This window comes from Cellulosimicrobium sp. E-16, assembly GCF_049913115.1.
GTDB lineage: Bacteria > Actinomycetota > Actinomycetes > Actinomycetales > Cellulomonadaceae > Cellulosimicrobium.
Window position 1 is genome coordinate 1,078,399 of sequence record NZ_CP183974.1, and the last position, 57,671, is coordinate 1,136,069.

General features: G+C 72.9%; 34 protein-coding genes (2 of these 34 only partly in view). 27 read left to right on the forward strand and 7 right to left on the reverse strand.

The window, feature by feature from the left end; all coding sequences use genetic code 11:
• Together ACN9MS_RS04760 and ACN9MS_RS04765 are read left to right on the forward strand one after the other, a co-directional pair.
• Window positions 1-115: the end of a hypothetical protein gene (locus tag ACN9MS_RS04760; protein ID WP_426310957.1), read on the forward strand. Its footprint begins 698 nt before the window's first position; 115 of the gene's 813 nt are visible here — the last part of the coding sequence; the start codon falls outside the window, past its left edge; its stop codon occupies window positions 113-115.
• A gap of 644 nt (window positions 116-759) precedes the next feature.
• On the forward strand, window positions 760-5,412 hold the full coding sequence (locus ACN9MS_RS04765; protein ID WP_426310958.1) for a discoidin domain-containing protein: 4,653 nt from the start codon (window positions 760-762) through the stop codon (window positions 5,410-5,412).
• A 617-nt stretch (window positions 5,413-6,029) separates the two neighbouring features.
• On the opposite strand, the gene ACN9MS_RS04770 is transcribed toward ACN9MS_RS04765, so the two are convergent.
• The 3 genes from ACN9MS_RS04770 to ACN9MS_RS04780 all read right to left on the reverse strand — a co-directional run bounded on the left by ACN9MS_RS04770 (window position 6,030) and on the right by ACN9MS_RS04780 (window position 8,488).
• Window positions 6,030-6,752: a class I SAM-dependent methyltransferase gene (locus ACN9MS_RS04770; protein WP_426310959.1), complete on the reverse strand. Its 723-nt coding sequence runs from the start codon at window positions 6,750-6,752 to the stop codon at window positions 6,030-6,032.
• 43 nt (window positions 6,753-6,795) lie between these two features.
• Window positions 6,796-7,881 (reverse strand): DNA integrity scanning diadenylate cyclase DisA, encoded by a 1,086-nt coding sequence (disA, locus tag ACN9MS_RS04775; RefSeq protein WP_141389547.1) that lies wholly within the window; start codon window positions 7,879-7,881, stop codon window positions 6,796-6,798.
• Window positions 7,882-7,999: 118 nt separating this feature from the next.
• Window positions 8,000-8,488, reverse strand: coding sequence for a MarR family winged helix-turn-helix transcriptional regulator (locus tag ACN9MS_RS04780; protein WP_426310960.1), 489 nt, complete (start codon window positions 8,486-8,488; stop codon window positions 8,000-8,002).
• 63 nt (window positions 8,489-8,551) lie between these two features.
• Here ACN9MS_RS04780 and ACN9MS_RS04785 point away from each other — a divergent pair, with 63 nt between their 5' ends.
• Together ACN9MS_RS04785 and ACN9MS_RS04790 are read left to right on the forward strand one after the other, a co-directional pair.
• Window positions 8,552-9,394, forward strand: a complete 843-nt coding sequence (locus ACN9MS_RS04785) for an alpha/beta hydrolase (RefSeq protein ID WP_426310961.1) — start codon at window positions 8,552-8,554, stop codon at window positions 9,392-9,394.
• Entirely contained in the window at window positions 9,391-10,404 is a 1,014-nt protein-coding gene (locus ACN9MS_RS04790; protein ID WP_426310962.1) for a COX15/CtaA family protein, read from the forward strand. The genes ACN9MS_RS04785 and ACN9MS_RS04790 overlap by 4 nt, the downstream gene beginning before the upstream one ends.
• Here the strand turns inward: ACN9MS_RS04790 and ACN9MS_RS04795 are convergent.
• Window positions 10,373-11,125, reverse strand: coding sequence for a DeoR/GlpR family DNA-binding transcription regulator (locus ACN9MS_RS04795; RefSeq protein ID WP_426310963.1), 753 nt, complete (start codon window positions 11,123-11,125; stop codon window positions 10,373-10,375). The two genes, ACN9MS_RS04790 and ACN9MS_RS04795, sit on opposite strands and share 32 nt — an antisense overlap.
• A 51-nt stretch (window positions 11,126-11,176) precedes the next feature.
• Between ACN9MS_RS04795 and ACN9MS_RS04800 the strand changes: the two genes are divergently transcribed.
• Together ACN9MS_RS04800 and ACN9MS_RS04805 are read left to right on the forward strand one after the other, a co-directional pair.
• Entirely contained in the window at window positions 11,177-11,566 is a 390-nt protein-coding gene (locus tag ACN9MS_RS04800) for a DUF4406 domain-containing protein (protein WP_426310964.1), read from the forward strand.
• Entirely contained in the window at window positions 11,563-12,228 is a 666-nt protein-coding gene (locus ACN9MS_RS04805; protein ID WP_426310965.1) for an NUDIX domain-containing protein, read from the forward strand. Before ACN9MS_RS04800 ends, ACN9MS_RS04805 begins: the two co-directional genes overlap by 4 nt.
• Window positions 12,229-12,246: 18 nt before the next feature.
• Here the strand turns inward: ACN9MS_RS04805 and ACN9MS_RS04810 are convergent, their stop codons facing one another.
• Window positions 12,247-13,707: a DNA repair protein RadA gene (locus tag ACN9MS_RS04810; RefSeq protein ID WP_426310966.1), complete on the reverse strand. Its 1,461-nt coding sequence runs from the start codon at window positions 13,705-13,707 to the stop codon at window positions 12,247-12,249.
• A 77-nt stretch (window positions 13,708-13,784) separates the two neighbouring features.
• Between ACN9MS_RS04810 and ACN9MS_RS04815 the strand changes: the two genes are divergently transcribed.
• From ACN9MS_RS04815 to ACN9MS_RS04910, 20 genes are all read left to right on the forward strand, one after another.
• Window positions 13,785-14,318, forward strand: coding sequence for a potassium channel family protein (locus ACN9MS_RS04815; protein WP_426310967.1), 534 nt, complete (start codon window positions 13,785-13,787; stop codon window positions 14,316-14,318).
• 506 nt (window positions 14,319-14,824) lie between these two features.
• Entirely contained in the window at window positions 14,825-17,992 is a 3,168-nt protein-coding gene (locus ACN9MS_RS04820; RefSeq protein ID WP_426310968.1) for a family 43 glycosylhydrolase, read from the forward strand.
• A gap of 168 nt (window positions 17,993-18,160) precedes the next feature.
• Window positions 18,161-18,889: a hypothetical protein gene (locus tag ACN9MS_RS04825; RefSeq protein ID WP_426310969.1), complete on the forward strand. Its 729-nt coding sequence runs from the start codon at window positions 18,161-18,163 to the stop codon at window positions 18,887-18,889.
• A 170-nt stretch (window positions 18,890-19,059) separates the two neighbouring features.
• A complete protein-coding gene (gene proC / locus ACN9MS_RS04830) occupies window positions 19,060-19,947 on the forward strand; it encodes a pyrroline-5-carboxylate reductase (protein ID WP_426310970.1) in 888 nt (295 codons plus the stop codon).
• A gap of 35 nt (window positions 19,948-19,982) precedes the next feature.
• Entirely contained in the window at window positions 19,983-21,035 is a 1,053-nt protein-coding gene (locus tag ACN9MS_RS04835; protein WP_426311825.1) for a LacI family DNA-binding transcriptional regulator, read from the forward strand.
• Window positions 21,036-21,151: 116 nt separating this feature from the next.
• On the forward strand, window positions 21,152-22,825 hold the full coding sequence (locus ACN9MS_RS04840; RefSeq protein ID WP_426310971.1) for a xylulokinase: 1,674 nt from the start codon (window positions 21,152-21,154) through the stop codon (window positions 22,823-22,825).
• Complete coding sequence (locus tag ACN9MS_RS04845) at window positions 22,822-23,589, forward strand: L-ribulose-5-phosphate 4-epimerase (RefSeq protein ID WP_426310972.1); 768 nt, start codon at window positions 22,822-22,824, stop codon at window positions 23,587-23,589. Before ACN9MS_RS04840 ends, ACN9MS_RS04845 begins: the two co-directional genes overlap by 4 nt.
• A gap of 127 nt (window positions 23,590-23,716) precedes the next feature.
• Entirely contained in the window at window positions 23,717-25,225 is a 1,509-nt protein-coding gene (araA, locus tag ACN9MS_RS04850) for an L-arabinose isomerase (RefSeq protein ID WP_426310973.1), read from the forward strand.
• Window positions 25,226-25,607: 382 nt separating this feature from the next.
• Window positions 25,608-26,621: an ABC transporter substrate-binding protein gene (locus ACN9MS_RS04855; RefSeq protein ID WP_426310974.1), complete on the forward strand. Its 1,014-nt coding sequence runs from the start codon at window positions 25,608-25,610 to the stop codon at window positions 26,619-26,621.
• A gap of 238 nt (window positions 26,622-26,859) precedes the next feature.
• Window positions 26,860-28,401 carry a sugar ABC transporter ATP-binding protein gene (locus ACN9MS_RS04860; protein WP_426310975.1) on the forward strand — a complete coding sequence of 514 codons (1,542 nt, stop codon included), beginning with the start codon at window positions 26,860-26,862 and terminating at the stop codon, window positions 28,399-28,401.
• Window positions 28,398-29,456, forward strand: coding sequence for an ABC transporter permease (locus tag ACN9MS_RS04865; RefSeq protein WP_426310976.1), 1,059 nt, complete (start codon window positions 28,398-28,400; stop codon window positions 29,454-29,456). The genes ACN9MS_RS04860 and ACN9MS_RS04865 overlap by 4 nt, the downstream gene beginning before the upstream one ends.
• 80 nt (window positions 29,457-29,536) lie before the next feature.
• Window positions 29,537-30,514, forward strand: coding sequence for a galactofuranose ABC transporter, permease protein YjfF (gene yjfF, locus ACN9MS_RS04870; protein WP_389279239.1), 978 nt, complete (start codon window positions 29,537-29,539; stop codon window positions 30,512-30,514).
• A 336-nt stretch (window positions 30,515-30,850) separates the two neighbouring features.
• Window positions 30,851-34,663: an alpha-L-arabinofuranosidase C-terminal domain-containing protein gene (locus tag ACN9MS_RS04875; RefSeq protein WP_426310977.1), complete on the forward strand. Its 3,813-nt coding sequence runs from the start codon at window positions 30,851-30,853 to the stop codon at window positions 34,661-34,663.
• A gap of 251 nt (window positions 34,664-34,914) precedes the next feature.
• The gene (locus ACN9MS_RS04880; protein WP_426310978.1) at window positions 34,915-39,105 is read left to right on the forward strand and encodes a beta-L-arabinofuranosidase domain-containing protein; all 4,191 of its coding nucleotides are present in this window, start codon (window positions 34,915-34,917) and stop codon (window positions 39,103-39,105) included.
• Between the two features lie 276 nt (window positions 39,106-39,381).
• Complete coding sequence (locus ACN9MS_RS04885) at window positions 39,382-41,799, forward strand: family 43 glycosylhydrolase (RefSeq protein ID WP_426310979.1); 2,418 nt, start codon at window positions 39,382-39,384, stop codon at window positions 41,797-41,799.
• Window positions 41,800-42,068: 269 nt separating this feature from the next.
• Entirely contained in the window at window positions 42,069-47,006 is a 4,938-nt protein-coding gene (locus tag ACN9MS_RS04890) for a family 43 glycosylhydrolase (RefSeq protein ID WP_426310980.1), read from the forward strand.
• Window positions 47,007-47,122: 116 nt separating this feature from the next.
• Window positions 47,123-49,699: an immunoglobulin-like domain-containing protein gene (locus ACN9MS_RS04895; protein ID WP_426310981.1), complete on the forward strand. Its 2,577-nt coding sequence runs from the start codon at window positions 47,123-47,125 to the stop codon at window positions 49,697-49,699.
• A gap of 211 nt (window positions 49,700-49,910) precedes the next feature.
• A complete protein-coding gene (locus ACN9MS_RS04900) occupies window positions 49,911-52,160 on the forward strand; it encodes a glycoside hydrolase family 127 protein (protein ID WP_426310982.1) in 2,250 nt (749 codons plus the stop codon).
• An 89-nt stretch (window positions 52,161-52,249) separates the two neighbouring features.
• Window positions 52,250-54,163, forward strand: a complete 1,914-nt coding sequence (locus ACN9MS_RS04905; protein ID WP_426310983.1) for an Ig-like domain-containing protein — start codon at window positions 52,250-52,252, stop codon at window positions 54,161-54,163.
• 295 nt (window positions 54,164-54,458) lie between these two features.
• Window positions 54,459-55,094, forward strand: a complete 636-nt coding sequence (locus tag ACN9MS_RS04910; RefSeq protein ID WP_426310984.1) for a hypothetical protein — start codon at window positions 54,459-54,461, stop codon at window positions 55,092-55,094.
• Between the two features lie 48 nt (window positions 55,095-55,142).
• Here ACN9MS_RS04910 and ACN9MS_RS04915 read toward each other — a convergent pair whose 3' ends face one another.
• A complete protein-coding gene (locus tag ACN9MS_RS04915; protein ID WP_426310985.1) occupies window positions 55,143-56,456 on the reverse strand; it encodes an MFS transporter in 1,314 nt (437 codons plus the stop codon).
• A gap of 77 nt (window positions 56,457-56,533) precedes the next feature.
• Here ACN9MS_RS04915 and ACN9MS_RS04920 point away from each other — a divergent pair, with 77 nt between their 5' ends.
• Window positions 56,534-57,109 (forward strand): ArsR/SmtB family transcription factor, encoded by a 576-nt coding sequence (locus tag ACN9MS_RS04920; RefSeq protein WP_426310986.1) that lies wholly within the window; start codon window positions 56,534-56,536, stop codon window positions 57,107-57,109.
• A gap of 35 nt (window positions 57,110-57,144) precedes the next feature.
• Here the strand turns inward: ACN9MS_RS04920 and ACN9MS_RS04925 are convergent, their stop codons facing one another.
• Window positions 57,145-57,671, reverse strand: partial view of a potassium channel family protein gene (locus ACN9MS_RS04925; RefSeq protein ID WP_426311826.1) — the 3' portion only. It continues 178 nt past the right edge of the window; 527 of the gene's 705 nt are visible here — the last part of the coding sequence; its start codon lies beyond the right edge, outside the window — the gene reads right to left on this strand; the stop codon is at window positions 57,145-57,147.

The window sequence follows — 57,671 nt, forward strand, 5'->3', positions numbered from 1 at the left end:
CCCGGCCGACGGGACGGCACCGGCGGACGGCACGACGCCGCCTGCCGACGGGACCGCCCCGCCGGCGGAGGAGACGGATCCGGCGGAGACGACGCCGCCCGCCGACGGCGCGTAGCGGCCCGCTCGTCGCGACGGCGGTCCACCGCGACCGGTGCTCGACCCTCGTCGGCGAGCCGGTTCTTCCGGGTCGCCCGGACGCCGTGGTGGCGCGCAGACCCCGTCTCGTCATCCCGTGACGACGCGAGCCCTCCGGTCCGGGGAGCCGGTCGTCGAGGACGGTGACCGCTTCCTTCCCGCGCTCCGAGCCAGTGAAACCGATGGATGGTTGCTTTCGGAAGGTGGGCGCGGACAACGGCTGCCGCTGGAGTGAGATTCCGTCGCACAGCCTAAGAGGCACGTATTTCCAACGATTCATGCCTCCGCGCGAGTTCGTGACTCCGGTGAAGAGTCTCCAAAGTCGAGACCGAAAACCATTGCGGTCCGAGGTGCGCGCTGGTTGACTGGCTCGCGTCTGGCGACCTCACCGCGGAGGGACCCGGGGCCGACGGTCCCGGTCACCACCGGCCCGCGGGGCGGCGCGAGCCGGTACGACGATCAGGGTCACGCGTCCCGCAGCGGGGCGGGCGGACGAGGCAGTCCACCCGCGCGACGTGGGGCCCCGCCGTCGTCCCGAAACCTGTTCCGGTTCCCGATGGAGAGGACTTGGTGATGTCGGGGAGAGCGTGGAGAAGGGTCGTCGCCTCGGCGATGACAGGTGCGATGGCCGCCACCGGCGTCGCACTGGCACCGGCGGCTCAGGCCGACGTGGTGCCGGGCAACGAGAGCGACGTCGGTGTCTACACCGACGGCACGACGGACTCGATGGACATCGGTGACCCGGTCTACACGAACCTGGGTCCGGTCGCCGCGGCGCTCGAGCCGGGCGTCCCGTGGACCGCGGGCTCGATGCACGGGTCGATCTTCGAGAAGGACCTGGCCGCGGGCGGCACCGACTACTACCTCGACCGCGTGCTCGGGGTCAGCGGGACGGCGAGCAACACCGTGCTCCAGACGCGCGGGCGGTCGCTCTACCTGCGCGGCGGCAGCAACTGGGCGGTCATGGGCTTCGCGGGCTCCGCGTTCGCGGGCGGGCCGAACAACCTCGGCAACCTCTACACCGTGACCGTGCCCGGTCAGACGATCACCGAGGTCGGGGCGCAGCGCTTCAACGCGCCGAGCCACGCGAAGGCGCGCTACACGGTCGGGTCGACCGGTGTCACCGCCGACCTCAAGAAGCTCATCACGTACGACAACGTGGCGCTGTCGGCGATCACGTTCACCAACGCCGGCACGAGCGACGTGACGTTCACGGTGCGTGCCGCGTCGCCGCTCGCGACGACGTCCACGGACTCGGCCGACGAGCTCACCGGGACGCGCACCCTGACGAGCGGGGCCAACAACGGCCTGGTCGACACCCCGTGGTCCGACGTCACGGTCGGGCTCAAGGCACCCGGGTTCGAGCGCGTCGGCACCAACCTCGACCGCGAGGTCACGGTCCCCGCGGGCGGCTCCGTCGACCTGTCCGTGCTCGGCGTGCTGTCCAGCGACACGCTCCCGGAGTCGGTCGAGAGCTTCCACGAGTACGCCGAGCTGTCGCCGGCCGACGCGTTCCGCACCGGCGTCACGGCGTTCAACCGCCAGTGGGCCCAGGACATCCCGTACATCGACGTGCCCGACGACGCGATCGAGAAGGCGATCGTCTACCGCTGGTGGGGCGAGCGGTACAACAGCCTGGACGCGAACGAGCCGGGCTACGTCTACCAGTACCCGACGACGATCGAGGGCGTGAACCTCTACCAGAACTCGGTGGCGCTCACGCAGCCCATGCACCTCCAGGACACCAAGTGGATCCGCAACCCGTACCTGGGCTACGGGCAGATCCTCAACATCGGCGAGCTCTCCGGGTCCTCCGCGTTCCTCGACAGCCCCGGCCACACGAGCTGGAACAACCACTACTCGCAGTACCTCGGCACGGCGGGCCTCGAGGCGTACAACGTGCACGGCGGCGGTCCGGCGGTCGCCGAGCGCTTCGCGACATACTTCGAGGGCGACGGCACGGGGCAGCTCGAGCACTACGACGGCAACGACGACAAGCTCATCGCGTACGACACCAACTACATGCCCGGCAACGACTCCGACGCGATCAGCTTCGGGTACCCCAAGGTGAACGCGGGGGCGCCGGGCGCGCGGACGATCGAGCGGCCCGAGTCCGCGTACGTGTGGGGCGCGTTCGACGCCGCCCGCCAGCTCTACGCGATGGCGGGAGCCGACCCGGCGAAGGTCGCCGAGATGGGTGACACGGCGGACGAGATCCGGGACGCGATCCTGGGCCGACTGTGGAGCGACGAGACGCGCATGTTCCTCGCGGGCACGTCGCACGGCGCGACGTCGGGCGGGAACCAGAACCCGCTCAGCCAGGCGGAGCGGGACCTGATCCCGGCGAAGGAGTCGAACCTCTACGACGTCTACGCCGAGAACCTCATCCCCGTCGAGGACGCCGACAAGTACGTCGACGGGTTCCGGTTCCTGCGGTACGGCGACAACTTCCCGATCTTCCCGTTCTACACGGCCAACCAGTACGACCGGGCGAAGTTCGGGATCGGTGGCTCGAACAACTTCTCGAACATCAACTTCACGGTCCAGTACCGCGGCGTGCGGTCCGCGCTGCGGCACTACGACCCGGACCACACGTACGTCACGCCGGAGTACGCGGCCAAGCTGCTCGACTGGATGGCGTGGAGCATCTACCCGAACGGCAACGCGCTGGTCCCCAACCAGGCCGAGTACTACTCGAACTGGAACGCGAGCACGCAGACGTTCAACCGCAACAACCCGAACCACGTGATGCTCGGCAACATGAACTACATCTACGTCGAGGACATGGGCGGCATCCAGCCGCGGTCCGACGACAAGATCGAGCTGTGGCCGATCGACCTCGGGTACGACCACTTCATGGTCAACAACCTGCGGTACCACGGCAAGGACGTCACGATCGTCTGGGACGAGGACGGCTCGCACTACGGGCTGGGCGCGGGCTACAGCCTGTTCGTCGACGGCGAGCGCAAGGCCGCGGCCGACGGTCTCGGCCGGTTCGTCTACGACCCGGCGTCCAACGAGGTCGTCGAGTCCGACGAGGGCCTCGCGGTCGAGGTCGTCGCGGACGAGGGTGCCGACCTGCCGACCGCGGTCGACACCCCGATCGAGGACGAGCGCGTCGTGTCCTACCTCAAGACGGCCGGCATCGACCTCACCGAGGACGCGGGCAACCTCGCGCGCGGCGCCGAGCTGTCGTCGTCGGCCACCCAGCAGGGAGCGCGCCCGACGCCGTGGCGGCAGTTCCACACGCCGGGCTGGAGCACGGGCTCGATGAACTACACGCCGGGCGCGATCAAGGAGACCGAGCGACCCGTGTCGCTCGCCGCCGTCACCGACGGCACCACCGTCAACGAGCCCTACTGGGGCAACTACGGCACGGAGGGAGACACCGGCTACATCGAGCTCGACCTCGGCGAGCCCACGACGTTCGACAACGTCAAGGTCTGGTTCGTCAGCGACCGGCAGGCGGGCGGGTATCGCGAGCCGTTGCGGTACTCGATCCAGGTGCCCGACGGCGCGGGCGGCTGGACCTCGGTGCCGGACGCGTTCAAGGCACCGAAGATCCCCGGCCCCAAGTTCAACGAGGTCCTCTTCGAGGCCGTGACGACCGACAAGGTCCGCGTCGCGTTCACGAACACGCCGTCGTACTGGACGGCGATCTCGGAGATCCAGGTCTTCGACTCCGGTCGCGAGGTGCCCGAGGTCGTCAACGACGCCCCGACCGTCACCGTGAACGTCGACCGGTCGAAGGACGGCAACCTGTCCACGACGCTCGTCGGCACCGTGACCGACGACGGCATCCCCGACGACGGGACGCTCACCTCCGGGTGGACGACCGTCGCCGCACCCGACGGCGCGAGCGTCATCTTCGGCGACGCCGACGCCCTCACCACGACCGTGACCGGCACGGCCGCGGGGGAGTACACCTTCCGGCTCACCGCGTCCGACGGCGAGCTCACGACCGAGCGCGACGTCGAGGTCGAGCTCACCGAGAAGGCGACGTCCGCCGAGTTCGGCGCGCTCGCGACGATCACGACGAGCGGGTCGGCGTCGTGGGAGAACCCGCTGCGCGTCAACGAGTCCTCGACGCCCGCGAGCTCGAACCCGGGCGCGGGCAACGGCTGGGGCACCTGGGGCCAGCCGGCGAACGGGACGAGCGCGCAGACCGCGGCGTGGATCCGGTACGCCTGGGAGTCGCCGGTGCTCCTCGCCTCGACCGACATCTACTGGTACGACGACAACGGCGGGACGCGCATGCCGCGCGCGGACACCTACACGGTCGAGCACTCCCAGAACGGCACCGACTGGACGCCCGTCACCCTGGCCGAGGGCTCGACGTACGCGGGCGCGCTCCAGCGCAACGCGTACAACCACCTCGAGTTCGAGCCCGTCGAGGCCAGCTACCTGCGCGTCCGCATCACGGGTGTGCAGACCGGCGGTGCCGGTACCGGTGTGCTGCGGTGGCGCGTCAACGGGGACACCGTCGACTCCGTCGCGAGCCCGGTGATCCTGCGCACGGTCACGGGCGAGGTGCCCGAGCTGCCGACGTCGCTCGACGTCGTCTACTCGAGCGGCCGCCGCGGGGCGGTCGACTTCACCTGGCAGCCGATCACGCCGGCCATGGTGGCGGAGACCAACGTCGAACCGTTCACGGTCTACGGCACCAACACGACCTACGGCCTCATCGCCGAGGCCCAGGTGTACGTGCGGCCGGAGAACTCTCAGGGTGGCATCTCGATCCAGGGTGCCGAGCAGTTCGAGCAGAGCGTCGACGTCGGCGAACAGCCGTGGCTGCCCACGAAGGTCCTCGTCTCGTACAACGACGGGTCGCGCGACAACCAGGCGATCGGTGTCGAGTGGGACTACGACGAGTCCGTCGTCGAGACGCCGGGCGTCTACGTGATCCGGGGCGACCTCGTCCTCCCGGACTACGTGAGCACCGCCGGCACCACGACGACGACGCTCACCCTCACGGTGGGCGACGGCGTCCCCGCCGGGCCGGCGGTCACCGTCACGGCGGAGACCCGCTGCCTCGCCGGCAAGGTGTACGTCGCGGTCCGCGCGCAGAACGACGACGAGGTGCCGCTCACGGTCCGCCTCGACACGCCGTTCGGCACCAAGACCGTCAACGGCGTCGAGCCCGGCAAGAACGCCTACCAGTCGTTCGCGTCGCGGGCGACGTCGGTCGAGGCCGGCGAGGTCACGGTCGTGGCCACCGACGCCGAGGGGAGGTCGACGACCGCCGCCGCGCAGTACGACGCCGCCACCTGCGGCTGACCGCAGCGCGCGTCCCCCACCCGTCTCGCCCCGGTCCGTCCTCACGGACCGGGGCGAGACCCGTCTGCGCGAGGGAGAACCCTGGCCCGTCGAGGTAGAGCCCTGGTCGCGCGGAGTAGAACCGTGGTCGTGCCTGACGGCGCGTGGTTGCGTCGGGTGGGCGGGGTGGGTGGAGGTGCCGCGTCTACCATCCGCCGCTCGTTCCTCGCGGCTCCCGCCAGGCCCGCCACGACGCGGCACCACCACCCACCCCGCCCGGCGTCGTCCCACCCTGGTCTGTGCTCACCCTGGGGACTGCCCGCGTGGTGGGGTTCGCCTCTCGCTGGGGCGACCGACCGTCGGCGGCCACAAGAACCAGCGCTGCACCTCGACCGACCAGCAGGTAGGCGACGACCAGTGGTGGCGAAGCCCGGCCACGAGACCCGGGTGGGACGACGTGCGAGCGGTGGGGGTGGGCTCTGATGCGAAGGGGCGTCAGAGCGGCGCTCCTCGGACCCACGGCCGAGAGGCCGGGGCGACGGCGCCGCAGCCCCGAGCACCGAGGCCACCCGCGCCGCGGACCCGACCAGGCGGGACTGAGACCCGACCACGGTTCTCCCTCGGGGGTCGGGAGTGCGTCAGCGGCGGGCCAGGGCCCAGCGGAAGGTGTTGCGCAGGAGGTAGGAGCCGTCGGGGCGGCGGAAGGGGCGGGCGGCGGCGAGGACGTCGGGGCGGAGCTCGGCGCGCAGCTCGTCGGACTCGCCGAACATGATCGCGGCCACGACCTCGTCGGCGTCGGCGAGCGGCATCGGCGCGTCCGACACCCCTTCCGCGACGACGGTGAAGCCGTGCTCGGTCAGGAACGCGCCGAGGTGTCCCTCCTCGCGGCTCTCGTCGCTCGGCTCGTGGTCGTCGCCGGCGACGGCCCGCTCGAGCACGGTGAGGTCGTTGAGGGCGTCCTCGGCCCACGTCGCGACGCCGACCAGCTCGCCGACGCGACGGACCTCGCTCAGGGTCTTGGCGACGTCGGTGAACGCGAGGGCGTTGACGAGCGTGACGAGGTCGAACGCGTCGTCGGACCAGGGGAGACGTTCGGCCTGCGCGACGCGCAGGTCGGCGCCCGGGCCGTGCCGGCGGGCGACGTCGATCATCCCGGCCGCCGCGTCGCACCCCGCCGCCTCGGCACCGCGGGCGAGGGCCATGGCGACGAGCTCGCCCGTGCCGCACCCGACGTCGAGCACGCGGCTGCCCGGCCCGATGCCGGCGGCGTCGAGGATCGCCCGCTGGGCCGGGGCGGCGGCGGGCGCCCACCAGCGAGCCCAGGCGTCGGCCAGTGCCGACCACTCGTCGACGTGGTCCACGGTCCCCCTCCGTGCGGGCTCGTCGGTCGGACGGTGAGGTGGTTCAGACGTAGCGCTCGAGGATGCTCGACTCGGCGAGCCGCGACAGGCCCTCGCGCACCGCGCGGGCACGCTGCTCGCCGACCCCGTCGACGGTCATGAGGTCGTCGATGCTCGCGGCGAGGAGCTTCTGCAGCCCGCCGAAGTGGGCGACGAGCCGGTCGATGATCGTCGCGGGCAGGCGCGGGACCTTGGAGAGGAGGCGGTACCCGTGCGGCGCGACGGCGGCGTCGAGCGCGTCGCCGCCACCCGGCAGGTCGAGGACGCGCCCGATCTGGCCGAGGTCGAGCAGCTGCGTGGAGTCGAGGCCGCCGAGCGCCTTCTGGACGTCGGCGAGCGAGCGGTCCTTGCGACCCAGGTCCACGTAGTCGCGGATGACGAACTCGCGGTCCGAGCCGATGCCGCCGATGAGCTCGTCGAGCTGGAGCGCGAGGAGCCGGCCGTCGGTGCCGAGCTCGATGACGTAGCCGGCGATCTCCTCGGAGATGCGGGCGACCATCTCGAGGCGCTGCACGACCGCGCAGACGTCGCGGACCGTGACGAGGTCCTCGATCTCGAGCGCGGACAGCGTGCCGGACACCTCGTCGAGGCGGGCGCGGTAGCGCTCGAGCGTCGCGAGCGCCTGGTTGGCACGCGACAGGATGGTGTCGGAGTCCTCGAGGACGTGGCGCTGGCCGCCGACGTACAGGGCGACGATCCGCATGGACTGGCTCACCGAGATGACCGGGAACCCGCTCTGCTTGGCGACGCGCTCCGCGGTGCGGTGCCGCGTCCCGGACTCGGTCGTCTCGATGGTCGGGTCCGGCAGGAGCTGCACGGCGGCACGCAGGATGCGGTTCGCGTCGCGGTCGAGCACGACGGCGCCGTCCATCTTGGACAGCTCGCGCAGGCGCGTCGCGGAGAAGCCGACGTCGAGGACGAACCCGCCCGAGCACATCTCCTCGACGACCTTGTCCAGGCCGAGCACGATGAGCGCGCCCGTCCGGCCGCGGAGGATGCGTTCGAGACCGTCACGGAGCTCGGTCCCGGGCGCCACGGCGGCAAGGGTCTCCCGGAGCATCTCGTCGGGGTGCGCAGGGGAGTTGGCCACGGACGAATCCTACGCTGTGAGCCCTTTTCCACCCCCGGGAACCCGCGGCAGCGGGCCACAATCCGGTCACGATCCGGTCTCGACGCGCCGGACGGCGCTCGCCCGCGCCGCCCGGTGGTCACCGGTGGGGGCGGGGAGACTCCGGGGCCCCGTCCGGCGTGGCCGCGAAGGAGCGGTAGGCGGAGGTCACCGCGCGCAGGTACGCGGCGATCACCTGCTGCTGCGCGGGCGAGAAGCCGTCGGCGGCGGAGTCCAGGGAACGCCGGAGCGGGTCGAGCTCGGCGCGGACGCGCGACCGGGCGGCCGGGGTGGGCTCGAGGCGGTACCGGCGCCGGTCCGTCTCGTCCCGGACGCGCTCGACGTGCCCGGCGCGCGCGAGCCGGTCCACGACCTCGGTGGCCGACGAGCGCGTGACGGCGAGCCGTGCGCCGAGCTCCCCGGGGCCCAGCGGCTGGTCCGCCAGCGCGACGTGCTCGAGGGCGGCGGCGTCCGTGGCACTCATCCGCAGCCGGTGCGCCAGGGCGGAGGTGGCCTCGCCGATCGCGTCCTGGAGGTCCCGGAGCAGGTGGACCGACAGCGCCGGTCGGGCGTCGGGGTGCTGGCTCATCGGATCAGCCTACAAGCGAGATGCTACGGTAGCCGTACCATCCACCCTCCCCGGAGCCGCCCCATGCCCTCTCCGCTCGCGCCCCCGGCGCAGCACGCTCTCGACGATGCCGCCGCTCCGCCGGACCGTTCCCCCGCCACGCCGCCGGCACCCCGTCGGTCCCGGGTCCGCCGCGTGCTCGTGACGGTCGCGCTCACGCTGCTCGGCCTGCTCGTCGTCGCGGTCGGTGCCTTCCTCGTGTGGGCCGACGACACCTTCGCCGCCGAGCCGGCGGGTCTCGCCGCCGTGCAGGAGGACCCTCGCGTCCGCCTGGACGACCGCGGCGACGTCGTCGTCCTCCGGCCCGCCGGGGAGGGCGACGGCAGCGGCCTCGTGTTCCTCGCGGGGGCCAAGGTCGAGCCGCAGGCGTACGCGGCGACGTTCCAGGAGGTCGCCGCGCAGGGCACGACGGTCGTCCTCGTCGAGCCGTTCCTCCACCTCGCGCTGCTGGAGCGCCGACCGTTCGAGGCCTTCACGGCGCTCGCCCCCGAGGTCGACGCCTGGGCCGTCGGCGGGCACAGCATGGGTGGCGTCCGGGCGTGCACGTACGCCGAGTCGGAGGAGGTGCGCGCCCTCGTCCTCCTCGCGTCGTACTGCCCGCTCGGCGACCTCTCCGGCCGCGCCGACCTGGCCGCCCTCACCGTGACGGGCACGCAGGACGGCCTCGTCGACGAGGAGTCGATCGCGTCCTCGCGGGCGCTCCTGCCGCCCGGCGCCGAGCGCGTGCGCATCGACGGCGCGACGCACGCCCAGTTCGGCGACTACGGCGCGCAGCCGGGCGACGGGACCCCCACGATCTCGGCCGACGACGCGCGGGAGCGCATCTCCGAGGCGGTCGTGCCGTTCCTGGGCTCGGTGGGTCGGTGAGCGCGGAGCAGCGGGTGGCCGACCGGGCGGAGGTCGCGGAGCCCGTGCTGCGGCGGTGGTGGCGACGGCTGCCCGACCGGCTGGACCGGCGGGTCGTCGTGGCGGCGTGGGTCTCCTTCGCCGTCCAGGTGCTCCTCGTGGCGACCGGCGGAGCCGTCCGGCTGACGTCGTCCGGCCTGGGCTGCCCGACGTGGCCCCTGTGCACGCCCGACTCGCTCGTGAGCACCCCGGAGATGGGCGTCCACGGGCTCATCGAGTTCGGCAACCGCACGCTGGCCGGCGTCGTCGGCGTCGCCGCGGTGGTCGTGCTGCTCCTGGTCGTCCGGGTGCGTCGTGAGCGCCGGGACCTCGCGCTGCTCGCGGGCACGGTCGTGCTGGGCGTCGTGGCCCAGGCGCTCGTGGGCGGGGTGACCGTGCTCACCGGGCTCAACCCGTTCGTCGTCGGCTTCCACTACGTCGCCTCGGTCGCGCTCGCGTGCGTGTGCGCGGCGTTCCTCCTCCGCCTCCGAGTCGTCCCCGCGGACGACGGGACGGGTCGCGCGCCCGCGGCGTTCCGGGCCGTGACCGCGGTCCTCGTGGCGACGGCGGTCGTGACGATCCTCCTCGGTGTCCTCACCACGGGGGCGGGGCCGCACTCGGGCGACCTGCAGGCGGGCCGCAACGGGTTCGACGCGACCCTCCTGCAGCACGTGCACGCCTGGCCGAGCTACGTGCTCGTGGCCGTCACCGCGGCGCTCACCGTGGTGGCGTGGGTGCGCCGCATGCCGGTCCGCGGCTGGCTCCTCGCGCTCCTCGCGCTGGAGGGCGTCCAGGTGCTGCTGGGCCTGTACCAGGCGCGCCACGGGCTGCCCGTCCTGGCGGTCGGAGCCCACATGGTGCTCGCCACGCTGCTCGCGGCGGCCACGACGGTCGTCGCCCTGTGCGTCGGCGGGTACGGGCCAGGTCGCAGCCTGCACGTTCCTGCACGTTCCGACGTCGTCAGGCGGGGAGCACGCGGGTCCGTTCGCTGAGCGCACGCACGACGTCCGACGCGGGGTCGGCGTCCGTGACGACGCCGGCGACGTCGTCGAACCCGACCACGCGGAACGGCGACGCGGCCCCGACCTTCTCCGACGAGCCCAGCACGTACGTCTCCGCCGCGCGCGCGGCGAGGGCCCGCTTCGTCGCCGCCTCGTCCGGGTCGCCCGTGGTGAGCCCGGCCTCCGGGTGGATGCCGGTGACGCCGAGCAGGAACAGGTCGGCCGACACGCGCTGGGCGGCCTCGACCGTCGCGGCCCCGCTGGTCACCGCCGAGTGCTTGAAGAGCCGGCCGCCGAGGACGATCACGTCGGCGACCGGGTGCTCGACGAGCGCCGTCGCGACCGTCGGGCTGTGGGTCACCACCGTGCACCGCAGGTCCGGCGGCAGTGCCGCCGCGACGGCGAGGGCAGTCGTCCCGCCGTCGAGGATGACGGTGCTCCCCGGGTCGATCAGGCGGACCGCGGCGGACGCGACCCGCTCCTTGCCCGCGACGGCGACCTGCCGGCGTCCCGCGTAGTCGGCGACCGCGGGCGAGACCGGCAGCGCCCCGCCGTACACACGCTGGCAGAGCCCCTCGGCGGCCAGCTCGCGCAGGTCCCGGCGGATGCTGTCCTCCGAGAGCCCGAGCTCCGCCGCGGCGGTCTTCGCGACGATCTTGCCGTCACGGCGGAGGGTCGCGAGCAGGAGGTCACGTCTCTCGGCGGCCAGCATGGTTCTCCTCGTTTATTCTCGATGATGCACGTTCATGCCTATTCTAGAGGCATGACCCGACCCCTGCTCGTCCTCATCGCCGGCCCCTACCGCTCCGGGACCGACGGCGACCACGCCGCCATGGCGGCCAACCTGCGCCGCCTCGAGGAGGCGGCCTGGCCCGTCTTCGCCGCGGGGCACGTCCCCATGATCGGCGAGTGGGTCGCGCTCCCCATCCTGCGCTCGGCGGGCGCCACGGTGGACGACGACCTGGCGGCGGACGTGCTCTACCCGACCGCGCAGCGCCTCCTGGAGCACTGCGACGCCGTGCTGCGCCTGCCCGGCGAGTCGGCAGGGGCCGACCAGGACGTCGCGATCGCCACGGCCCGTGGCCTCCCCGTCTACCACGACGTCTCCGAGCTGCCCCGCCGCGTCGAGACCTCTGCCGCGAGCGCCCGGTGAGCGGCGTCCCCGGGGTCGACGTGCCCGACCACCGCGGCCGCACGGGACTCGACCGGACAGGTCGCGGGCTGCGGCGGAACCCGGACGTCGTCGTCCGCGACGTCGAGCTCACGTCGCAGGGGTGGCACGTGCTGCGCCGCACGACCTTCGACCTCCGGCGCCGCGACGGGCGCTGGCAGACGCTCCAGCGCGAGACGTACGACCGCGGGGACGGGTCGACCATCCTGCTCCACGACGCCGCGCGGTCGACCGTCCTGCTCACGCGGCAGTTCCGGTTCCCGGCGTACGTCAACGACCACGAGGACGGCATGCTCCTGGAGACGGCCGCCGGACTGCTGGACGACGACGACCCCGAGACCGCGATCCGGCGCGAGGTCGCCGAGGAGCTGGGCGTGACCGTCGGGCCGGTCGCGCGTGTCTTCACCGCCTACATGAGCCCGGGGTCCGTCACCGAGAAGGTGCACTTCTTCGCGGCCTCCTACACCCCGCGCGACCGCACGGGCGCGGGCGGAGGGGTGGCGGCCGAGGGCGAGGACATCGAGGTCGTCGAGCTCGCGCTCGACGACGCGCTGGCGATGGTCGGCGACGGTCGCATCGTCGACGGCAAGACCATCATGCTGCTCCAGTGGTGGGCGCTCGCCGGCGGGCGGTCGGACGGCTGACCGCCCCTGGCAGCGTCCTCAGGTCCGCGCGAGCTCGACGGCCTCGCCCAGGTGGCGCGCGGGGAGGATCGTCATGCCCTCCACGGGTCGCGGGAACGACCCCCGCGGCACGACGGCGCGCGTGAAGCCGAGGCGCGCAGCCTCGGCGAGGCGGCGGTCCAGGCCCGTGACGGGGCGGATGTCGCCCGCGAGGCCGACCTCGCCGAACGCCACGGTGCCCTGCGGCAGCGCCTCGTCCTCGCGCGCGGAGAGCACGGCGAGAGCGATCGAGAGGTCGGCGGCGGGCTCGGTGACCTTGGCGCCGCCGACGGTCGACGCGTACACGTCCTGGTCGACGAGCCGGACGCCCGCATGGCGGTGCATGACGGCGAGGATCATCGCGAGGCGGCTCGAGTCCACCCCGCTCGTGGTCCGGCGGGGGTTGGTCAGCGAGCTGGGCACGACGAGCGACTGGATCTCGAGCGCGAGCGGGCGCCGCCCCTCGAGCGTCACGGTGACGCACGTGCCGGGCGACCCGGCGCCGGTGTGCGAGAGGAACAGCCCGCTCGGGTCGGCGAGGCCGACGATGCCGTTCTCCGTGAGGTCGAAGCAGCCGACCTCGTCCGTCGGGCCGTAGCGGTTCTTCACGGCGCGCACGAGCCGCAGGCGCGAGTGCCGGTCGCCCTCGAACTGGCACACCACGTCGACCAGGTGCTCGAGCGTGCGCGGCCCGGCGACGGAGCCGTCCTTGGTCACGTGGCCCACGAGGACGACCGGCAGGTCGCGCGCCTTCGCCGCCGCGATGAGCGACGCCGCGACCTCGCGCACCTGGCTCACACCGCCGGGCGCCCCCTCGACCTGGGCGGACGCGATGGTCTGCACGGAGTCCACGACGAGCAGGTCCGGCTCGGTCGCCTCGATGTGGCCGAGCACGGTCGCGAGGTCCGTCTCGGACGCCAGGAGCAGGCCGGGCGCGAGGGCGCCGACGCGCTCGGCGCGAAGCCGCACCTGCCCGGCCGACTCCTCGCCCGTGATGTAGAGGACGCGCCGCGGCGTCGGGGCCGGGCGGGCGCCCTCGGTCGCGCGCTCGCCGACCGGGCGCACCGTCGGCAGGTCCGACCCGCCGGCCGCGACGTTGCTCGCGACCGCGAGGAGCAGGGTCGACTTGCCCACCCCCGGCTCCCCGGCGAGCAGGACCACCGCGCCCGGCACGATGCCGCCGCCGAGGACGCGGTCGAACTCCGAGACGCCCGTCGGGGTCGCGCGCGCCGCCTCGACGCTGATCTCCCCGATGGGGCGGGCGGGCGAGCGCGTCGGCGTGACGGCGGTCGTGCGGGGACCCGAGGCCGCGGGGGCGTCCTCGGTCACCGTTCCCCACTCCTGGCACTCGCCGCAGCGCCCCACCCACTTCGCCGTGGTCCAGCCGCACTCGGAGCAGCGGTAGGCGGGGCGGGCTCGCTTGGCGGCCCCGGAGCGGGCGGCGGTGGTCGACGACGTCACACGCCCCAACCTAGCCACGACCGCCGACACCGGCGCGACGCCGCGACGAGAGCGCCTCCGCGCGGGATGCTGGGCGCATGCGCAGGCTCCCGCACGACAGCCCGTGGTGGACCCTCATCCTCACGGCCGCGTCCACGACGGCGTGCCTCACGGTCTACTACGGGGTGCCGTTGCCGACCGACGAGGCCCCGGAGGTCGTCCAGCTCGTCGCGTTCGGCGTCGGGCTGGCGCTGCTGTGCGCGCTCCTCGTGGTCCAGGTGCGCCGTCAGCTCCGCGCCTGGGGGACGCCGAGCGTCCGGGTCCAGTCGGTGATGGGGCTGCTCCTCCCGATCGTCACGTTCTTCGCGCTCGCCTACTACCTCATGGCCGACCAGTTCGTCGGCATCGCGAACCGCACGGACGCGCTGTACTTCGCCGTGGTGACGCTCGGGACCGTCGGGTACGGCGACGTCCACCCGGTCGGCGAGGGGGCGAAGATCGTGGCGATGATCCAGATCGTGCTCGACCTCGTCGTGGTCGGTCTTCTCGTCTCCATCGCCACGACGCGTGCCCGCGTGCGTGCGGAGCGCCACCACGAGCACGGGCCGCAGTCCGAAAACCGGGTCGGCTGACTTTCTCTCCCGCACCTCGGCCCCGACGCGGCCGTGACGTGCTCTCGCGCGACATCCCGCGGTTCCTCGATCCCTGCGCGCAGCGGCGAGGTCCGTGCGCTGCGGTCCTCACGCGAACTCCCACCGAAAACCATTGCGATCTGGTTTCCGGGTGTGGCATGGTCGGCACCGGACGACCGGCTCGACGACGAGAGGTGCACGCCCGTGACGACGCGAGCGCGACGACGGCCCGCACGCCGCACCGCCGAGGTGCGCGGCGCCGTCGGCCCGCCCGTCACGACCGCCACCCCGCGCGCGACGACGGTGCCGCGACGACGGCGGTGACGCGTCCGACCCCCGCTCGCGGGGGCGTCACCGTCGGCCGGCCGCGCACCCGGCACGTCCTGCCCGCCGGCACGGGCTCCACGACCGTGCGCCCCGGGGGCCGAGGGAACTCCCGGGGCGCACGACCTCCACGCAGGACCCGCAGGCCGCGCCGCGCGGCCCGATCGTCAGGAGACCAGGCCATGACCGACAGACCGACCGCCCGACCGTCGCACGGCGGGGACCGAGCGAGACGAGCGCTCGCGAGCGTGCTCAGCGCCGGGCTGGCGCTCACCGGGATCGCCGCGACCGCGGCCCCGGCGGCCGCCGCGGACCCGTACACGTTCACGAGCACCGAGAACCCGATCCTCGGTGACGGGAGCTACTACTCGGCCGACCCCGCGCCGCTCGTCGTCCCCGCGGGCGCACCCGGCAACGACACGGACGGGGACGCGCTCTACGTCTACACCGGCCACGACGAGGCCGGCCCGACGCGCAACGACTTCGTCATGAACGAGTGGGGCGCGTTCGTGACGAGCGACGTGGACGCGGGGGAGTGGACGCACCACCCGTCGCTCATGCGGCCCGAGGACGTGTTCGAGTGGGCGACGCCGGGCCGCGCGTACGCGGGGCAGGTCGTCCAGGGCGTCGACGGGCGCTACTACTGGTACGTCCCCGTGAACGAGGCGAACAGCCCCGCGAGCGACGCGTTCGGCATCGGCGTCGCCGTGTCCGACTCCCCGACGGGCCCGTGGGCCGACCACGTCGGCGCGCCGATCATCTCCCAGAGGGTCCCGACCCCGAACACGATCCACAACATCGACCCCACGGTCCTCGTGGACGGCGAGGGCGACGACGCCCGCGTCTACGTGTGGTGGGGCAGCTTCTCGAACCTGCGCATGCTCGAGCTCGCGCAGGACATGAAGACCCCGGTCGGCCAGGTCCGGACGGTCACCGGGCTCACGGGCTTCTTCGAGGCGGCGTGGGCGTTCGAGCGGGACGGGACGTACTACCTGGCGTACGCGGGCAACAACGCGGGCCCGACGTCGGCGTGCACCCCGGCGAACTACCACGCGTGCATCGCGTACGCGACGGCGTCGACCCCCCAGGGGCCGTGGACCTACCGGGGCACGGTCCTCGCGCCGGTGTCGTCGACGACGAGCCACCCCGGCATCCTCGAGTTCGACGGCGAGTGGTGGATCGCGTACCACACGGCCGACGCCGAGGGCGGCAACCACTTCCGGCGCTCGGTCGCGATCGACCGCGTCGAGTGGGACGACACGCAGTCGCCGCCGCGCATGAAGCCGGTCGTCACGACGCCCGCCCCGGTCAAGGACACGACGCCTCGCGCGAACGTCGCGCAGGAGGCGACGGTCACGGTCTCGAACGAGCCCGTCCCCACGCAGTACTGGAAGAAGGCGCTCAACGACGAGATCGTGCGGCCCAACCCGCTGCCCCCGGACATGTGGGGCACCTGGACGGGCAGCAACCCGCCCCAGCAGTGGGTCCAGTACACGTGGGACCGGCCGATGCGCCTCGCCGGCTCGCAGATCGAGTTCTGGAACGACCAGCCCCAGGGCACGGGCGTCGGTGTCGCCGCCCCCGCGTCGTGGCGCATCCAGTACTGGGACGCCTCCGACGGCGGCGCGTGGGTCGACGTGCCGAACCCCAGCGCCTACGGCACCGGTACGAGCGGCTTCCAGGACACGACGTTCGACCCGGTCACGACGACGCAGGTGCGCGCCGTCCTCGACGCCTCGACGAACGGCAGCACGTACTCGGCCGTGGCCGTCGAGGAGTGGAAGGTCCTCGCCGAGCAGCCCGCCGCCGTCGACCCGCCCGGGGTGACGGTGGAGGTCGGCGAGACCGCCCTGCCGGGCACGGTCCCGGTGACGTTCGCGGGTGGCGAGACCCTCCAGGTCCCCGCCTTCTGGGACGTGGTCACCGCCGACGACGTCGCCGCGCCCGGCACCTTCGCGGTCGAGGGGTCCGTGCTCGGCTACGCGGGCGGTCGCGTGAGCACGGAGGTCACCGTGATCCCGGCCGAGGCGGCGGAGGGCGACGAGACCGCGCCGACCGTGACGCTCACGCCGCTGGGCAGCGCCGGCAGCGACGGCTGGTTCCGCTCCGACGTCCGGGTCCGGGTCGACGGCGCCGACGACTCGGGCGGGCGCGTGGTCCTCACCACGCGTGTGGACGACGGCGCCCCGGTCAGCACGGAGCCGGCGCGGACCACGGAGGTCGCCGTGACGGGCGACGGCGAGCACCGCGTCCTCGCGACGGCCGCAGACCGTGCGGGGAACGTCTCGGACGAGGCGGCGCTCGACGTCCGGATCGACCGGGTGGCGCCCGTCAGCGCGGGCGTGCTCGACGAGGCCGCGCGGACGGTGACGGTCACCGCGACCGACGCGACGTCGGGCGTCGCCCGCGTCGAGTACGCGATCGGCACGGGCGCGTGGCAGACCTACGCCGGCCCGGTGGCTGCCCCGGACGCGAGCCAGCACCGGGTGTCGTTCCGGGCGGTCGACGTCGCGGGCAACGCGGAGACGCCGAAGGTCGTGACCGTCCCCGCGGACGTCTCCGGGCCCCTCACAGGCAACGTCGCACCGATCGCCGCGGCGAGCGCGTCGTACACCGCGGGGTGGAACAGCGTCGGCGCGCTCCACGACGACGCCGACCCGGCGAACCCGAGCCAGGCCCAGATCTGGGGCACCTGGTCGGGTGCCCGGCCCGCGACCCAGTGGGTGCGGTACGACTGGTCGCGACCGATCCGCCTCACGGGCGCCGAGCTGAAGTTCTGGCGGGACTCGAACCCCGGCAGCGGCGACGGCGTCGTCCGTCCGGACTCCTGGGTGCTCGAGTACTGGGACGAGGCGGCGCAGGCGTGGGTCCCGGTAGCGAACCCCTCCGGGTACGGCACGAGCACGACCGCGTTCAACACCGTGACGTTCGACCCCGTCACCACGTCGCGCCTGCGGGCGACCTTCTCGGCGAACGGGAACGGGACGACCTACTCCGCGGTGGCGGTCACCGAGTGGCGGGCGTTCGCGGACGACCCCGGCACGGGCGGTCCGGAGCCCGAGCTGCCCGTCACCGTCACCGCGCAGGCGCGCTGCCTCGCCGGGAAGGCCTACGTCGCCGTGGTCGCCACCCACGGTCACGACGCCCCGGTCGACCTGGTGCTCGAGACGCCGTACGGCACGCGGTCGTTCCCGGCGGTCGCCCCGGGGAAGAGCGCCTACCAGTCGTTCGCGGTCCGCGCGGCGACGGTCGAGGCAGGCACCGTCGTCGCGCGGGCGACGGGCTCCGTCGACGGCGTCGAGATCACGACGGAGACCGAGGCGGAGCACGCCGCTCTGGGCTGCGGGTGACGATCACCCGGGACCCGGAGGGATGACAGGCGGGTGAACCGCCGACGCGTGCCCGACACCCCGCACGAGCGCGGGGGGTCGGGCACGCGCGCGTCCTACGCTTGGCCGCAGAGCCCGGGCCTGCGAGGACCGGGCCCGCGAGGACCGAGACCAGCGGAGGTACGCGCGATGAGCCAGCCGCCCGGCGGGAGCCCGACGGGACGCGCCGCCACCCCGGCACGCCCCGCGACCGCCGGGGGGTCGTCGCCGCGTCGGCCCACCGACGCCGTGGGCGCGAGCGACCGACGCCACTCCCGGCCCGCGTCGGCGGCCGTCTACCGGCGCCGCCGGCTCGTGGTGATCGTCGGGCTGCTGCTCGTCGTCGGTCTCGTGGTCGCGCTCCTGGCCTGGGGATGGCCCGGCTTCGCCCGCGCGGACGCCGCGGCGGACCCCGAGCCGACGGTCACGGTCACGGCCGACCCGCCCACACCGACGCTCGAGCCCGCCGCCCGGACCGGGACGACCGCGTTCGCGACGGCGCTGCCCGACACCGTGCTCGACCTGGTGCTGCGCAGCGACTCGGCGACCGACGCGTGGACCGCGGCGCGGGCCCTCGAGGCGTACGAGCTCGTCTACGCGGACGGCGAGGGGGACGACGCGACGACGGTCACGGTGGTCGCGGGTCAGTGGCCCACGGTCGCCGAGGCGGAGACCGCCGCGACGGACCTCGTCGCCGCGGCCGGCGAGCCGACGGACACGGGTGACGTCGAGGTCGCGGGGGAGGTCGCGGGCACGTACGCCGTGACGCCCGCCGCAGACGGCCAGGCGACCGTCACCTGGCGCAACGGCACCGCGGTCCTGCAGGCCACCGGGCCCGCCGACGTCGTCACCGACGTGTACGAGGCCTTCCCGCTCTGACCGTCCTCGACGCCGGCACGGACCCGCCCCGAGCGCTGCTCGCCCCTGGCGGGCACCGTCCCGGGGAGCCCGCGGCGCCCGCGACGGCGTCCCCACGGGCGCCGCGACGGCCCGGAGCACCCGCCGGGTGCGCAAGAATGCCTTCACCGACCACCGGGAGCTGATCGTCCATGACCGACCTGCCGACCTCGCCCGCGCCCGTCCCCGAGCGCCGGCTCGCCGTCCTCGGCACGGGCGTCATGGGGGAGACCGTCCTCGCGGGCGCGCTCGCGTCGGGCTGGGACCCCGCCGACGTCGTCGCGACGGTCCGCCGGCCCGAGCGCGGCGAGGAGCTCGCGGCGCGGCACGGGGTCCGGACGACGCAGGACAACGTCGAGGCCGTGCGCGGCGCAGGCGTCGTGGTCGTCGCGGTGAAGCCCAAGGACGTCGCGGCGCTGCTCGCGGAGGTCCGCGACGCGGTGGGCGCGGGGACGGTCGTGGTGAGCGTCGTCGTCGGGCTGCCGACGGCGTTCTACGAGGACCGGCTGCTGGCGGGGACCGCCGTGGTGCGGGTCATGCCCAACACGCCGTCCGTGGTGGGCGCCGGGGTGAGCGCGGTGAGCGGCGGTGCCGCGGCGAGCGACGACGACGTCGCGCTCGTCGAGCGCCTGCTGTCCGCGACGGGGCTCGTCGTGCGCGTCGCGGAGAAGGACCAGGACGCGGTCGGGGCGCTCTCGGGCTCCGGCCCGGCGTACGTCTTCTACGTGATCGACGCGCTCGCCGAGGCGGGCGTCCTGTTGGGGCTCACGCGCGCGACGGCGCTCGAGCTCGCCACCGCGACCGTGCACGGCGCGGCGACGATGCTGCGCGAGACCGGGGAGCACCCGGCGATCGCGCGCGAGAAGGTCTCGTCGCCCGGCGGCACGACGGTCGCCGCCCTGCGGCGGCTCGACGCGGGCGGCGTGCGCGCCGCGTTCCTCGACGCGCTCGAGGCCGCGCGCGACCGGTCGGCCGAGCTCGCCGCGGCGCTCGCGGCGGCACCGGCGCCGCGCCCGGAGGCCGGGGGGGACGAGCGGTGAGCGACGGCCCGTCCCCCCGCACGCGCCCGCCCGCGATGTCGGACGTCGCGCGCCTCGCCGGGGTGTCGCACCAGACGGTCTCGCGCGTGCTCAACGACCACCCGAGCGTGCGACCCGAGACCCGGGACCGCGTCCTCGACGCGATCGCGACGCTCGGCTACCGGCGCAACAGCGCGGCGCGCGCGCTCGTCACGATGCGCTCGGGGACGATCGGCGTCGTCACCACGGGCTCCGCGCTCTACGGGCCGACGTCGACCCTCATCGCGGTCGAGGAGGCGGCCCGCGAGCAGGGGTACTTCGTGAGCGTCGCGACGATCCGGCGCTACGACGCGGACACGATGCACCGGGTGCTCGAGCACTTCATGGACCAGGGCGTCGAGGGCATCGTCGTCATCGCGCCGCAGACCGACGTCGCGGCGGCGGTCGACTCGTTCCGGGCGCCGGTGCCGGTCATCATGATCGCGGCGCGCGACCACCCGGGCGAGGGCGAGCCGGCAGACGTCGTGCGTCCGGGCGCCGGGGCGCTCGGGGCGCCGGGCGCGATCCTCTCGATCGCCGTCGACCAGCGGCTCGGCGCGCGGCTCGCGACCGAGCACCTGCTCGGGCTCGGGCACGCCACCGTGCTGCACCTCTCCGGCCCGCTCGACTGGTTCGACGCGCGCGAGCGTGAGACGGGCTGGCGGGCCGCGCTCGAGGAGCAGGGGGCGCCCGTGCCCGAGCCCGTGCGCGGCGACTGGTCGTCGGACCGGGGATACGCCGTCGGGAAGGAGCTCGCCGCGGCGGTGCGCGCAGGGGACGGGCCGACCGCGGTCTTCGCCGGCAACGACCAGCTCGCGCTCGGTCTGCTGCGCGCGTTCTGGGAGCAGGGCGTGCGCGTCCCGACCGACGTCTCGGTCGTGGGCTTCGACGACGTGGCGGGGGCCGGGCACTTCATCCCGCCGCTGACGACGGTGCGCCAGCCGTTCGGCTCGCTCGGTCGCCGGTGCATGGGCATGATGATCGACGCCCTGTCCGGCGCGACCGTCCGGCCCGTGTCGATCCCGCCCGAGCTCATGGTGCGGGAGAGCACCACGACGCCGCGCGGCTGACCCGCAGCGCTCACGAGGGCCCGTGCCGGGGGAGTTGGCCTCGCCGGTTGTGAGCGCTAACATTCGAGCAGGAACTCAACGACCGAGGCGCGACGCCGCGACGAGGAGAAGCAGCAATGGTGCAGCAGGACGAGGTCGGCCGCCGTCGGGCGGCCGTCGTGGCAGGGGAGACCGCGCTCGGGATCGAGCTCGGGTCGACGCGGATCAAGGCGTGCCTCGTGGACGCGGAGGGCACGCCGCTCGCGAGCGGGAGCCACGCGTGGGAGAACCGGTTCGAGGACGGCACGTGGACATACCCGCTCGACGCCGTCGAGGCGGGGTTGCGCGACTGCTACGCGCGCCTCGTCGACGACGTCGAGGAGCGGTACGGCGTGCGTCCCACGACCTACGGCGCCCTCGGCGTCTCCGCGATGATGCACGGCTACCTCGCGTTCGACGCCGACGGCGAGCTGCTTGTCCCGTTCCGCACGTGGCGCAACACGTCGACCGGCCCGGCCGCCGCCGAGCTCACCGAGCTGCTCGGGTACAACGTCCCGCTGCGTTGGTCGGTCGCGCACTGGTACCAGGCGATCCTCGACGCCGAGCCCCACGCGGCGCGCGTCGCGTCGCTCACGACGCTCGCCGGGTACGTCCACCGGCGGCTCACGGGCCGCCACGTCCTCGGGGTCGGGGACGCGTCCGGCATGTTCCCGGTCGACCCGTCGACGCGCGACTACGACCACGCACTCCTCGCGCTCGTCGACGAGCGCGTCGCGACGCGCCGGGACGGGCCCAAGCTCGCCGAGCTCCTGCCGGACGTGCTCGTCGCGGGCGCGGACGCGGGCCGGCTCACGGCCGAGGGCGCCGCGTGGCTCGACCCGTCGGGCACGCTGACCCCCGGCGTCCTGCTCTGCCCGCCCGAGGGCGACGCCGGCACGGGCATGGTCGCGACGAACGCCGTCGCGCCGCGGACCGGCAACGTCAGCGCGGGCACGAGCATCTTCGCGATGGTCGTGCTGGAGGGCCCGCTGGCCGGTGTGCACCACGAGCTCGACCTCGTGACGACGCCCGCGGGCGACCTCGTGGCGATGGTCCACTGCAACAACGGCGCGAGCGAGCTCGACGCGTGGGCGAGCCTGCTGGGCGAGCTCGCCGCGGCCGTCGGCTCCGACGCGAGCCCGGACGACGTGTTCGGCGCGCTCTTCCGTGCCGCGCTGGACGGCGACGCCGACGGCGGCGGCCTGCTCGCCTACAACTACCTCGCCGGCGAGCCGATCGCGGGCCTGGACGAGGGCCGGCCGCTCGTCGTGCGCACGCCCGGCAGCCGCCTCACGCTCGCCAACTTCGCCCGCACGCAGGTGTACGGCGCCTTCGGGACCCTCGCGCTCGGGATGCGCGTCCTGGCGGGCGAGGGCGTCCGGCTCGACGGGATGCTCGCGCACGGCGGAATGTTCCGCACCGCGGGCGTCGCGCAGCGGCTGCTCGCCGCCGCGATCGACGCGCCGGTGAGCGTCGGTCGCACGGCGGGCGAGGGCGGCGCGTGGGGCATCGCGGTCCTCGCCGGCTTCGCACGCGACCGGGCGTCGTCGGGCACCCCGTCCGGGTCGACGGAGGGCGCCGCCGCCCACGACCTCGGCGCGTACCTGCGCGACCACGTGTTCGCGACGGCGGAGATCGAGACCGTCGACCCCGACCCCGTCGACGTCGTCGGCTTCGCTGCGTACCTCGAGCGCTACGCGGCGGGGCTCGCCGTCGAGCGCGCCGCCGTGGCGGCCCTGCCCACCCGCACCGAAGGAGAGGATCCCGCATGAGCACGCCCACCCCCGCCGCGGACGTGGCGGCCGCGCCCGCCGCCGTGACGGCGGTGCCCGCGCACCTGCGCGACGCCGTCGACGCCGCCAAGGAGCGCGTCGCCGCGCTGCACGCCGAGCTCCCGCGGTGGGAGCTCGTCGTGTGGACGGCGGGCAACGTGTCCGAGCGCGTCCGGGACGCCGCGCGCCCCGACGGCTCGGGCGACCTGCTCGTCATCAAGCCGTCCGGCGTCGCGTACGACGACATCACCCCCGAGGCGATGGTCGTGTGCGACCTCGACGCGACGCTCGTCGAGGGCGACCGGTCGCCGTCGTCGGACACGGCGGCGCACGCCTACGTCTACCGGCACCTGCCGGACGTGGGCGGCGTGGTGCACACCCACTCGACGTACGCGACGGCGTGGGCCGCGCGCGGGGAGCCGGTCCCGTGCGTCCTGACGATGATGGCCGACGAGTTCGGCGGCGACATCCCCGTCGGCCCGTTCGCGCTCATCGGCGACGACTCGATCGGGCGCGGCATCGTCGAGACGCTGCGGGACTCCCGGAGCCCCGCGGTCCTCATGCGCAACCACGGGCCGTTCACGATCGGCAAGGACGCGCGCGCGGCGGTCAAGGCGGCCGTGATGTGCGAGGAGGTCGCGCGGACCGTGCACGTCAGCCGACAGCTCGGCGAGCCCACGCGCATCCCGCAGGACGACGTCGACTCCCTCTACGCGCGCTACCAGAACGTCTACGGGCAGCAGCCCGCGCCCGACCGCCCCTGACCCGCGGGCCGCGCCGGCCCCGCGGCCGACCGGCCGCCACCGGCCACCGGCACGACCGCAGCACGACCAGCAGGGACGGGACCGCAGCGGTGCGGCGCCCGCCCCACGACACGAGAGATGGACCGACATGAGCAAGCCCTACGCGGACCGCGAGATCTGGTTCCTCACCGGGAGCCAGGACCTGTACGGAGAGGAGACGCTGCGGCAGGTCGCCGAGCAGTCCCAGGAGGTCGCGCGCGTCCTCGACGCGTCGCCCGACGTCCCGGCGAACGTGGTCTGGAAGCCCGTCCTCAAGGACGCCGGCTCGATCCGGCGCGCGATGCTCGACGCCAACGCGGACGACCGCGTGCTGGGCGTCGTGACGTGGATGCACACGTTCAGCCCCGCGAAGATGTGGATCGGCGGCCTCGACCAGCTCCGCAAGCCGTTGCTGCACCTGCACACGCAGGCGAACGTCGAGCTGCCGTGGGACACCATCGACTTCGACTTCATGAACCTCAACCAGGCCGCGCACGGCGACCGCGAGTACGCGTACGTCGCGACGCGCCTGGGGGTCGCGCGCACGACGGTCGTCGGGCACGTGTCGAACCCGGCCGTCACCGCGCGCGTGGGGTCGTGGGTGCGCGGCGCCGCCGGCTGGGCCGCGACGCACGAGCTGCGCCTGGCCCGCTTCGGCGACAACATGCGCAACGTCGCGGTGACCGAGGGCGACAAGACCGAGGCCGAGCTCCGGTTCGGTGTGAGCGTGAACACGTGGGGCGTGAACGACCTCGTGCGCGCGGTCGAGGAGGTCTCCGAGGCCGACGTCGACGCGCTCGTCGCGGAGTACGAGGACCTCTACGACGTGGTGCCCGAGCTGCGCAAGGACGGCGACCGGCACGCGTCGCTGCGGTACGCGGCCCGGCAGGAGATCGCGCTCGAGACGTTCCTCGAGTCGGTGGGCGCCAAGGCGTTCACGACGAACTTCGAGGACCTGGGCGACCTGCGCCAGCTCCCCGGTATCGCCGTGCAGCGCCTCATGGCCAAGGGCTACGGCTTCGGCGCCGAGGGCGACTGGAAGACGGCGGTCCTCGTGCGCGCCGCGAAGGTCATGGGCGAGGGCCTCCCCGGCGGCGCGTCGCTCATGGAGGACTACACCTACGACCTCACGCCGGGCAGCGAGAAGATCCTCGGCGCGCACATGCTCGAGATCTGCCCGTCGCTCACGACGTCGAAGCCCCGGGTCGAGATCCACCCGCTCGGGATCGGCGGCAAGGAGGACCCCGTCCGCATGGTGTTCGACGCCGACCCGGGCGTGGGCGTCGTCGTGTCGCTCGCGGACATGCGCGACCGGTTCCGGCTCACGGCAAACGTCGTGGACGTCGTGCCGCCGAGCGCGCCGCTGCCGCACCTGCCCGTGGCGCGCGCGGTGTGGGAGCCGCGCCCCGACTTCGCGACGTCCGCCGAGGCGTGGCTGACCGCGGGCGGGGCGCACCACACGGTGCTCTCGACCGCGGCGGGGATCGACGCGTTCGAGGTCTTCGCCGACATCGCGCGCACCGAGCTGCTCGTCATCGACGAGAGCACGACCCGCCGGGGCTTCCGCGACCAGGTGCGGTGGAACCAGGTGTACTACCGGCTCGCGCAGGGCCTCTAGCGCGCCCGGGGGAGCCGTCTGCGCAGGTCCGGGCGTGGCCTCGCGGCCGTGACCGAACCGTGACGGGTGACGGCTTCCCCTCCGCGCGTGTGAGCGCTAACATCGTCTCTCGGGAGGGTGTGAGCGATCACATCCGCAGGTCCGGCGCTCAGTGCCTCGGCAGGCTCCGCGCGGTCGGCACGTCGCAGTGCCGGACGGTGGCCACAACGGTTACCGAACGGTTATGCGGAAAGCCGGGTCGGGGCTTGCGGGAGGGGTGCTGACACCGCTAGACATTGACACAAGCAAACATGTATCAACAAGAGTCAACAGCCCGATGGTGGGCTGGCACGACCCGACGACCCTCGGCACGGCGCCGAGGTCGCATCTCAAGGAGGAGAGCATGTTCAGCACGACCAAGGCGCGCACGCGTCTGACGGGTGTCCTCGCCGGCGTGGCGGTCCTCGCGCTCGCGGCGTGCAGCAGCGGGGGCGGCAGCACGGACGACAGCAGCAACGACGCGGGCGGCGACGGCGGCAGCGGCGACACGATCGTCGTCGGCTTCTCGCAGGTGGGCGCCGAGTCCGGCTGGCGCGCGGCGAACACCAAGTCCATCCAGGACACGCTCACGGCAGAGAACGGCTTCGACCTCAAGTTCTCCGACGCGCAGCAGAAGCAGGAGAACCAGATCCAGGCGATCCGCTCCTACATCGCGCAGGGCGTGGACGTCATCGCGTTCTCCCCGGTCGTCGAGTCCGGCTGGGACGCGGTGCTCGAGGAGGCCAAGCAGGCCGGGATCCCCGTGATCCTCACCGACCGCGCGGTCGACTCCGAGGACGAGACGCTCTACGAGTCGTTCATCGGCTCGGACTTCATCCTCGAGGGTGAGATGGCCGGCGACTGGGTCTCCGAGAACGCGACGGAGCCGATGAACGTCGTCGAGCTCCAGGGCACCACCGGTGCGGCGCCCGCGATCGACCGCAAGACCGGGTTCGAGAACGCCACGAAGGACAACCCGAACGTCACGATCATCGACTCCCAGACGGGCAACTTCACGCGCGCCGAGGGCAAGACGGTCATGGAGGGCTTCCTCCAGGCGCACGACGACATCGACCTCGTCTACGCGCACAACGACGACATGGGCCTCGGCGCCATCGAGGCCATCGAGGCCGCGGGTCTCGTCCCGGGCGAGGACATCAAGATCGTCACCGTCGACGCGGTCAAGGACGGCATGCAGGCGCTCGCCGACGGCAAGATCAACTTCATCGTCGAGTGCAACCCGCTCCTCGGCCCGGACCTGGCGGACATCATCAAGAAGGTCGTCGCGGGCGAGGAGGTCGAGAAGCGCATCGTCGTGAAGGACGAGTCCTTCACGCAGGAGCAGGCCATCGAGGCGCTCCCGACGCGCGAGTACTGAGAAGCGCCGGCGAGCGCTGAGCGGACCGCCCGGAGCCATCCGAGCCCCGCTCGGCACCGCCCCGGCGGGGCCGGTCGACGCCGACCGGCCCCGCCACCACGGACGGGTCGCGCGCCGGGAGAGCACGTCTCCCCGGCGCGCGGCCGACGCACCACCGCCGGCATGCCGACGTCGCCGGCGTCCTGAGGCGCCCCGGGGCCCGGCAGCCCCGCCGCCACCGCTGCACGGAAGGTCACCCATGACTACCGCCGTCCCCGACGGTCGGCCCGTCGTCGAGATGACCGGGATCTCGATCGAGTTCCCGGGCGTCAAGGCGCTCGACGGAGTCGACCTCACGCTCCGGCCCGGAGAGGTCCACGCCCTCATGGGCGAGAACGGCGCCGGCAAGTCGACGCTCATCAAGGCGCTCACCGGCGTCTACTCGATCGACTCCGGTCGCATCGTCGTCGACGGCGCCGAGCACACGTTCTCCGGTCCGGGCGAGGCCCAGGCCGCCGGCGTCTCGCCGGTGTACCAGGAGGTCAACCTCTGCGAGAACCTCTCGGTCGCCGAGAACATCATGCTCGGCCACGAGCCGCGCCGCCTCGGCGCGATCGACTGGCGCAGGACCCGCCGCCGGGCGGGCGAGATGCTCGCCCGTCTCAACCTCGACATCGACCCGGCGTCGTCGCTCGCGGCCCACTCGCTCGCCGTGCAGCAGCTCGTCGCGATCTGCCGCGCCCTCGTCGTCGAGTGCAAGGTCCTCATCCTCGACGAGCCGACCTCGAGCCTCGACGCGGACGAGGTCGCCCAGCTCTTCGCCGTCGTGCGACGGCTGCGCGACGAGGGCGTCGCGATCCTCTTCGTCTCGCACTTCCTCGAGCAGGTCTACGAGATCTCGGATCGCATGACGGTCCTGCGCAACGGGAAGCTCGTCGGCGAGTACGTCACCGCCGAGCTCCCGCGGCTCGAGCTCGTCTCCAAGATGATCGGCACCTCGCTCGAGGTGCTCGAGGAGCTCGAGGAGGCGCCCAAGCGCTCGGTCGCCGACCGCGACGGGACGACCCCGTTCGTCCAGGCCCTCGGGGTCGGTCGCAAGGGCTCGGTGCAGCCGTTCGACCTCGACGTGTACCCGGGCGAGGTCGTGGGCCTCGCCGGCCTGCTCGGCTCGGGCCGCACCGAGCTCGCGCGCCTGCTCGCCGGTGCGGACCGCGCCGACTCCGGCCAGGTGCGCGTGGGCGGCACGCTCGCGCGCCTGCGCACGCCGCGCAGCGCGATGCAGCGCAAGATCGCGTTCTCCTCGGAGCACCGCAAGGCCGAGGGCATCGTGGGTGACCTGACGATCCGCGAGAACATCGTGCTCGGGCTCCAGGCGGAGCGCGGCTGGGCACGACGGCTGCCGAAGAAGCAGGTCGACGAGATCGTCGAGACGTACATCAAGGCGCTCGCGATCCGCCCCGGCAACCCGGACGCCCTCATCAAGAACCTCTCGGGCGGCAACCAGCAGAAGGTGCTCCTCGCGCGCTGGCTCGCGACGGCCCCCAAGCTGCTCATCCTCGACGAGCCGACGCGCGGCATCGACGTCGGCGCCAAGGCCGAGATCCAGAAGCTCGTGGCACAGCTCGCGGGCGAGGGCATGTCGGTCGTCTTCATCTCGGCCGAGCTCGAGGAGGTGCTGCGGCTCAGCCACCGCATCGCCGTCATGCGCGACCGCGTCAAGGTCGCGGAGATCACCAACGACGAGGACGTCACGGTCGAGGACGTCGTCGAGCTCATCGCGAGCGGAGGGCAGGAGTCATGAGCACCACGGCACCCGCCTGGCAGCGCGCCGTCCAGCACCGGCTCTTCTGGCCGATCGTCGCGCTGGTCGTGCTGCTGGCGGTCAACACCATCAACCGGCCGAGCTTCCTGTCGATCCGGCTCCAGGACGGGCACCTGTTCGGCTCGCTCGTCAACCTGCTGAAGAACGGCGCGCCGCTGCTGCTCGTCGCGCTCGGCATGACGCTCGTCATCGCGACGCGGGGCATCGACCTCTCGGTCGGCGCGGTCGTCGCGATCTCCGGCGCCGTGGCGCTGAGCTTCATCGCGTCGTCGCCCTCGCCCGAGAGCCTGACGACGGTCCTGGTCGCCGCGGGGATCGCGCTCGCGCTGTCCTTCGTCCTCGGCGTGTGGAACGGCTTCCTGGTCTCGGTACTCGGGATCCAGCCCATCATCGCGACGCTCGTGCTCATGACCGCGGGGCGCGGCGTCGCGATGCTCATCACGGGCGGCCAGATCACGACGGTCAACAGCGCGCCGTTCAAGGCGATCGGCTCCGGCTTCTGGTTCGGGATCCCCGTCGCGGTCGTGCTCGCGGGCCTGGTGTTCGCCGCGGTCGCGCTGCTCACGCGCCGGACCGCGCTCGGCATGCTCATCGAGTCCGTCGGCATCAACCCGGAGGCGAGCCGCCTCGCGGGCGTCAAGTCCCGGAGCATCATCTGGACCGTGTACGCGGTGTGCGCGCTTTTCGCGGGCCTCGCGGGCCTCATGATCTCGTCGAGCACCATGGCGGCCGACGCGAACAACGCCGGCCTCTTCATCGAGCTCGACGCGATCCTCGCCGTCGTCATCGGCGGCACGTCGCTCGCGGGCGGCAAGTTCTCGCTCTCGGGCACCCTGGTCGGCGTCCTCATCATCCAGACGCTCACGCTCACGGTGACCATGCTCGGCATCTCGCCGTCCGTCACGCCCCTGTTCAAGGCGATCGTCGTCATCGCGGTCTGCCTCGCGCAGTCCCCGAAGGTGCGCGACCTGGTCGCCGCCCGACGACGTCGCGCGGCCCCGACGGCCGCCGCGGCCGCGGAGGTGAGCGCCTGATGTCCGCCGTGCAGACCCCTGCCCCGACCTCGCCCCCCGACCCCCGGGGCGCCGAGACCGCCGCCCCCGGAGGCCCGTCCATGACCGAGCGACTCACGAGCCGCGTCCGCCTCGACCGGCGCTACCTCCCGGTCCTCGGCACGTTCGCGGTGCTCGCGCTCATGCTGGTGGTGGGCGGCAGCCGGTACGAGAACTTCCTCTCGGCCCGCGTCATCTCCAACCTGTTCATCAACAACTCGTTCCTCATCGTGCTCGCGGTCGGGATGACCTTCGTCATCCTCACGGGAGGCATCGACCTGTCGGTCGGCGCGGTCGTGGCGCTCTCGGGCATCACGACGGCGTCGCTGCTCCAGAGCGGGTGGCCCGTCGCCGTCGTGCTCCTCATCTCGGTCCTCATCGGGACCGTCCTCGGCCTCGCGGTCGGGTTGATGGTGCACGTGTTCGACATCCAACCGTTCATCGCGACGCTCGCGGCGATGTTCCTCGCGCGAGGCCTGTGCTACGTGATCTCGCTCCAGTCGATCCCGATCACGAACGAGTCGTTCGTGGCCCTCGCGGGCTGGAGCCAGGAGATCGGCGACGGCTGGCGCATCACGACCGCGGTCATCATCTCCCTGGTCGTCGTCGCGATCGCGTTCTACGTGCTGCACTACACGCAGTTCGGCCGCACCGTGTACGCGATCGGCGGCGGCGAGCAGTCGGCGATGCTCATGGGCCTGCCCGTCGCGCGCACCAAGGTGCTCGTGTACGTGGTGAGCGGCACGTGCGCCGGCATCGGCGGCCTGCTCTTCGCGATGTTCTCGCGGTCCGGCTACTCGCTCACCGGCGTCGGCATGGAGCTCGACGCGATCGCGGCCGTCGTCATCGGCGGCACGCTGCTCACGGGCGGGACGGGCTTCGTGCTCGGGTCCGTGCTGGGCGTGCTCGTGCTCGGCCTCATCCAGACGATCATCACCTTCGAGGGCACGCTGAGCTCGTGGTGGACCAAGATCGTCATCGGCGTGCTGCTCCTGGTCTTCGTGATCCTGCAGCGCGTGCTGGTCGTCAGGCGGAGGTGAGCCGGCGGTGCCGGGTCGGCCCTCGCGACGTCTCCGGACGTCTCGAGGCCGCGGGCCCGGCACCGCGGCCGTCTGCCCGGGCGTCGCGCCCGGGATCACCGGAGCTGGACGGGGGCCGGCACCCCTGGGTCGGCCGGGCACGTGCCCGGCCGGCGGTGTGTCACGACACGACCCTTGTCGAATGTGAGCGTTCACACTAGGCTCGGCCACGATCCTGTTAACGCTCACACGCGATGATGCGTGTCTCTCGACGATGAGAGGAAGCCCATGGATACGTCCCTTCACCCTCCACGGCCCAGGACGGCTCACCGCCGGAGGGCGGTCGCGCTCGCGCTCGTGACCGGCCTGGTCGGCACCGTCGCGCTCGCGACGTCGCTGCCCGCGTCGGCCGCGGAGCCCGACCTGCCCGACGACGCCCGGGTCGACGCGTTCGACGGCGCCGCGCTCGGCGCGGACTGGACCGTCGTCAACCCCGTCCCCGAGGCGCTCGCGGTCTCCGGCGGCGCGCTGCGGCTCACGTCCCAGCCGGGCGACACGTACCAGGACGCGAACAGCGCCAAGAACGTCGTCCTGCTCGACGTGCCGGCCGGCGACTTCACGGTCGTCACCCGGCTCGAGGCGCCCGTCGCCTCCGTCTACCAGGGCGCTGGCCTCATCGCGTGGCAGGACATGGACAACTACGTCCGCTCCGGCCTGACCTTCGTGGGCAGCCTCTCGCCGTCGGGCCGCGCGATCGAGAACGACGTCGAGGCCGGAGGCGTGTTCTCCGCGGCCGCGTTCACCGACCGCCCCGGGTCCACGGGCGAGACGCTGCGCATGCAGCGCACCGGCGACACCATCGCGACGAGCTTCTGGGACGGCGCCGCGTGGCAGCCCGCGGGCTCCGTGACCGTCGACTTCCCGACCACGCAGGTGGGCGTCTACGCGCTCGCCGCGCAGAACGGCGCGGCGCACACCGCGGCGTTCGACTACGTCGCGCTCCAGACCGCCGAGGGCGCGGACCAGGTGCCCGACGGCGCGTTCACGCTCACGGGCCCGGGCGACGCCCGGTACCTCGTGGCGACCGACGACGGCCTCGCCCTCGACGACGAGCGCCCGGCGACGACGGTCGCGCTCGACGCGACGGCGGCCGACGGCGCCGAGGGCACGTCCCCGGTGACGCTCGCCGTCGACGACCGGCCCGTGGTGGTCTCCGGCGCGTCCCGGCTCTCCCTCGGGGCCGCGGGCGAGGACGCCACGGCGCTGCGGCTCACCGACGCCGGCGGCGGCACGGTCTGGCTGCGCAGCGCGGCCGACCCCGAGCAGTACGCCGGCGTGCGCGCGTCCGACGGCGCGCTCGTCCTCGGCCCGCGCGACGCGGCCACGAAGCTCACCATCACGCCCGCCGCGAGCGCCGACCACGAGATCACGGTGGACCTCGCCGGCGAGCGCACCGAGATGAGCGACGAGCTGTACGGCATCTTCTACGAGGACATCAACTACGCGGCCGACGGCGGCCTGTACGCCGAGCTCGTGCGCAACCGGTCGTTCGAGTTCACCAACCAGGACAACGGGTCGTTCAACGGCCTCACCGCGTGGAGCGCGGCGAACCGGGGCGGCGCGACGGCCACTACGCAGGTCGTGAACGACGCCGGGCGGCTCAACGCGACGAACCGCACCTACCTCAACCTCACGACGACCGCCGCCGGTGCCGGGGTGCGCAACGCCGGGTACAACACGGGACTGTTCGTCGAGGAGGGGGAGTCGTACGACTTCTCCGTCTGGGCACGGTCGGCGACGGCGCAGACCGTCACCGTGCGCGTCGAGGACAACGCCGGGACCACGGCGTACGCGACCGGACAGGTCGCCGTCGACGGCTCGAACACGTGGAAGAAGTACGACGTCACGCTCACCGCGACCGGTACGACGAACGCCGGGCGCCTCGCGCTGCTCTCGGGCGCCGCGGGCACGCTCGCGCTCGACCAGGTGTCGCTCTTCCCGCAGGACACGTGGGTCGGCCCGGTCAACGGGACGTCCGTCCTCCGCAAGGACCTCGCCGAGAAGATCGACGCGCTCGACCCGCAGTTCCTCCGCTTCCCCGGCGGCTGCGTGACGAACGTCGGCACGTTCCGCACCTACGAGGAGTCGAACTTCACCGACCGTCGCCGCACGTACCAGTGGAAGGAGACGATCGGCCCGGTCGAGGAGCGCGCGACCAACTGGAACTTCTGGGGCTACAACCAGTCGTACGGCATCGGGTACCTCGAGTACTTCCTCTTCGCCGAGGACCTCGGCGCGACGCCGCTGCCCGTGGTGTCGGTCGGAGCCAACGGCTGCGGCAGCACGATCCCCGAGATGACCGATCCCGCGCAGATCCAGCGCTGGGTGGACGACACGGTCGACCTCATCGAGTTCGCCAACGGTGACGTCACGACCGAGTGGGGCGCCGTGCGCGCCGAGCTGGGCCACCCCGAGCCGTTCGGCCTGAAGTACATCGGGCTCGGCAACGAGGAGAACACCAAGACGTTCGAGGCCAACTTCCCGGGGTTCCGCGACGCGATCGCGGCCGCGTACCCGGACATCCAGATCATCTCGAACTCCGGTCCGGACGACACGGGCCAGCGCTTCGACGAGCTCTGGGAGTTCAACCGCGAGCAGGACGTCGACCTCGTCGACGAGCACTACTACAACGACCCGCAGTGGTTCCTCGAGAACGACGAGCGCTACGACTCCTACGACCGCGAGGGGCCGCACGTGTTCCTCGGCGAGTACGCGTCGCGCGGCAACACGTTCGCCAACGCGCTGTCGGAGGCCGCGTTCATGACCGGCCTGGAGCGCAACTCCGACGTCGTGCGGCTCGCGTCGTACGCGCCGCTGCTCGCGAACGAGTCGTACGTCCAGTGGTCGCCCGACGCGATCTGGTTCGACAACGACGAGTCGTGGGGCTCGGTGAACTACTACGTCCAGCAGCTGTTCTCGGCGAACGCGGGGGACGAGGTCGTGCCCAGCACGCACTCCGGCCCGGCGCCGGCCGACGCGACGCTCGACGGGGGCGTCTTCCTCTCGACGTGGAACACGGCCGCGCAGTACGACAACGTGCGCGTGACCGACAACGCGAGCGGCGACGTGCTCTTCTCGGACGACTTCGAGTCCGGTGCGTCGCAGTGGGAGCCCCAGACCGGGACGTGGGCCGCGCAGGACGGCGCCTACGTGCAGTCGGCGACGAACGTCACCGACGCCCGGTCGATCGTGGCCGGCGCGTACGCGAAGGACTGGTCGAGCTACACGCTCGAGCTCGACGCGCGCAAGACGTCGGGCGCCGAGGGCTTCCTCGTCGGCTTCGCCGCCGGCGGCCCGAACGACTACTACTGGTGGAACCTCGGCGGGTGGAACAACTCGCGCCAGGCCCTGCAGCGCGCGTCGGGCGGGAGCGCCAACGAGGTGAAGGCGGTCGAGAACCACAGCATCGAGGCCGGCCAGCCGTACCACGTCAAGGTCGTCGTCGAGGGCTCGACCATCGAGCTCTACCTCGACGGCGAGCTCCAGATGTCCTACGAGCAGCCGTCGACCAAGTCGCTCTACCAGGTCGTCACGCGCGACGACGACACGGGCGACGTCGTCGTCAAGGTCGTCAACCCCACCGCGACCGCGGCGCGCACGCAGGTGCACGTCGAGGGGCTCGGGGCCGGCACCGGCGTCGCGTCCGAGGCGACGGTCACGGAGATGGTGGGCGCGCCGTCGGACACCAACACCAAGGCCGACCCCGAGCGGGTGGTCCCGGTGGAGCGGACGCTGGCGGGCGTGGGGGAGGAGTTCTCCTACGAGTTCCCCGCCCACTCGATCACGTTCGTCCGGCTGCACGCGTCCGACGCGGCACCCGAGCTCGACCTCGCGGTCGAGGTCTCGCCGCGCTGCCTCGCGGGCAAGGCGTACGTCGCCGTGCGCGCGACGAACGGCGAGGACGTCCCGGTCTCGGTGACGCTCGCGACGCCGTTCGGGCAGAAGGCGTTCGTGGACGTGGCGCCGGGCAAGAACGCGTACCAGTCGTTCGCGACGCGCGCGACGTCGGCCCCGGCCGGCACCGCGACGGTGACGGGCACGGCGGTGCTCGACGGCGAGGAGCTCACGACCTCCTACGACGTCGCCTACGACGCGCTCGACTGCGGCTGATCCCCGCGAGGTAGAACCGCAGGTCGCGAGGTAGAAGCCCCCGGGCTCCACCTCGCGACCGCGGGTTCTACCTCGCGAGAGCCTGCTTCCCTCGTGGCCGGTCCGGCGGGCCACGAGGGCGCGGCCCGCGCTCCCTGCGCGGGCCGCTCCTCGCACGGCCGCGCGACGACGTCGTCGCGGAACGAGCTGCCCGACATCGCACGTCCTGACGCGCGGGCGACGACGCCCGCGCGCGACCCTGAGGAGCATCGATGCATCCCCGACCGTCCGACGGCGTCCGCCGTCGACCCGGCGGCGCGGCCCGGCTGGCCGCCGTGGCGGCGTCCGCCGCGCTCGCCCTGACCGCGTGGGCACCGACCGCCGTCGCGGACGACGCCCTCCCGGCGCCCGTCCTCGACCTCGCGTTCGACGGCGACGTCGCCGACGCGAGCACCCTCGCCCACCCCGTGGCCCTGCGGGGGCACGCCGGATCGGCGCCCACCGGCTACTCGTACGTCGACGGGGTCGACGGTCAGGGGCAGGCGCTGCGCCTCGCCGGGAGCACGTACCTCGACCTCGGGTCGTCGGCCGCGCTGCAGCCCGAGGACCTCACGCTCTCGTTCTGGGTGGAGCCCAGCGGGAAGCTGTCCGGCGAGCACGTGATCACGTGGAACAAGCGGGCCTACAACTCCGACGGCTGGTACCTGTCGTCGGAGTCGGACACCCTGCCGCTCGCGCTGTCGGTCGGGCCGGCGTCGGGCCAGCCGTACAAGGTGCGCGTCGCGAGCTCCGACCGCGCGGCGTTCTTCCCGGCGGACGAGTGGACGCACGTCGTCGTCACGTACGACCGCGCGACGAAGGCCGTCGCGTTCTACCGCAACGGCGAGCAGGTGCCGTCCACGGTCGCGAACGCCGTCGGCGGCGACGCGACGGGCGTGCTCGGCTCCGACCCGGCGCTGCCCAAGACGATCGGGTTCAACGGGCCGCAGTACAACGGCGCGTACCTCAAGGCCGCGCTCGACGACTACCGCGTGTACGACGCCGTCGCCGGGCTCGGGGACGTCGTCGGGCTCTACGAGGAGAGCGGGCGCACGGTGGACCGCGACGCGATCGCCCAGGACGACGCCGACGCGCTGTCGCTGCCCGAGCGCGCGACCGTCGCGCTCGTGCTCCCGTCGACGGGCTCGCGCGGGTCGACCGTGACGTGGCGGTCGTCGCGACCCGAGGTCGTCGCGACGGACGGGACCGTGGTCCGGCCGGCGATCGGCGAGGACGACGCGCACGTCACGCTCACCGCGACCGTGCGCTACCTCGACGGCGAGCCCGTGACGCGCGAGATCGAGGTCGTCGTGCCCGCCCTCGTCGACGAGACGCCGCTCGAGGAGACCGCGCTGCCGTCGGTGCTGCTCTCCGACGACTTCCTCCAGAACGCCGCCGCGAAGGAGCACGAGTACCTGCTGAGCCTGGACTCCGAGACGTTCCTCTACGAGTTCTACAAGGTCGGCGGCCTGACCCCGACGACCTCCGCCGGGTACGGCGGCTGGGAGCGCAGCAACGCGGTGAACTTCCGCGGCCACGCGTTCGGCCACTACCTGTCGGCCCTCGCGATGTCGTGGTCCTCGACGCAGGACGAGGCGACCAAGGACGCGCTGTTCACCGAGATCGAGGAGGGCGTGGGCGGGCTCGCACGCGTCCAGGACGCGTACGCCACGGCGCACCCCGGCTCGGCCGGGTACGTCTCGTCGTTCCGCGAGTCGATCCTCGACCAGGTGCAGGGCACCGGGACGTCGGACGAGAACGTCATCGTGCCCTGGTACAACCTCCACAAGGTGCTCGCGGGGCTGCTCGACGTCGCCGAGTACGTGGACGGCCCTGTCGGCGACCAGGCGCTCGCCGTGGCGACCGAGTTCGGGCTCTACGTCCAGGGCCGCGTCTCGACGCTGCCGAGCACCGACGTCATGCTCCGCACCGAGTACGGCGGCATGAACGAGGCGCTCTACGAGCTGTTCGACCTCACGGGCGACGTCCGGATCAAGGAGGCGGCCGAGGCGTTCGACGAGTTGACGTTCTTCCGTCAGCTCGCCGCGGGCCAGGACGTGCTGCCGGGCAAGCACGCCAACACCCAGATCCCCAAGCTGCTCGGCGCGCTCAAGCGCTACCAGGTGTTCACGCAGAACCCCGAGTACTACGAGCTGCTCACGCCCGCCGAGAAGGACGAGCTGCCGATGTACCTCGCGGCGGCGGAGAACTTCTTCGACATCGTCGTGCGCGACCACACGTACGTCACCGGAGCCAACAGCCAGGCCGAGCACTTCCACGAGCCCGGGGCGTTGCACCAGTACGCCGACGAGCAGGGCACCGCGCGCAACGCGGAGACGGCCGAGACGTGCAACGAGTACAACATGCTCAAGCTCGCGCGCGAGCTGTTCACGCTGAGCAAGGACGTGCGGTACGCGGACTACTACGAGAACGCGTTCATCAACACGATCCTCGCGTCGCAGAACCCCGAGACCGGGACGACGACGTACTTCAACCCCATGGCGTCGGGCTACCACCGCGTGTACAACCTGCCGTTCACCGAGTTCTGGTGCTGCACCGGCACGGGCATGGAGAACTTCTCCAAGCTCGGCGACTCGATCTACTTCACCGGCCAGGGGTCGGTGTGGGTCAACATGTTCTTCTCCTCGACGGTCGAGCACGCGGCGCAGAACCTGCGGCTCACGCAGGAGGCGAACCTCCCGAACGAGGACACGGTGACCTTCCGGGTCGACGCGCTCGACGGCGGTGCGGTCGCCGAGGGCGCGACGCTGCGCCTGCGGGTGCCGTCGTGGATCGCGGGTGATCCTGGCCTCGAGGTGAACGGCGCGGCCGTCGAGCCGGTCGTGTCCCGCGGGTACGTCGTGCTGCCCGTCGCCGCGGGCGACGTCGTCCGGTACACGATGCCGATGGCGGCGTCCGTCGTCGACACCCCGGACAACCCGTACTTCGTGGCCTTCCGGTACGGGCCGGTCGTCCTCTCCGCGAACCTCGGCGAGGTCCCCGAGCCGGCGTGGCAGGGCACGGGCATCCTCGTCCGCTCCGCCACGCGCGACGCCGACGCCCAGACGACGATCACGGCGGCGAACATGGGCGCCGACGAGTGGAAGGAGCGCATCGCCGAGAACCTCGTGCGGGTCGAGGACGACGCGGAGGGCCGGGTCCAGCTCGAGCTGCGGAACACCGCCGACGGCGGCGACCTCGTCTTCACGCCCCACCACACCAACTGGGACGTGACCTACGGGCTCTACCTCAACCTCGACGAGCCGGACTCCGCGGCCTCGCAGGAGCGCATCCTGCGCGCCAAGGAGGCGCTGCGCGACGCCGACCGCACCGTCGACAGCCTCACCAGCTTCGACAACAACAACTTCGAGAACGCGAAGAACCTCAAGCAGAGTGGGTCGTCGGTCGGGGCGTTCTCCGGCCGCCAGTTCCGCCACGCGAACGGCACGGGCTGGTTCAGCTACGACCTCATGGTCGACCCGGCGTCGGCGTCGAACCACCTGGGTGTCACGCTCTACTCGGGCGACCAGGGCCGCGTGTTCGACGTGTTCGTCAACGACGAGAGGCTGAAGACGATCACCACGGTCGCGAACGCCCCGACCAAGGACGAGCAGGGGTTCTACGTCGACACGACGCAGCTCCCGGCGAAGTACCTCGAGATCGGCGAGGGCACGCGGTGGAAGGTCGACAGCGGGGGCGAGTACGTGCTCGACGAGGACGGCGAGCGCATCCCCGTGGTCACCGTGCGCTTCCAGGCGACGGGCGGCTGGGCCGGCGGCGTGTTCGGCGTCCGGGTCGACCGCGCGGCGTCGTACGACGCGACGCCCGGGCTCGCGGCGCTCGCGTTCGACACGGGGTCGCTCGCACCGGCGTTCGACCCGGGGGTGACGGACTACACCCTCACCGTGCCCGAGGGCACGACGAGCCTCGTGCTCGACGCCGACCCCCACGTGCCGAGCGGCCTCGTGCGCGTCGACGGCGTGCTGGTCGACGACACGCAGGGTCGTGCCGTACCGCTCCCCGCGGACGGGAGCGCCCGGACCGTGGAGGTCGTCGGCGTCGCGCAGGACCACGAGACCGCGACGACGTACCGGGTCGAGATCGTGCCGGGGACGGCGGCCGTCGTGCCGCTCGACGTCGAGGTCTCCCCGCGGTGCCTCGCCGGCAAGGTCTACGTGGCCGTGCGGGCGACCAACACGGGCGACGCGCCGGTGGACGTGACCCTGACGACGCCGTACGGAGAGAGGTCGTTCACGGCCGTCGCCCCCGGCGCGAACGCGTACCAGTCGTTCGCGTCGCGCGCGACGGCGGTCCCCGCCGGGTCGGTGAGGGTGACGGGCACGGCGGTCGCGGAGGGCTCGCCCGGCGCGGCACCGGTCACGACCACGTACGACGTCGCCGTCGACGCCCGCACCTGCGGCTGATCCGCACCCTGCCGAGCTGGTACCAGGGTTCGCCGAGGGAGTGCCGGGGTCATGACCCCGGCACTCCCTCGGCGGACCAGCGCTCTTCCTCGGCGAACCGCCGGTCCCACGCTCGCGGATCGATATCGATACCGACATCGATATCTCCCCCCGCTTCCGCACGACACGAGGCAGGAGGAAGGAGGCACCACGACGACGGCACCGAGGCCGCCGTCGGGCACGACCGTCCGCGCGAGGCGCGCGGACCACGCACGACACATCGATCGAGGAGGATCCATGGACACGCACCACCACCGCAGACGACGTCGCCTGCGCGGCGCCGTCGCCGGGGCCGTGCTCGCGACGCTGCTCTCCGCGTCGCTCGCCGCGCTGCCGTCGTACGCCGCGGACGAGGAGCTGATCGTCAACGGCGGCTTCGAGGACGGGACGACAGGCTGGTTCGCCAACAACGGCAACGCGACCGACGAGGCCGTGCTGTCGACGACCGACCAGGCGTTCTCGGGCGAGGCCGCCGTGCTCACCACCGAGCGCGCGACGACCGGCTCCGGCCCCATGCAGGACCTCAGCGGCAAGGTCCGCGCGGGGGAGACGTACGAGCTCACCGCGAGGATCCGGTACGACGCCGCCGGGGCGCCGGCAACCAAGCAGTTCTTCGCCACGATGCACTATGGCGGCGGGACGTACACCAACCTGGTGAGCGTCACCGCGACCAAGGGCCGGTGGGCGACGTTCGACGGCCGGTTCACGATCCCGGCCGACCAGGCCGTCGGCACCGCGCGGCTGTTCTTCGAGACGCCGTGGACGAGCAACCCGTCCGCCGACCCGACGACGCACCTCATGGACTTCGTGCTCGACGACGTCTCCGTCGTCGGCGCGGCCCCGCCTGGACCGCCCTCGAAGACGATCGAGGTGCTCGGCAAGCTGCCCGGCGAGCACAACCCGCTCATCTCCCACAAGTTCGGGGCCGACGGGTTCGGGTTCGTCGAGGACGGGCGCGTGTACATGTACATGACGAACGACACCCAGGGCTACGCGCCCGACCCGGTGACGGGCGTCTCGCCGCAGATCAACTACGGCAGCATCAACCAGATCACCCTCATCTCGTCCGAGGACCTCGTGAACTGGACGGACCACGGCGAGATCCAGGTCGCGGGGCCGCAGGGCGTCGCGCCCTTCACCAACAACTCGTGGGCGCCGGGCATGGCGAAGAAGACGGTCGACGGCGTCGACAAGTACTTCCTCTATTACGCCAACGGCGGCGGGTCGTCGAACGTCGTCACGGGCGCCTCGCCGCTCGGGCCGTGGGCGAGCGAGCGCGACAGCACGCTCATCGACGGGCGCACCCCGGGCGCCGAGGCCGTAGCCTGGAAGTTCGACCCGGCGCCGCTCGTCACCGACGACGGCGCGTACCTCTACTTCGGCGGCGGCCCGGCGTCGACGTCGATGCCCGCGGCGGAGCGGTTCAACAACCCGAAGAACATCCGCGTCATCGAGCTCGGCGACGACATGGTCTCGACGCAGGGCACGGCGGCCGTCGTGGACGCGCCCGTGGCGTTCGAGGCGGCGCAGGTCTTCGAGCGCGACGGGAAGTACTACCTGTCGTACTCGTCGCACTTCGGCGGCAACGACTTCGGCGGCAACCAGGCCACGCTCCCGGGGTACCCGGGCGGAGGGCAGATCGGCTACATGATCTCCGACGACCCGATGTCGTTCCCCAAGGAGACGTACGCCGGCGTGATGTTCCCGAACCAGTCGCAGTTCTTCGGCGCGGGCACGGGTGGCAACAACCACCAGTCGGTGTTCGAGCTGGACGGTAAGTACTACTTCACGTACCACGCGCCGACGCTCAACAAGCGCATCAACGGCAGCACCACGCAGGGCTACCGCAGCCCGCACATCCAGGAGCTGACGTTCAAGGCGGACGGGACGGTCCAGCAGGTCGTCGGCGACTACGCGGGCGTGGATCAGGTCAAGGACCTCGACCCGTTCCAGGTGCTCGAGGCGGAGACGTTCGCATGGCAGCAGGGCCTCACCACCGCGAAGGTCGACGGCGGCTCGGCGCAGTTCGGCACGCAGGCGCCCAACCTCGTCGTCCGCGACGTCGACGCGGGCGACTGGTCGGCGCTGTCGTCGGTCGACCTCGGTGACGGTGCCGCGAGCGTCACGGCGCGCGTCAAGCCGCTCGTCGAGGGCGCCACCGTCGAGGTGCGCCTCGACGACCGCGAGGGTGCCGTCGTCGGCACGCTCGACCTCGACACCCCCGTGGGCGAGTGGGCGGACGTGACCGCCGCCCTCGAGGGAGTGAGCGGCGTCCACGACGTGTACTTCACGTTCGCCGGTCCCACCGGCGTCGACCTCGTCGAGGTGGACACGTGGGAGTTCGCGGCCGACGCCGCCGGTCCGGTCGTCGAGCTCGACGTGACCGCGTCCGCACGCTGCCTCGCTGGCAAGGCCTACGTGGCGGTGCGCGCGACGAACCTGGGCGACGTCCCGGCCGACGTCACGCTCACCACGCCGTTCGGCACGCGCGTCGTCCAGGACGTCGCGCCGGGCGCGAACGCCTACCAGTCGTTCGCCACGCGGTCCGCGTCGCTCGCGGCCGGGGTCGCGACCGCCACGGGCACCGCGGTGCTCGACGGCGCCACGGTCGAGACCGCGCACGAGGCCGCCTACGGCGACCTGTCCTGCGGCTGACGCCCGGGGACGACCCGCACGACGACCGACGGCGGCCCGCACCACACCCGGTGGTGCGGGCCGCCGTCGGCGCGGTCGGGCCGCGGCGAGCGTCGCGGGCGGCCCGGGCCGGTCGCTCCGGGGTCCGAAGCGGCTCCCACGAGTTTCGACATCGTTGTCGATCCGACGGAACCTGGTCATGTTTGCGCTCACATGTTAGCGTTCACACGCGCGTCCGACGGCGGACCGCGACCGGCGCTGCCGCCGGGCACGACGACGAGGAGTCACCGATGACCTCACGCCACGAACCACCCCCGACGCCCGCGGAGCCCCGCGCCCGACGCCGACGCCGCTCGCTCGCGGCGTTGCTCGGGCTCGCGCTGGTCGCACCGCTCGCGCCCGTGGGCGCGGCGGCCGCCGGCCCGATGCCCGCGGTGCCCGCGCCGGTCCCTGCTGCGGCCGAGCCGACCGCGGACGGTCTCCGCCTGTGGCTCCCGCTCGACGAGACCGAGGGCACCGTCGCGCACGACGCGTCGGGCCACGACCTCGACGCCGCGCTCGTCGGCTCGGGCGGCGGCTGGCGCGCGGGGCAGGGGCTCACGTTCGGCGGTGCGAACCACGTGGACCTGCCCGACGACCTCCTGGCCGGCTACGACGCCGTGACGGTGAGCGCCGACGTGTGGGTCGACGCGTCGCTCAGCGGCAACTACTTCTTCTACACCCTCGGCAACCCGGCGGTCGGGAGCCCCCAGTCCGGCAACGGCTACCTGTTCTCGACGGGCAACGCGAACTACCGCGGGACCATCTCCGACCTCGCGTGGGGCCGTGAGCAGAACACGGCCAAGGCCCCGGCGGCCGCGCTCCAGCGCGGTGTCTGGAAGACCGTGACCTACACGCTCGGCGGCGGCACCGCGCGGCTCTACGAGGACGGCGCGCAGGTCGGGCAGAACACCGCCGTCACGATCACTCCGGGCGCGATCGGCGGCGGCAGCACGGCCGCGAACGCCCTCGGCAAGTCCGCGTACGCCGCGGACAACCTCTTCAAGGGCCGCATGAAGGACTTCCGGCTCTACGACCGCGCGCTCACCGCTCAGGAGGTCGCCGATCTCGCGTCGGCCGCCGCGCAGGACGCCGTCGCGGCCGACGCGGCCGCGCTCGACCTGGGCGACACGAGCGCCGTCGTCACCGACCTCGCGCTCCCCGCGAAGGGCGTCGGCGGCTCGGCGGTGACCTGGGCCAGCTCCGACGAGGCCGTCGTCTCCGCGAGCGGCGCGGTCACGCGCCCCGCGGGCGACGAGCCCGCCACCGCGACCCTCACCGCGACGGTGACGCTGCGCGGCGCGACCGAGACCCGCACGTTCGACGTCACGGTCCTCCCGGGCGACGGCGACCAGGCGAAGGCCGACGCAGCGGCGGCGGCGCTGGAGGTGACGAACCTCGACGACGTGCGCGGCAACCTGACCCTGCCCACCACGGGCCTGCACGGCGCGAGCGTGGCCTGGGCTGCGTCGTCGGGCACGATCACGCCCACGGGCGAGGTGACGCGACCCGCGCACGGCCAGGACACCGAGACGGTGACGCTCACCGCGACGGTGACGGTCGGCGCGGCCACCGCGACGCGCGAGCTCGAGGCCCACGTCCCCGCGCTGCCCGAGCAGGAGGAGCTCGAGGGCTACCTGTTCTCGTACTTCGTCGGCGAGGGCACGGCGACGGGCGAGCAGGTCTACTTCGGCCTGAGCCAGGGCAACGACCCGCTGAAGTACCAGAACCTCAACGACAACCAGCCCGTCCTCACGTCGGAGCTGGGGGAGAAGGGCCTGCGGGACCCGTTCATCATCCGCTCGCCCGAGGGCGACAAGTTCTACCAGATCGCGACCGACCTCAAGATCTACGGCAACGGCAACTGGGACGCGTCCCAGCGCACGGGCTCGAAGTCGATCATGGTGTGGGAGTCCACGGACCTCGTGAACTGGACGGACCAGCGCCTGGTCAAGGTCTCGCCCGACACCGCGGGCAACACGTGGGCGCCCGAGGCGTACTACGACGAGACGATTGGCGCGTACGTCGTGTTCTGGGCATCGAAGCTCTACGCGGAGGACGACCCGGACCACACCGGCAACACCTACAACCGCATGATGTACGCGACGACGCGCGACTTCGTGACGTTCAGCGAGGCGCAGGTGTGGGTCGACCCGGGCTACTCGGTCATCGACTCGACCGTGACGCTGCACGACGGCCAGTACTACCGCTTCACCAAGGACGAGCGGAACAACACGTCGTCCACGCCGTGCTCCAAGTTCATCCTCGCGGAGAAGGCCGCTGAGCTGCGCTCGACGGACTACGACTTCATCACCGACTGCATCGGCAAGGCGAACTCGCTCGGCGGCGGGATCAACCAGGGCGAGGGCCCGACGATCTTCAAGTCGAACACCGAGGAGAAGTGGTACCTCTTCATCGACGAGTTCGGCGGCCGCGGCTACGTGCCGTTCGAGTCGACCTCGCTCGACGCGGCCGAGTGGACCATGTCCACCGACTACCAGATGCCGTCGCGCCCGCGCCACGGCACGGTGCTCCCGGTCACGCAGGCCGAGTACGACCGCCTGCTCAGCACGTACCAGCCCGACGCGTTCGTCGAGTCCGTCGACGACGTCGCGGTCACGGTGCAGACGGGCTCCGCGCCCGTGCTTCCCGCCTCCGTCACCGCGCACTACGCCGACGGCTCCACCGGCCCGGCCGACGTCACGTGGGACGCGGTCGACCCGGCGTCGTACGCGCAGGCGGGGTCGTTCGAGGTCGCCGGGTCCCTCGGCGGCGGCGTGAGCGTCCGCGCCCGCGCGGTCGTCACGGTGACCGACGACGTCGTCCCGGTCGAGGGCCTGAGCGTCACCCCCGAGTCGCTCGAGGTGGGCGTCGGCGGCACGCGGCAGCTCACCGCGACCGTCACGCCCGCCAACGCGACGGCGCGCGCGATCACGTGGGCGTCGGACGACGCCGATGTCGCCACGGTCTCGGCCGACGGCGTCGTCACGGGCGTCGGCGAGGGCCACGCGATGGTCACCGCGACCACGGCCGACGGGTCGCACACGGCGTACGTCGCGGTCGAGGTGACCACCGAGATCCCGGGCCTGGTCGTGCGGTACGCGCTCGACGAGACGAGCGGCACGTCGGCGGCGAACACCGCGCCGGGGTCGTCGTTCGGCCCCGCGACGCTCACCAACGGAGCGGCGTTCTCCGGGACCGGAGAGGGTGTGACGCTCGACGGGACGAACGACTACGTCGATCTGCCCGACCACCTGCTCGCCGGGCTGACCGACGTCACGGTCGGGCTCGACGTCAAGGTCGCGACCGACCAGGCGACGCCGTACTTCGTCTACGGCCTCGGCAACACGAGCGGCACGGCGGGCGACGGGTACCTGTTCACCACCGGCAACGCCTACCGCACGTCGATCGCGACGGGGAACTGGACGACCGAGCAGACCGTCACCAAGAACGCGAACCTGCAGCGCGGGGTGTGGAAGCACCTCACGTACACGCTGTCCGGCACGACGGCCGTGCTCTACGAGGACGGCGTCGAGGTGGGCCGCCAGACCGGCGTCACGATCGACCCGAAGGACATCGGCGACGGCTCGACGCTCGCCAACTACATCGGCCGCTCGCTGTACTCGGGCGACCGCTACCTCAAGGGCTCGGTGCGCGACTTCCGGATCTACGACCGCGCGCTCACGGCCGACGAGGTGTACCAGGTCGGGGCCGACCACACGGCGGTCACCGGGGCGGAGCTCGACGCGCTCAAGGTGCCGGCGATCGTCGACGGCGCCAGCTCGACCGTCACCCTCCCCGTCGTGCCGGGTACGGACGTCGCGGCGCTCGCGCCGGTGCTCACCGTGTCGCCGCGCGCGACGGTGACGCCCGCGAACGGCTCGGTGCAGGACCTCACGCAGCCCGTGGAGTACACCGTGACCGGCCCCGACGGGTCGTCGCGCACGTGGACGGTCCAGGCGAAGGAGATGGGCAGCCCCGTGCTCCCCGGGAAGTACGCGGACCCGAACATCGCGCAGTTCGGCGACACGTTCTACCTCTACGCCACGACCGACGGGACGCCGGGCTGGGGCGGCAAGGACTTCTACGTCTGGAAGTCCACCGACCTCGTGACGTGGGAGCGCTCGGAGCAGCCGTTCCTCACGCTCGACGGCGCGAACGGGAACGTCCCCTGGGCGACCGGCAACGCGTGGGCGCCCACGATCATCGAGCGGGACGGGAAGTACTACTTCTACTTCTCCGGCCACAACCCGACGTACAACCGCAAGACGATCGGCGTCGCGGTGGCCGACAGCCCCGAGGGTCCGTTCACCGCGCAGCCGACGGCGATGATCACCAACGGCGAGGCGGTCACGTCCGGCCAGGCCATCGACCCGGCGGCCTTCCGCGACCCGGAGACCGGGAAGCACTGGCTCCTGTGGGGCAACGGCGGCCCGTCGAACGGGCCGGTCATGGCGGAGCTGGGCGGCGACATGACGTCGATCAAGCAGGACACGCTGCGGCGCATCCCCGGCCTGACCGACTTCCGCGAGGGCCTGTTCCTCAACTACCGGGACGGCGCCTACCACCTCACGTACTCGATCGACGACACGGGCTCGGAGAACTACCGCGTCGGCTACGCGACGTCGGACAGCATCGACGGACCGTGGACGTATCGCGGCGTGATCCTCGAGAAGGACGCCTCGCAGGGCATCCTCGGGACCGGGCACAGCTCGATCCTCAACGTCGAGGGCACGGACGACTGGTACGTCGCGTACCACCGGTTCGCCATCCCCGGCGGCAACGGGACCAACCGCGAGACGACGATCGACCGCCTCACGTTCGGCGACGACGGCCTCATCCAGAAGGTCGTGCCGACGCTCGAGAGCGTGGACCCGGTCGACGTGTCGCCCGCCCCGGCGGTCGAGCTGACGGTCGAGGCCACCCCCCGGTGCCTCGCGGGCAAGGTCTACGTCGCGGTGCGGGCGACGAACGCGGGCGACGTGCCCGCCGACGTCACCCTCACGACGCCGTACGGCACGAAGACGTTCACGGGCGTGGCCCCGGGGGCGAACGCCTACCAGTCGTTCGCGACGCGGACGACGTCGATCCCCGCGGGCACCGTGACGGTCACCGGCACGGCGGTGCTCGACGGCGCCCCGACCACGACGCCCTACGACGTCGCGTTCGACGCCCACACCTGCGGCTGACGCCGCCGCGCCGAGGTAGAGCCGCAGGTCGCGAGGTAGAGCTCCCGGAGCTCTACCTCGCGGCCGCGGGTTCTCTCTCGCGAGCACGACCTGCATCTCGACGAGGAGAGGAACACATGGAACGGACACACCGAGCACGCTCGGCGCTCGCCGCCGGGCTCGTGGGGGCGCTCGCCGTCTCCACGCTCGCCACCGCGGTCGCCGCACCCGCGGCCGCAGACGTCGGCGGGCCCACCGACGCCGGGCTCGTCGCCTGGTACCCGCTCGACGCCGCGAGCACGGCCGGCGGCACGACGGCGAACCTGGCCGAGGGCTCGACCTTCGGCCCGGCCACCGTGGTGGGCGGGACGGCGACCGCCGACGGCACGACGCTCGACGGGACCGACGACTACGTCGACCTGCCCGACCACCTGCTCGCCGGACTCACCGACGTCACCGTGAGCCTCGACGTGCTCGTGAGCCAGGACCAGGGCACGCCGTACTTCGTCTACGGGCTCGGCAACACGAGCGGGTCGAACGGCAACGGCTACCTGTTCACCACCGGCAACGCCTACCGGACGTCGATCGCCACCGGGAACTGGTCCACCGAGCAGACCGTGACCAAGGGCTCCAACCTGCAGCGCGGCGTCTGGAAGACCCTCACGTACACGCTCACTGGCACGACCGCGACGCTCTACGAGGACGGCGTGCAGGTCAAGCAGGCCACGAACGTCACGACCGACCCCGGCCAGATCGGCGGCGGGCAGACGACCGCGAACTACGTCGGCCGCTCCCTCTACTCCGGCGACCGCTACCTCAAGGGCCAGGTGCGCGACTTCCGCCTCTACGACCGCGCGCTCACCGCGGCCGAGGCGGGCGAGCTCGCCGCCGGGACCTCCACGGCCGCCGCGGACGCCGACCTCGCCGCGCTCGACCTCGGCGACACGAGCGCGGTCACCGCGGACCTCGTGCTGCCCACCACGGGCGCGCAGGGGTCTCTCGTCACGTGGACGTCGTCCGACGCGGGTGTCGTCAGCGCCGCGGGGAAGGTCACCCGGCCCGCCGCGGGCGAGGACGACGCGACCGTGACGCTCACCGCGCTCGTCACGCGCGGCGCCGTCGCGCGCACCGCGCAGCTCGACGTCACGGTCCTCGCGCACCTCGCGCCCGCCGAGGCCGTCGCGTGGGACGCGAGCCACGCCGTCGTGCCGCACCTCGACGACGTGCGCGGCAACCTCACGCTGCCCACGGACGGCGCGAACGACTCCACGCTCACGTGGGAGAGCTCCGACCCGTCGACGGTCTCGGCCACGGGAGAGGTGACGCGGCCCGCCCACGGCGAGCCGGCCGCCGTCGTGCGGCTCACCGTGACGGCGACCAAGGACGGCGCGACCGCGACCCACACGTACGACGCCACGGTCCGCCCGCTGCCCGCCGAGGCCGACTACGAGGGCTACTTCTTCCCGTACTTCGAGGGCGAGAGCACCGCGGACGGCGAGTCGGTCTACTTCAGCGCGAGCAACGGGAACGACCCGCTCGACTGGGTCGAGCTCAACGACGGCGAGCCCGTGCTCACCTCGACGCTCGGGGAGAAGGGTCTGCGCGACCCGTTCATCATCCGCTCGCCCGAGGGCGACCGGTTCTTCCTCCTCGCGACCGACCTGCGCATCTACGGCGGCAACAACTTCGGCAACGCGCAGGAGCGCGGGTCGCGCGCCCTGATGATCTGGGAGTCGACCGACCTCGTGCACTGGTCCGAGCAGCGCATGGTCACGGTGTCGAGCGCGTACGCGGGCAACACGTGGGCGCCCGAGGCGTTCTGGGACGCGCAGCGCGGCGAGTACATCGTGTACTGGGCCTCGGCCCTCTACCCGACGACGTCGACCGACGGCCGCCGCATCGCCGACTCCTACCAGCGCATGATGTACGCGACGACGCGCGACTTCGTCACGTTCTCCGAGCCGCAGGTGTGGGTCGACGAGAAGCGCGGCAACGGGCTCGGGATGATCGACTCGTCGATCGTCGAGCACGAGGGCACCTACTACCGGTTCACCAAGGACGAGGCGTACATGATCCCGCGCCTCGAGAAGTCGACCGACCTGCGCTCGACCGACTGGGACCTCGTCGCCGAGAAGATCGGCTACGGCCAGCCCAACCCGTGGGGCGGCACGCTCACCGCGGGCGAGGGGCCGACCGTCTTCAAGTCGAACACCGAGGAGAAGTGGTACCTCTTCGTCGACCAGCCGAGCTACCACGGCGGTCAGGGCTACCTGCCGCTCGAGTCCACCGACCTCGACTCGGGCGTGTGGACGTCCGTCGACGCCCACCTGCCGAGCAGCCCCCGGCACGGCACGGTCCTGCCGATCACGGCCGCCGAGCACGCCGCGCTGCTCGCGGCCTACGGCGAGCAGCCCCCGGCGCCCGAGCTCGACCTCGCGGTCGAGGTCACGCCGCGCTGCCTCGCCGGCAAGGCGTACGTCGCCGTCCGCGCGACGAACGGCGAGGACGTCCCCGTCACCGTGACGCTCACGACGCCATACGGCGAGAAGGCGTTCGCCGACGTCGCGCCGGGCAAGAACGCCTACCAGTCGTTCGCCGCCCGCGCGACGGCGGTCCCGGCCGGGACCGTCACGGTGACCGGCGTCGCGACCCTCGACGGGAAGGAGGTGACGACCACGCGCGAGGCGCCGGTCGACGCGCTCGACTGCGCCTGACACCCGCGAGGTCGCACCCCGCCGGGGTAGAGGCGAGGTACCGCGAGGGAGAGGCGTGGTCACGACCACGCCTCTCCCTCGACGGACCAGAGCCCTACCTCGGCGACGTGGCGGCCGGCGGAACCAGCACGAGCGTCGGACGCGGGGCTTCCCTCCTTGCCGCCGACGACGCTTCCACCACTCGACGACGAGTGAGAAGGAGCGACAGCTCATGCACGTGCACGACTCCAGCTATTCGCGGCGGGCCGTCCTGCGGCTCGGGGCGCTGGCCGCCGGGGCGACCGGCGCCGTCGCGCTCGCGGGCGGCGGCAGCGCGCTCGCCGCGCCCTCCGTCCCGGCGTTGACGGTCCCGAGCGGACCGCCCGTCAGCCGGGCCTTCCTGCGGTCCCTCGACCGCTCGGTGACCCTCGACGGCTGGGCCGCCGAGCCGTTCCCGATGTCCGACGTGACGCTCGCCCCGAGCGTCGCGACGCGCTCGCAGGACCAGATCCTGCACCTCGCGCGCGAGTACCCCGTGGACCGCGTCCTCGCCGTGTTCCGACGCAACGCGGGGCTCGACACGAAGGGCGCGTCCGCGCCCGGCGGCTGGGAGGGCTTCGGCCACGCCAACGAGCAGCCGTGGGGCCCCGACGACTACCCCGGCCGCGCCAGCACCCAGACCGCGAACCTCCTGCGCGGGCACTACGGCGGGCACTTCCTGTCCATGGTGTCCCTGGCGTACGCGAGCACCGGCGAGACGGTGTTCCGCGACAAGGTGGACCAGATCGTCGCAGGGCTCGGCGAGGTCCAGACGGCGCTCGCGGCCATGGGCCGGTTCAGCCACCCGGGGTTCCTCGCCGCCTACGGCGAGTGGCAGTTCAGCCAGCTCGAGAAGTACGCGCCGTACGGCGAGATCTGGGCGCCGTACTACACGTGCCACAAGATCATGGCCGGGCTGCTCGAGGCCTACCGCCTCGCGGGGAGCGACCAGGCGCTCGAGCTCGCGTCGTCCATGGCGGCGTGGGTGCACAGCCGGCTGTCGGTGCTGCCGCAGGCGCAGCTCGACCGGATGTGGGGCATCTACATCGCGGGCGAGTACGGCGGCATGAACGAGGTGCTCGCCGACATCGCGTCGATCACGGGCGACGACACCTACGTCGCCACCGCGAAGTTGTTCGACCTCAACACGCTCGTCGACGCGAGCGCCGCGGGCACGGACACGCTCAACGGCAAGCACGCGAACCAGCACATCCCGCAGTTCCCCGGGTACCTCAAGGTGTACGACCTCACGGGCGAGGAGCGGTACCGCCAGGCCGTCGAGGGCTTCTGGGACATGGTCGTGCCCGGGCGCACCTACGCGCACGGCGGGCACGGGGAGGGCGAGCTGTTCGGCCCGCCCCACACGGTCGCGGGCGACATCGGCGCGCGCAACGCCGAGACGTGCGGCACGTACAACATGCTCAAGCTCTCGCGCCTGCTGTACTTCCACTCGCTCGACCCGAAGTACATGGAGTACTACGAGCGGGGGCTGCTCAACCACGTCGTCGGCTCGAAGAAGAACACGCAGTCCACGACGAGCCCCGACGTGACGTACATGTACGGCGTCAACCCGGGCACGCGCCGCGAGTACGGCAACACCGGCACGTGCTGCGGCGGCACCGGGCTCGAGAACCACGTGAAGTACCGCGACTCGGTCTACTTCCGCTCGGTCGACGGCGAGGTGCTGTACGTCAACCTCTACCTCGCGTCCACCCTGACGTGGGAGGAGAAGGGCTTCGAGGTCGTCCAGGAGACGCAGTACCCGAAGGTCGGCGCGACCCGCCTCACGGTGACCGGCTCCGGGCAGCTCGACCTGCGGCTACGCGTGCCCGGCTGGGTGCGGAAGGGCTTCACGGTGACGGTCAACGGGGTGGAGCAGGAGCTCGACGCCGTGCCGGGGACGTACGTGAGCGTCTCGCGCTCGTGGTCGCCCGGAGACGTCGTCGAGGTGGCGATGCCGCTGAGCATCCGCGCCGTGCCGACGATCGACAACCCCGCGATCCAGAGCATCGAGAACGGGCCGACCGTCCTGCTCGCGCGCAGCGCGTCGCGCGAGTACCTCAAGCTGTCGCTCTACGCCCACATGGGCCTCGACGGCACGCTCGAGGGCGCGTTCACGGACCTCGGGAACGGGTACTTCCGCCTCGGGGACCTCACGTTCGAGCCCGCGTGGTCGGGCGACGACACGCAGTACCACATGTACGTCGAGCGCTCCGAGCCGCGCGTGGTCTTCGCGGGGCTCGACAGCGGCGTGGCCAACGCCGCGCGGCCCAACGGGACGACGTTCCTCGACGTCGTGTGGGGCGACGGCGGCTTCGCCGACCGCGCCGCGTTCCTCCAGAAGGTCCAGCGCACGGTCGAGCAGTTCACCGCGGACGGCCTCCTGAGCCGCCGCGACGGTCAGAAGGTCCTGGTCACGGCAGGGAAGGCGAGGCTGGCATGAGCGCGCGCACCAACTCATCGCGGGGTGCGGGCTCGACCGTCCTCCTCCCGCTCGGGGACCGGCCGCCGGCGCCGCGGGCCCGACGGCGCGTGGTCGCCACCGCGACCGCGCTCGCCCTGGCCCTCACGGGCGCGGGAGTCGGGGCGTGGGCCGCGACCTCCGGCCCCGGCGGCGAGATCCTGGCGGCGGCCGACGAGGCGCCGTCGAACGTCGCGCTGATCGGCACGCCCGAGGCGAGCTACACCGCGTCGTGGAACAAGGTCGAGGCCGTGAACGACGGCGCCGGCGTGAGCACCGGGGGAGCGCACGACGCGACCTGGGCGACGTGGAGCGGGGACCGCCCCGCGACGCAGTGGCTCGAGTACTCCTGGCCCGCGCCGGTGACGGTGGACCGCTCCGTCGTCCGGTTCTGGTCGGACGGCACCGACGCGAACGGCGACAACGTGCGCGTCCCGGCGTCCTGGAAGCTCCAGTACTGGGACGCGGACGCCGGCGCGTTCGTCGACGTCCCCAACCCGAGCGGCTACCCGACCGACCGCCTCGCGACCAACGAGACGACGTTCGACGCGGTCACCACGACGCGTCTGCGGGCGACGTTCGACGCGCTGCGGGGGACCACGGCGACGACGTACTCGGCCGTCGGGGTGTCCGAGTGGGAGGTCTGGGGAACGGGCGGGGTCGAGGAGCCCGAGCCGGTCGACCCGAACGGTCCGATCGACTACTCGCCGGTCCACATCCCCACGGACGTCGGCGTCCTGCCCGACCTCCCGGCCGAGATCGACGCGATCTTCACCGACGGTCGCGTCGAGACGGTCGCGGTCGACTGGGAGGACGTCACTGCCGAGGACGTCGCCGCGGCGGGGGCGTTCGAGGTCAGCGGGACGTCGGACGCGCTCGTCGAGCCGGTGACCGGCACGGTGCACGTGCGCGACGGCGAGCCGGGCGCGATCACGGCGGTCGACCACGTGAGCGTCGTGACGCTCGCGGGCACGGCCCCGGCGCTGCCCGCGACCGTCACCGCCGAGTACGAGGACGCGTCGAAGGACAGCCGCGTCCCCGTGGCCTGGGACGCCGTCGACCCGGCGGACTTCGCCGAGCCCGACGGGCTGTTCTTCGTCGACGGCGACGTCGAGGGGACGGACGTGCCCGCCGAGGCCGTGGTGTTCGTCGTCGCGCCCGACTCCGGCGAGGACACGACGCCGCCCACGGTGACCGTGTCCGCGCAGCCCGGCCCGGCGACGTCGGGCTGGTACGTGCAGCACCCGACCGTCACGGTCGTGGCGTCCGACAACCGCGACCCCGCCCCGGCGGTCGAGGTCTCGGTCGACGGCGGCGCGTGGTCCGCGTACGCCGGGCCGTTCGCGGTCGACGAGGACGGCGTGCGCACCGTCGAGGCGCGCGCGACGGACTCGGCGGGCAACGTCGGCACGGGCTCGCGCGAGCTCCGCGTCGACTCGGTCGCGCCGGTGACGGTCGCGACGCTGCGCGAGGTCGGCAGCAGCGTCGAGATCACGCTCGCGGCGACGGACGCGGGCTCGGGCGTGGACAAGGTCCAGTGGGAGGGTCCCGGCACGTTCTGGGGCACCTACACCGAGCCGTTCACGCGCGCGCTCACCGACGAGCCGCAGGTCATCGAGTTCGCCGCGACCGACGCGGCGGGCAACGAGGAGGTCCGCCAGCAGGTCGTCCTGCCCGCGCTCGGCGACGAGCCGGAGCTCGACCTCGTGATCGAGGTCTCGCCGCGCTGCCTCGCGGGCAAGGCGTACGTCGCCGTCCGGGCGACGAACGGCGAGGACGTCCCGGTCTCGGTGACGCTCGCGACGCCGTTCGGGCAGAAGGCGTTCGCGGACGTGGCGCCGGGCAAGAGCGCGTACCAGTCGTTCGCGACGCGCGCGACGTCGGCCCCGGCCGGCACGGCGACCGTCACGGCCACCGCCCTTGTCGGCGGGGAGGAGGTGACCACCACGGTCGACGCGCCGTTCGACGCGCTCGACTGCGGCTGACCCGTCGTCCCACCTCGCCGAGGGAGAGCCCCGGCGCCAGGGCGGGCGACCACAGACCCCCGGGCGGTGTGCCGGCACCGCCCGGGTCCGGCTCGGCCCTCGTCGCTCCTCGGAGCGGCGGGGGCCGAGCCTCGTGCTGCCCGGGGTCCGGCCGGCGGCGGGCGGGTGAACAACCTGGACGCGTGTTCAGTTCAGGCGTCCAAGATGGCAAGATGATCGCGGCTGGACGCTCGTCCAGCCGGGTTCGGGGGGACCCAGCAGCGCCCACCCCGGGCCGGACGAAGAGGTTCATCGCGTGACGACCACCCGCAGGCTGCTCGCCGCCCTCGTGATCGCCGGCTCCCTCCTCGTCCCCGCCGGAGCGGCCTCGGCCGCCGCCCTCGCCGCCACGTCCCCGGACCCGGCCGACGGCGTGCGCGTGAGCGTCGAGATCACCGAGCGCGAGGTGCCCGCCGTGCCGCGGGTCGTCGTCGTGGGCGAGGGCCCGTTCGTCGTCGGCGGCGAGCTCGTGGTCCGCGGCAGCGGCCTCGCGCCGCACACGACCTACGAGGTCTGGCTCGAGAGCGAGCCCGTGCTGCTCGGCACGGTCACGACCGACGCCGACGGCGCGTTCGAGCTCGTGACGACGATCCCGGTCGGGACGGCCCCGGGCGAGCACCACGTCCGCCTCGTCGCCCCGGGCGCCGGCGCCGACGTGCTGTCCGAGCCGTTCGTCGTCCTCGCCGCGCCGGGCGAGCCCCAGGAGCCGGGCGGCACGCCGTCCACCGGCACGGGCGGGACGGGCGGCGGCGGGACGTCGGCGTCCCCGCGCCCGGGCGGGCTCGCCACGACCGGCACCGGGCTCGTCGGGGCCGCCGTCCTCGCGGGGGTGGCCGTCGCGGCTGGTGCCGTGCTGCGCCGTCGGGCGCACAGGGGCCGGCCCGCCGCCTGACCACGGCCGGGGCAGAGGGTCCGCGCGACGAGGCGGTGTGGACGCGGTTCAGTCCTCGGCGACAGGGTCCGCCGCGGGCTCGGCCTCCTGGTCCCCGACGCCCGCACGCTCGTCGGCGGCACGCTCCGCCGCGTCCATCGCGCGGTCGTCCACGACGAGCATGCCCAGCAGCGTCGCCGCGGACACCGCCGCCATGACGACGAACACGCTCCGCAGCCCGAACACCTCGCCGAGCAGGCCGCCGACCGCCGCGCCGAGTGGCATCGTCCCCCACGCGACGAGCCGGTAGCAGGAGTTGAGGCGACCGAGCAGCGCGTCGGGCGTGATCCGCTGCCGGAGCGAGACGGTGACGACGTTCCACACGGCGATCCCCGCGCCGCCCACGGCGTAGACGGCGCCGATCACCCACGCGTTCGTCGTCACCGCGGGGATCCCCACCAGCGCGACCGTGCTGAGCACGGTCAGCGCGAGCGAGCGCGCCCGGCCGACGAGCGCGACGACGCGCTCCGCGACGAACGAGCCCGCGAACGCGCCGACCGCGGTCGTCGTGAGCAGCACGCCGTACGCGGGCTCGGAGAGCCCGAGGGGCGAGTCGGGGCCGACGGCGTAGAGCACGAAGATCGCGAACGCGGCGTTGCTCGCGAAGTTGATCCCGCCGACCATGAGGGCGAGCGTGCGCAGGATCCGGTCGTGCCACAGGAAGCGCAGGCCCTCGCCGATGTCGGCCCGGAGCGTCGTGCGGGTCGTGCGCTCGGGACGGTACGCGCCGGGCAGGCCGACGAGGAGCCCGACGGCGAGCGCCCAGAGCGCGCCCGGGAGCCCGAACGCCACGGCCGCCCCCGCCGCGACGAGCAGCCCGCCGAGCGGAGGCCCGACGAACTGGTTGGCGGTGAGCTCCGCCGCGTACAGCCGCCCGTTGGCCCGGGGGAGCGCGGTGCGCGGGACGACCTGCGGCAGGATCGACTGGGCCGCGGTGTCGTAGAGCGTCTCCGTGACGCCGACGCCGAACGCGACGACGTAGAGCGCGGCGATGCTCCCGGCGTCGGGCACGAGCGCGACGGCGGCGAGCGCGACCACGAGCAGCGCCCGCGCCACGTTGGCGCCGATCATCGCGTGGCGGCGGTCGAGGCGGTCGGCGAGCGCGCCCGCGGGCAGCGCGAAGAGGAGCCAGGGCAGGGTGAGGGCGAACGTCAGCCCGGCGACGAGCGCGGGGGAGTCGGTGTACCGGACCGCGACGAGCGGCAGCGCGACCTTGAGCACGCCGTCGGCGAGGTTGGACACCGCGGACGCCGTCCAGAGGCGCTGGAACGGCGCTCCCAGGGGCGTGCCGGCCGGGCGTCGTCGGCGGGGTGCGGAGGCCATGACGCCCAGCATGGCACAGTGATTGAGAAATCCCAATCGATCGGTCGATCTCAATCGATCGACGTACGATGGATGTCATGAGCGCCGAGCCCACGCCCCAGGTCCCTGTAACCGGCCCCGGCGCGACGACGCCCGGGGTGCCCGGACGGCGGCCTCCCACGGCGCTCGAGGCCAAGGCGCTCGCCCACCCCCTGCGCCAGCGCATCGTCCGGCAGTGCGGCACGCGCGAGATGACCAACAAGGAGCTCGCCGACCACCTCGGCGTCGCGCCCGGCACGGCCCTCCACCACGTCCGGCTCCTCGTCCGCGCGGGCCTGCTCGAGCCCGCGGAGGTGCGGACCGGTGCCGGGGGAGCGCTCGAGCGCCCCTACCGCGCGACCGGCGCGACCTGGTGGCTCGACGACCCCCTGCGCGGCACCGCCCCCGACGTCCGGTTCGGCCCCGTCGCCGCCGCGCTCGACGACGCCCTCGCCGCCGGTCCCGACGCCGTCACGACTTCTGCCGCGTTCCGCCTCCACCTCTCCGACGACGACGTCGCCGAGCTCGACCGGCGCATCCTCGCCGTCCTCGACGAGTACGTGGCGACGGACGACCAACGCCTCGACCGCCCCCTCCACCGCGGGCTGTTCCTCCTGCACCGCCCGTCGTCCTGACCGTCCTGACCGTCCTGACCGTCCGGTCGGTCCCGTCAGGGGCGGGCGGCGAAGCGTTCCAGGAGGTCGGCGTGACCCGAGACGATGAGGAGGTCGTTCGCGCTGATGCGGGTCTCGGGGGTCGCGTAGAGGAACTCCTCGCCGGGTGACTTCACGCCGATGACGGTGACGCCGTAGCGCTCGCGGACCTTGGACTGCGCGAGCGTGAAGCCCTGGACCTCGCGGGGCGGGCGCATCTTGACGATGGTGAACCCGTCCTCGACCTCGATGTAGTCGAGGAGCTTGCCGGAGACCAGGTGCGCGACGCGGGATCCGGCGTCGGCCTCGGGGAACACGACGTGGTGCGCGCCGATGCGCTGGAGGATGCGCCCGTGCTCGGCGGAGATGGCCTTGGCCCAGATCTGGGGCGTGCCCATGTCGACGAGGTTGCCCGTGATGAGGACGCTCGCCTCGAGCGACGTGCCCACGCCGACGACGGCGACGGGGAAGTCGCGCGCGCCGAGCTGCTCGAGCGCGACGGGGTTGGACGCGTCCGCCTCGACGAGGGGGAGCTGCCCGCTCC

What these genes read in the sequence shown, in the direction of transcription:
- ACN9MS_RS04765 (WP_426310958.1), top strand. Translation starts at nt 760, where the DNA reads ATGGCCGCCACCGGCGTCGCACTGGCACCGGCGGCTCAGGCCGACGTG.
- ACN9MS_RS04855 (WP_426310974.1), top strand. Translation starts at nt 25,608, where the DNA reads ATGTTCAGCACGACCAAGGCGCGCACGCGTCTGACGGGTGTCCTCGCC.
- araA (WP_426310973.1), top strand. Translation starts at nt 23,717, where the DNA reads ATGAGCAAGCCCTACGCGGACCGCGAGATCTGGTTCCTCACCGGGAGC.
- ACN9MS_RS04915 (WP_426310985.1), bottom strand. Translation starts at nt 56,456, where the DNA reads ATGGCCTCCGCACCCCGCCGACGACGCCCGGCCGGCACGCCCCTGGGA.
- ACN9MS_RS04825 (WP_426310969.1), top strand. Translation starts at nt 18,161, where the DNA reads ATGAGCCAGCCGCCCGGCGGGAGCCCGACGGGACGCGCCGCCACCCCG.
- ACN9MS_RS04885 (WP_426310979.1), top strand. Translation starts at nt 39,382, where the DNA reads ATGGACACGCACCACCACCGCAGACGACGTCGCCTGCGCGGCGCCGTC.
- ACN9MS_RS04880 (WP_426310978.1), top strand. Translation starts at nt 34,915, where the DNA reads ATGCATCCCCGACCGTCCGACGGCGTCCGCCGTCGACCCGGCGGCGCG.
- ACN9MS_RS04920 (WP_426310986.1), top strand. Translation starts at nt 56,534, where the DNA reads ATGAGCGCCGAGCCCACGCCCCAGGTCCCTGTAACCGGCCCCGGCGCG.
- yjfF (WP_389279239.1), top strand. Translation starts at nt 29,537, where the DNA reads ATGACCGAGCGACTCACGAGCCGCGTCCGCCTCGACCGGCGCTACCTC.
- ACN9MS_RS04800 (WP_426310964.1), top strand. Translation starts at nt 11,177, where the DNA reads ATGACCCGACCCCTGCTCGTCCTCATCGCCGGCCCCTACCGCTCCGGG.
- ACN9MS_RS04795 (WP_426310963.1), bottom strand. Translation starts at nt 11,125, where the DNA reads ATGCTGGCCGCCGAGAGACGTGACCTCCTGCTCGCGACCCTCCGCCGT.
- ACN9MS_RS04835 (WP_426311825.1), top strand. Translation starts at nt 19,983, where the DNA reads ATGTCGGACGTCGCGCGCCTCGCCGGGGTGTCGCACCAGACGGTCTCG.
- ACN9MS_RS04900 (WP_426310982.1), top strand. Translation starts at nt 49,911, where the DNA reads ATGCACGTGCACGACTCCAGCTATTCGCGGCGGGCCGTCCTGCGGCTC.
- proC (WP_426310970.1), top strand. Translation starts at nt 19,060, where the DNA reads ATGACCGACCTGCCGACCTCGCCCGCGCCCGTCCCCGAGCGCCGGCTC.
- ACN9MS_RS04865 (WP_426310976.1), top strand. Translation starts at nt 28,398, where the DNA reads ATGAGCACCACGGCACCCGCCTGGCAGCGCGCCGTCCAGCACCGGCTC.
- ACN9MS_RS04780 (WP_426310960.1), bottom strand. Translation starts at nt 8,488, where the DNA reads ATGAGCCAGCACCCCGACGCCCGACCGGCGCTGTCGGTCCACCTGCTC.
- ACN9MS_RS04895 (WP_426310981.1), top strand. Translation starts at nt 47,123, where the DNA reads ATGGAACGGACACACCGAGCACGCTCGGCGCTCGCCGCCGGGCTCGTG.
- ACN9MS_RS04860 (WP_426310975.1), top strand. Translation starts at nt 26,860, where the DNA reads ATGACTACCGCCGTCCCCGACGGTCGGCCCGTCGTCGAGATGACCGGG.
- ACN9MS_RS04845 (WP_426310972.1), top strand. Translation starts at nt 22,822, where the DNA reads ATGAGCACGCCCACCCCCGCCGCGGACGTGGCGGCCGCGCCCGCCGCC.
- ACN9MS_RS04815 (WP_426310967.1), top strand. Translation starts at nt 13,785, where the DNA reads ATGCGCAGGCTCCCGCACGACAGCCCGTGGTGGACCCTCATCCTCACG.
- ACN9MS_RS04785 (WP_426310961.1), top strand. Translation starts at nt 8,552, where the DNA reads ATGCCCTCTCCGCTCGCGCCCCCGGCGCAGCACGCTCTCGACGATGCC.
- ACN9MS_RS04890 (WP_426310980.1), top strand. Translation starts at nt 42,069, where the DNA reads ATGACCTCACGCCACGAACCACCCCCGACGCCCGCGGAGCCCCGCGCC.
- ACN9MS_RS04840 (WP_426310971.1), top strand. Translation starts at nt 21,152, where the DNA reads ATGGTGCAGCAGGACGAGGTCGGCCGCCGTCGGGCGGCCGTCGTGGCA.
- ACN9MS_RS04820 (WP_426310968.1), top strand. Translation starts at nt 14,825, where the DNA reads ATGACCGACAGACCGACCGCCCGACCGTCGCACGGCGGGGACCGAGCG.